Origin of the sequence: Bacillus ectoiniformans, from assembly GCF_016908875.1 — a bacterium.
Classification (GTDB): domain Bacteria; phylum Bacillota; class Bacilli; order Bacillales; family Domibacillaceae; genus Bacillus_BX; species Bacillus_BX ectoiniformans.
Map to the genome: position 1 here is coordinate 57,672 of NZ_JAFBES010000003.1, position 57,671 is coordinate 115,342.

General features: G+C 40.4%; 51 protein-coding genes and 1 pseudogene (2 of these 52 cut by a window edge). 33 read left to right on the plus strand and 19 right to left on the minus strand.

Going from position 1 to position 57,671, the window contains the following annotated elements; genetic code table 11:
- A protein-coding gene (locus JOC78_RS05500) for a bifunctional GNAT family N-acetyltransferase/carbon-nitrogen hydrolase family protein (RefSeq protein WP_204553505.1) crosses the window boundary here: on the plus strand, positions 1–1,416 show its 3' portion. 132 nt of this gene lie to the left of the window's left edge; only the last 1,416 of its 1,548 coding nucleotides appear in the window; its start codon lies off the left edge, out of view; its stop codon occupies positions 1,414–1,416.
- Between the two features lie 272 nt (positions 1,417–1,688).
- Here JOC78_RS05500 and JOC78_RS05505 read toward each other — a convergent pair whose 3' ends face one another.
- Entirely contained in the window at positions 1,689–1,970 is a 282-nt protein-coding gene (locus tag JOC78_RS05505; protein ID WP_204553506.1) for a hypothetical protein, read from the minus strand.
- Positions 1,971–2,203: 233 nt separating this feature from the next.
- Between JOC78_RS05505 and JOC78_RS05510 the strand changes: the two genes are divergently transcribed.
- The 9 genes from JOC78_RS05510 (at position 2,204) to JOC78_RS05550 (ending at position 12,638) form a co-directional block, all read left to right on the plus strand.
- Positions 2,204–3,067 carry a DegV family protein gene (locus JOC78_RS05510; RefSeq protein ID WP_204553507.1) on the plus strand — a complete coding sequence of 288 codons (864 nt, stop codon included), beginning with the start codon at positions 2,204–2,206 and terminating at the stop codon, positions 3,065–3,067.
- A gap of 21 nt (positions 3,068–3,088) precedes the next feature.
- Positions 3,089–4,318, plus strand: coding sequence for an MFS transporter (locus tag JOC78_RS05515; RefSeq protein ID WP_204553508.1), 1,230 nt, complete (start codon positions 3,089–3,091; stop codon positions 4,316–4,318).
- 427 nt (positions 4,319–4,745) lie between these two features.
- Entirely contained in the window at positions 4,746–6,254 is a 1,509-nt protein-coding gene (locus tag JOC78_RS05520) for a malate:quinone oxidoreductase (protein ID WP_204553509.1), read from the plus strand.
- A 266-nt stretch (positions 6,255–6,520) separates the two neighbouring features.
- Positions 6,521–7,006 carry a hypothetical protein gene (locus JOC78_RS05525; protein ID WP_204553510.1) on the plus strand — a complete coding sequence of 162 codons (486 nt, stop codon included), beginning with the start codon at positions 6,521–6,523 and terminating at the stop codon, positions 7,004–7,006.
- A 125-nt stretch (positions 7,007–7,131) separates the two neighbouring features.
- Positions 7,132–8,733 (plus strand): ATP-binding protein, encoded by a 1,602-nt coding sequence (locus JOC78_RS05530; RefSeq protein ID WP_204553511.1) that lies wholly within the window; start codon positions 7,132–7,134, stop codon positions 8,731–8,733.
- A gap of 22 nt (positions 8,734–8,755) precedes the next feature.
- The gene (locus JOC78_RS05535) at positions 8,756–9,427 is read left to right on the plus strand and encodes a response regulator (protein WP_204553512.1); all 672 of its coding nucleotides are present in this window, start codon (positions 8,756–8,758) and stop codon (positions 9,425–9,427) included.
- Between the two features lie 159 nt (positions 9,428–9,586).
- Positions 9,587–10,591 carry a tripartite tricarboxylate transporter substrate binding protein gene (locus JOC78_RS05540; RefSeq protein WP_204553513.1) on the plus strand — a complete coding sequence of 335 codons (1,005 nt, stop codon included), beginning with the start codon at positions 9,587–9,589 and terminating at the stop codon, positions 10,589–10,591.
- A 73-nt stretch (positions 10,592–10,664) separates the two neighbouring features.
- A complete protein-coding gene (locus JOC78_RS05545) occupies positions 10,665–11,132 on the plus strand; it encodes a tripartite tricarboxylate transporter TctB family protein (RefSeq protein WP_338023173.1) in 468 nt (155 codons plus the stop codon).
- 12 nt (positions 11,133–11,144) lie between these two features.
- A complete protein-coding gene (locus JOC78_RS05550; protein ID WP_204553515.1) occupies positions 11,145–12,638 on the plus strand; it encodes a tripartite tricarboxylate transporter permease in 1,494 nt (497 codons plus the stop codon).
- A 55-nt stretch (positions 12,639–12,693) separates the two neighbouring features.
- On the opposite strand, the gene JOC78_RS05555 is transcribed toward JOC78_RS05550, so the two are convergent.
- Entirely contained in the window at positions 12,694–13,398 is a 705-nt protein-coding gene (locus JOC78_RS05555) for a DUF421 domain-containing protein (RefSeq protein ID WP_204553516.1), read from the minus strand.
- 521 nt (positions 13,399–13,919) lie between these two features.
- Between JOC78_RS05555 and JOC78_RS05560 the strand changes: the two genes are divergently transcribed.
- Both JOC78_RS05560 and JOC78_RS05565 read left to right on the plus strand, forming a co-directional pair.
- Positions 13,920–14,723: an alpha/beta fold hydrolase gene (locus JOC78_RS05560; protein ID WP_204553517.1), complete on the plus strand. Its 804-nt coding sequence runs from the start codon at positions 13,920–13,922 to the stop codon at positions 14,721–14,723.
- A 28-nt stretch (positions 14,724–14,751) separates the two neighbouring features.
- Complete coding sequence (locus JOC78_RS05565) at positions 14,752–15,744, plus strand: sensor domain-containing diguanylate cyclase (RefSeq protein WP_204553518.1); 993 nt, start codon at positions 14,752–14,754, stop codon at positions 15,742–15,744.
- A 57-nt stretch (positions 15,745–15,801) separates the two neighbouring features.
- Here the strand turns inward: JOC78_RS05565 and JOC78_RS05570 are convergent, their stop codons facing one another.
- Both JOC78_RS05570 and JOC78_RS05575 read right to left on the minus strand, forming a co-directional pair.
- A complete protein-coding gene (locus tag JOC78_RS05570; RefSeq protein ID WP_204553519.1) occupies positions 15,802–16,299 on the minus strand; it encodes a hypothetical protein in 498 nt (165 codons plus the stop codon).
- Positions 16,300–16,502: 203 nt separating this feature from the next.
- The gene (locus tag JOC78_RS05575; RefSeq protein ID WP_420829910.1) at positions 16,503–17,735 is read right to left on the minus strand and encodes a YeeE/YedE family protein; all 1,233 of its coding nucleotides are present in this window, start codon (positions 17,733–17,735) and stop codon (positions 16,503–16,505) included.
- A 212-nt stretch (positions 17,736–17,947) separates the two neighbouring features.
- On the opposite strand from JOC78_RS05575, the gene JOC78_RS05580 reads away from it, so the two are divergent.
- The 6 genes from JOC78_RS05580 to JOC78_RS05605 all read left to right on the plus strand — a co-directional run bounded on the left by JOC78_RS05580 (position 17,948) and on the right by JOC78_RS05605 (position 25,384).
- Positions 17,948–19,156 (plus strand): sensor histidine kinase, encoded by a 1,209-nt coding sequence (locus JOC78_RS05580; protein ID WP_204553521.1) that lies wholly within the window; start codon positions 17,948–17,950, stop codon positions 19,154–19,156.
- 288 nt (positions 19,157–19,444) lie between these two features.
- Positions 19,445–20,374: an L-lactate dehydrogenase gene (locus tag JOC78_RS05585; RefSeq protein WP_204553522.1), complete on the plus strand. Its 930-nt coding sequence runs from the start codon at positions 19,445–19,447 to the stop codon at positions 20,372–20,374.
- 36 nt (positions 20,375–20,410) lie between these two features.
- Positions 20,411–21,985: an L-lactate permease gene (locus JOC78_RS05590; protein WP_204553523.1), complete on the plus strand. Its 1,575-nt coding sequence runs from the start codon at positions 20,411–20,413 to the stop codon at positions 21,983–21,985.
- Positions 21,986–22,156: 171 nt separating this feature from the next.
- Positions 22,157–23,482: an MFS transporter gene (locus tag JOC78_RS05595; RefSeq protein ID WP_420829903.1), complete on the plus strand. Its 1,326-nt coding sequence runs from the start codon at positions 22,157–22,159 to the stop codon at positions 23,480–23,482.
- Positions 23,483–23,504: 22 nt separating this feature from the next.
- Positions 23,505–24,167 (plus strand): ArsR/SmtB family transcription factor, encoded by a 663-nt coding sequence (locus JOC78_RS05600; protein WP_204553524.1) that lies wholly within the window; start codon positions 23,505–23,507, stop codon positions 24,165–24,167.
- Positions 24,164–25,384 carry an MFS transporter gene (locus JOC78_RS05605; protein ID WP_204553525.1) on the plus strand — a complete coding sequence of 407 codons (1,221 nt, stop codon included), beginning with the start codon at positions 24,164–24,166 and terminating at the stop codon, positions 25,382–25,384. Before JOC78_RS05600 ends, JOC78_RS05605 begins: the two co-directional genes overlap by 4 nt.
- 67 nt (positions 25,385–25,451) lie before the next feature.
- Here JOC78_RS05605 and JOC78_RS05610 read toward each other — a convergent pair whose 3' ends face one another.
- The 5 genes from JOC78_RS05610 to JOC78_RS05630 all read right to left on the minus strand — a co-directional run bounded on the left by JOC78_RS05610 (position 25,452) and on the right by JOC78_RS05630 (position 31,603).
- Positions 25,452–27,407: an ABC transporter permease gene (locus JOC78_RS05610; protein WP_204553526.1), complete on the minus strand. Its 1,956-nt coding sequence runs from the start codon at positions 27,405–27,407 to the stop codon at positions 25,452–25,454.
- Positions 27,397–28,158 carry an ABC transporter ATP-binding protein gene (locus JOC78_RS05615; protein WP_204553768.1) on the minus strand — a complete coding sequence of 254 codons (762 nt, stop codon included), beginning with the start codon at positions 28,156–28,158 and terminating at the stop codon, positions 27,397–27,399. Before JOC78_RS05615 ends, JOC78_RS05610 begins: the two co-directional genes overlap by 11 nt.
- Before the next feature lie 101 nt (positions 28,159–28,259).
- On the minus strand, positions 28,260–29,264 hold the full coding sequence (locus JOC78_RS05620) for a sensor histidine kinase (protein WP_204553527.1): 1,005 nt from the start codon (positions 29,262–29,264) through the stop codon (positions 28,260–28,262).
- Entirely contained in the window at positions 29,261–29,950 is a 690-nt protein-coding gene (locus tag JOC78_RS05625; RefSeq protein WP_204553528.1) for a response regulator transcription factor, read from the minus strand. Before JOC78_RS05625 ends, JOC78_RS05620 begins: the two co-directional genes overlap by 4 nt.
- Before the next feature lie 99 nt (positions 29,951–30,049).
- Complete coding sequence (locus tag JOC78_RS05630; RefSeq protein WP_204553529.1) at positions 30,050–31,603, minus strand: sensor domain-containing diguanylate cyclase; 1,554 nt, start codon at positions 31,601–31,603, stop codon at positions 30,050–30,052.
- Positions 31,604–31,956: 353 nt separating this feature from the next.
- Here JOC78_RS05630 and JOC78_RS05635 point away from each other — a divergent pair, with 353 nt between their 5' ends.
- From JOC78_RS05635 to JOC78_RS05645, 3 genes are read left to right on the plus strand one after another with little or no spacing between them, the layout of a single operon-like run.
- Positions 31,957–32,256: a hypothetical protein gene (locus JOC78_RS05635; RefSeq protein WP_204553530.1), complete on the plus strand. Its 300-nt coding sequence runs from the start codon at positions 31,957–31,959 to the stop codon at positions 32,254–32,256.
- A gap of 58 nt (positions 32,257–32,314) precedes the next feature.
- On the plus strand, positions 32,315–32,866 hold the full coding sequence (locus JOC78_RS05640; protein WP_204553531.1) for a helix-turn-helix domain-containing protein: 552 nt from the start codon (positions 32,315–32,317) through the stop codon (positions 32,864–32,866).
- Entirely contained in the window at positions 32,867–33,658 is a 792-nt protein-coding gene (locus JOC78_RS05645; protein ID WP_204553532.1) for a CPBP family intramembrane glutamic endopeptidase, read from the plus strand.
- A gap of 137 nt (positions 33,659–33,795) precedes the next feature.
- On the opposite strand, the gene JOC78_RS05650 is transcribed toward JOC78_RS05645, so the two are convergent.
- The gene (locus JOC78_RS05650; RefSeq protein WP_204553533.1) at positions 33,796–34,572 is read right to left on the minus strand and encodes a 3-hydroxybutyrate dehydrogenase; all 777 of its coding nucleotides are present in this window, start codon (positions 34,570–34,572) and stop codon (positions 33,796–33,798) included.
- An 18-nt stretch (positions 34,573–34,590) separates the two neighbouring features.
- Entirely contained in the window at positions 34,591–35,889 is a 1,299-nt protein-coding gene (locus tag JOC78_RS05655; protein WP_204553534.1) for a GntP family permease, read from the minus strand.
- 421 nt (positions 35,890–36,310) lie between these two features.
- On the opposite strand from JOC78_RS05655, the gene JOC78_RS05660 reads away from it, so the two are divergent.
- From JOC78_RS05660 to JOC78_RS05675, 4 genes are all read left to right on the plus strand, one after another.
- The gene (locus JOC78_RS05660; RefSeq protein WP_204553535.1) at positions 36,311–37,429 is read left to right on the plus strand and encodes an NAD(P)/FAD-dependent oxidoreductase; all 1,119 of its coding nucleotides are present in this window, start codon (positions 36,311–36,313) and stop codon (positions 37,427–37,429) included.
- Positions 37,430–37,548: 119 nt separating this feature from the next.
- Positions 37,549–38,382: a KPN_02809 family neutral zinc metallopeptidase gene (gene ypfJ / locus JOC78_RS05665; protein ID WP_204553536.1), complete on the plus strand. Its 834-nt coding sequence runs from the start codon at positions 37,549–37,551 to the stop codon at positions 38,380–38,382.
- Positions 38,383–38,436: 54 nt separating this feature from the next.
- Positions 38,437–38,937: a cupin domain-containing protein gene (locus tag JOC78_RS05670; RefSeq protein ID WP_204553537.1), complete on the plus strand. Its 501-nt coding sequence runs from the start codon at positions 38,437–38,439 to the stop codon at positions 38,935–38,937.
- 121 nt (positions 38,938–39,058) lie between these two features.
- Positions 39,059–40,507: a DEAD/DEAH box helicase gene (locus JOC78_RS05675; RefSeq protein ID WP_204553538.1), complete on the plus strand. Its 1,449-nt coding sequence runs from the start codon at positions 39,059–39,061 to the stop codon at positions 40,505–40,507.
- A gap of 98 nt (positions 40,508–40,605) precedes the next feature.
- On the opposite strand, the gene JOC78_RS05680 is transcribed toward JOC78_RS05675, so the two are convergent.
- The 7 genes and pseudogenes from JOC78_RS05680 to rluF all read right to left on the minus strand — a co-directional run bounded on the left by JOC78_RS05680 (position 40,606) and on the right by rluF (position 46,923).
- Positions 40,606–41,622 (minus strand): alpha/beta fold hydrolase, encoded by a 1,017-nt coding sequence (locus JOC78_RS05680; RefSeq protein WP_204553539.1) that lies wholly within the window; start codon positions 41,620–41,622, stop codon positions 40,606–40,608.
- 127 nt (positions 41,623–41,749) lie between these two features.
- Positions 41,750–42,052: an STAS domain-containing protein gene (locus tag JOC78_RS05685; RefSeq protein ID WP_204553540.1), complete on the minus strand. Its 303-nt coding sequence runs from the start codon at positions 42,050–42,052 to the stop codon at positions 41,750–41,752.
- Between the two features lie 5 nt (positions 42,053–42,057).
- Positions 42,058–43,017: a methyl-accepting chemotaxis protein gene (locus JOC78_RS17835; RefSeq protein WP_420829911.1), complete on the minus strand. Its 960-nt coding sequence runs from the start codon at positions 43,015–43,017 to the stop codon at positions 42,058–42,060.
- Positions 43,018–44,097, minus strand: a pseudogene (locus JOC78_RS17840) (cache domain-containing protein); the annotation flags it as partial.
- 43 nt (positions 44,098–44,140) lie between these two features.
- Positions 44,141–45,532 carry a SpoIIE family protein phosphatase gene (locus tag JOC78_RS05695; RefSeq protein ID WP_204553542.1) on the minus strand — a complete coding sequence of 464 codons (1,392 nt, stop codon included), beginning with the start codon at positions 45,530–45,532 and terminating at the stop codon, positions 44,141–44,143.
- A gap of 37 nt (positions 45,533–45,569) precedes the next feature.
- Positions 45,570–45,995 (minus strand): ATP-binding protein, encoded by a 426-nt coding sequence (locus tag JOC78_RS05700; protein WP_204553543.1) that lies wholly within the window; start codon positions 45,993–45,995, stop codon positions 45,570–45,572.
- A 199-nt stretch (positions 45,996–46,194) separates the two neighbouring features.
- Positions 46,195–46,923: a 23S rRNA pseudouridine(2604) synthase RluF gene (gene rluF, locus JOC78_RS05705; protein WP_204553544.1), complete on the minus strand. Its 729-nt coding sequence runs from the start codon at positions 46,921–46,923 to the stop codon at positions 46,195–46,197.
- Between the two features lie 201 nt (positions 46,924–47,124).
- Here rluF and JOC78_RS05710 point away from each other — a divergent pair, with 201 nt between their 5' ends.
- The 8 genes from JOC78_RS05710 (at position 47,125) to JOC78_RS05745 (ending at position 56,579) form a co-directional block, all read left to right on the plus strand.
- Positions 47,125–48,159, plus strand: a complete 1,035-nt coding sequence (locus JOC78_RS05710; protein WP_204553545.1) for an FtsX-like permease family protein — start codon at positions 47,125–47,127, stop codon at positions 48,157–48,159.
- A gap of 1 nt (position 48,160) precedes the next feature.
- Positions 48,161–48,838: an ABC transporter ATP-binding protein gene (locus tag JOC78_RS05715; protein WP_204553546.1), complete on the plus strand. Its 678-nt coding sequence runs from the start codon at positions 48,161–48,163 to the stop codon at positions 48,836–48,838.
- Between the two features lie 11 nt (positions 48,839–48,849).
- Complete coding sequence (locus tag JOC78_RS05720; RefSeq protein ID WP_204553547.1) at positions 48,850–49,530, plus strand: response regulator transcription factor; 681 nt, start codon at positions 48,850–48,852, stop codon at positions 49,528–49,530.
- The gene (locus JOC78_RS05725) at positions 49,527–50,909 is read left to right on the plus strand and encodes a sensor histidine kinase (protein ID WP_204553548.1); all 1,383 of its coding nucleotides are present in this window, start codon (positions 49,527–49,529) and stop codon (positions 50,907–50,909) included. The genes JOC78_RS05720 and JOC78_RS05725 overlap by 4 nt, the downstream gene beginning before the upstream one ends.
- A gap of 58 nt (positions 50,910–50,967) precedes the next feature.
- Entirely contained in the window at positions 50,968–51,678 is a 711-nt protein-coding gene (locus tag JOC78_RS05730) for a DNA alkylation repair protein (protein ID WP_204553769.1), read from the plus strand.
- Positions 51,679–52,048: 370 nt separating this feature from the next.
- A complete protein-coding gene (locus JOC78_RS05735) occupies positions 52,049–53,431 on the plus strand; it encodes a Mur ligase family protein (protein WP_204553549.1) in 1,383 nt (460 codons plus the stop codon).
- Between the two features lie 146 nt (positions 53,432–53,577).
- Positions 53,578–55,743: a YheC/YheD family protein gene (locus tag JOC78_RS05740; RefSeq protein ID WP_204553550.1), complete on the plus strand. Its 2,166-nt coding sequence runs from the start codon at positions 53,578–53,580 to the stop codon at positions 55,741–55,743.
- Positions 55,744–55,934: 191 nt separating this feature from the next.
- The gene (locus JOC78_RS05745) at positions 55,935–56,579 is read left to right on the plus strand and encodes a CPBP family intramembrane glutamic endopeptidase (RefSeq protein ID WP_239587021.1); all 645 of its coding nucleotides are present in this window, start codon (positions 55,935–55,937) and stop codon (positions 56,577–56,579) included.
- Positions 56,580–56,726: 147 nt separating this feature from the next.
- Here the strand turns inward: JOC78_RS05745 and JOC78_RS05750 are convergent, their stop codons facing one another.
- Positions 56,727–57,671, minus strand: partial view of an NlpC/P60 family protein gene (locus tag JOC78_RS05750; RefSeq protein ID WP_204553551.1) — the 3' portion only. The gene runs 72 nt beyond the window's last position; 945 of the gene's 1,017 nt are visible here — the last part of the coding sequence; its start codon lies beyond the right edge, outside the window; it ends in the stop codon at positions 56,727–56,729.

Consider the following 57,671-nt stretch of genomic DNA (forward strand, 5'->3'; position numbering starts at 1 on the left):
CTGGAAAGCCATATTCGGATCTTTCCGGAAGGGCAATTATGTGTCGAATATGAAGAGAAAATTGTCGGTTCCTGCTCCAGTTTGATTGTCAATTTCGACGAATATGATGACCAGCACACATGGAATACCATTACCGACCATGGCTACATTACGAATCATGATCCCAATGGATTTAACTTGTACGGAATTGAGGTCATGGTAGATCCAGACTATCGACGGATGAAGATCGGCCACCGTTTGTATGAAGCGCGCAAAGAGCTGGCTCGCCAGCTGAATTTGCAAAGTATTATTATCGGCGGAAGAATTCCCAACTACCATAAACACAAGGATGAAATGACGCCGCGTGAGTATGTCGCAGCGGTAGAGAAGCATAATATTTATGACCCTGTCCTCTCTTTTCAGCTGATGGAAGGGTTTAGGATTAAACGCATTAATGTCCGTTATCTGCCGGACGATGCCGCTTCTGACTCGTTCGCCACATTAATGGAGTGGAATAATATTGATTATTTAGCGAAATCGCGGCGTGTGTACCGGGCATCCTTCCCCGTGCGGATCTGTGCCATTCAATATATGATGAAAAAAATTGATACATTTGAGGACTTTGCGAGACAGGTCGAATATTACGTCGATGTAGCGGCTGATTTCGGATCGGACTTCGCTGTTTTTCCTGAATTGTTTACCACGCAGCTCATGTCATTTTTGGAAGAAAAAAGGCCTAATCTGGCGGTTCGCCGTCTTGCTACCTATACGGAACCATATATAGAATTATTTACGGAGCTAGCTGTCAGATACAACGTTAATATTATTGGCGGATCACATTTCGTTGAGCAGGGTGAGTTTATTTATAATGTGGCCTACTTATTCCGCCGTGACGGAACGATTGAGAGGCAGGAAAAGATTCACGCCACGCCAAACGAACGGAAATGGTGGGGGATTTCAGAAGGAAATGAAATCCGGGTATTTGACACGGACTGCGGCAAAATTGCGATTCAAATTTGCTATGATATCGAGTTTCCAGAGCTGGCACGCATTGCGGTGGATCAAGGAGCAAATATCATCTTCGTGCCGTTTTGTACAGACGATCGGCAAGGCTATCTTCGTGTCCGCTACTGTGCCCAGGCGCGTGCGGTCGAAAATCAAGTGTATACTTGCATTGCAGGAACTGTCGGTAATTTAACTCACGTAGAGAATATGGATATTCAGTACGCCCAATCGGGTATTTTCTCCCCGTCCGATTTCGGTTTTGCACGCGACGGAATTATTGGAGAATGCGATGCGAATATTGATACAGTGGTGGTCGGTGATGTCGATCTTGAAAAGCTGAGACGCTCAAGAAATTCAGGGTCTGTACAGCATCTGCGTGATCGCCGCCGCGATTTATACCGAATTGAGTTGAAAGAATTAAAGTCGGAGTAATAATTGGGTTTAGTCGCTCCCCGGTTGGGTGAAAACCGGGGAGGGATAATTGAAGTCGCCGATAGAAAGCCTGTAACCGCTGATAGAACCATGAAAGCCGCCGATAGTATGTCCAAATCCGCTGATAGAACTCCAAAATCCGCTGATAGCAAGGTTAAATACAAAAAAACTCTAATTAAAGGCCATCGTTTTTGCCTTCCCCTCTCGAAAATTAGCACTTATCAACTCATTTTTACGAAATTTAAGCAATTTTGAACCGTTATTGCGATTCATTAAGTCGGCTTTTTCGCAGTGAATTTTACATACAGATGTGCTAGTAGGAAAAAAGTGATGGCTATAACGATTAAAACGAGTACGGCCTTTAATAAAAATAAAGCGATGGGTACGAGAATATTGCCAAACAGGAAAGACAGGAAAGGTATAGCGAGATCTCTAATAAAAAAGAACGCCAACGTGATGGCGATAAATGGCCATATCAGCGGCAGAATGATTTTCCACCATAAGATTGTGGCGAGTAAAATAAATCCTATTAACATAGCTGCTTCTGCTTTCATAACGAATCCTCTTTCTTATGGAAATAGATGCTTAGCTAAAATTTACCACATACTAATGCCTATCACTATATAAAAATTGATTGTTATTAAATCGACAAAAACCGAAGAATACTAACGGGTACTTTAAAGATAAGATAAGAATAAGGCATGATTCCGAGTGCAATGGAATCATGCCTATTTTGGCTGTTGAATAGTAACGGGAAAAAATAGATAACTTATTTTGGAGGATACAAATGATAAAAATTATGGCAGATTCAACATGTGATTTATCTGATGATGTTTTGAGAAAGTATGATATCAGTTTAGCCCCTTTAACGATCCATATTGGAGATAACATATATAAAGACAGGGTGGATATTCAGCCAGATGAATTTTACGGAATGATGGAGGCGCTGCCTGAGTTTCCGACGACAGGTATGCCAAGTCCATCGGAGTATCTGAATATTATTAAAGAGGCTGTAGAGGCAGGGCACACAGAAGTGTTATGCATATGTATGTCTAGTGGAACGAGCGGTGCGTATCAATCGGCTGTACTAGCCAAAGGTTATTTCTTTGAAGAAAGTCCGGAATCAGACGTGAAGATCCATGTAGTCGATTCGAAATGTATGAGCCATGGAAGCGGCTGGCTGATTATGAAAAGTGCGATGATGAGGGAAGCGGGAGCCTCATTCGAAGAGATCGTTGCTTTTAATGAAACTTACAAGAAAAAGGTTAAGCATTTTCTTTCTGTAGACGATTTAGATCATTTAATTAAGAGCGGCAGGCTCACGAATGCAAGCGCTTTAATAGGTAAACTTTTAATGCTGAAGCCGATTATGTCGGTGAAAGATGGAAAAGGAGCTATAGTTGGGAAGGAACGAGGTATAAAAAAAGTTCTAAAGCATTACACGCAGGAGTTTATGAAAAGAAACGATCAACAAATGACGGATTTCATTATAGTGGGCTATACTTCAGACCGAAATGTGGCCGAAAACTTGAAAGCCAAACTATTATTAGATACTGATTTCTCCGGAGACATTCATATTATGCAAATGGGCGTATCGGTTGGAACTCACGTCGGATTAGGTGCGATCTCGATGTATTTTGTAGAGAAATAAATAATGAAAAGAGGATCGTTTATGGAAGAAACCAGTACCATAGAAAAGACAGGTTCAAGTTCGCTTTTTCAAAATAGGGTTATTCGAACCATCCTGCTCTCTGTGTTGTTCCTTCAAATCGGCATCTGGGTGAGGAACTATTCTATTTTGTTATACGTGATTGAGAAGACCGATGGGAATCCAATCGCTGTATCATTCATATCGGTGGCAGAGTTTGCGCCAATCTTTTTATTTTCCTTTATCGGAGGGACGTTTGCGGATAGATGGAAACCAAAGAAAACGATGATCTGGTGTGATGTGCTAAGCGCGTTGTCTATTCTGCTTGTGCTTATTACATTATTTTTTGCCAGCTGGAAAGTGATTTTCTTTGCTACGCTGATTTCCTCTATTTTATCGCAGTTTTCACAGCCCTCTGGTATGAAGCTGTTCAAGCTGCATGTGCCGCCGCATCTGGTGCAGGCCGGCATGTCAATGTATCAAACGGTATTTGCTTTATTTATGATCACAGGACCGGTCCTTGGAACGTTTGTGTATCAGCGCTTCGGCATCATGGCGGCTATTTCTATTATGGGAATTGCTTTCTTATGTTCAGCCGCTGCACTGCTCCTGCTTCCACCTGATCGTGAATCAGAAGAAGAGAAACCTGAAACGACTTTTATGGAAGAAATTAAAGAAGGTTTCATTTATGTATGGAACAGCAAAACCTTAACTTTACTCGGAGGAAGCTTTCTAGCAGCGGGGCTTGCGATTGGATTGACGCAGCCGCTTGGTGTGTTTCTGATTACGGAAAGACTTGGACTTCCTAAAGAAAATCTTCAGTGGCTGATGGCTGCTTTTGGTATAGGAATGATCCTTGGAGGGGTGATCACGGCAGGGAAAGCAAATAAGGTGCTTCCGCAGAAGCTTTTAGCAATTGGGATGACTGCGAGTGCAATTGGGTTCATCGGGATGGGCGCGTCATCAGTATTTTGGCTTACGCTTTTGGCTCAATTTTTCTCCGGTTTATTTATGCCAAGCATTCAAATTGGGATCAATACGATGATTCTGCAGAGTACGGAGGATAACTTTATCGGCCGGGTCAACGGCATTTTAAACCCAATTTTTATGGGAGCAATGGTCATCACGATGTCTGCTTCAGGATGGCTGAAAACACATTTCTCTCTCGTCTATATATACGAGCTGTCCGCCCTGCTGCTGCTTGTAGGTGTGCTCATCATTCTGCCGTTAATGAAAAAAGATGGACCTCGATGAAAAATGTGACTGAATTTCAATAGTGCCTGGCACCTCTTTATTAATCGATGAAGATCGAAAAGGAAGAGGTGAGAGGCATTTTTTTATTATTTTTTCATACTTAAATTAATAAGAGGACTTGAAGAATAGAAGGTTTTAAACCGGGTGCTAAACCTATTAAAGTTTTACTTTTTTGAGATAAAGTAAGAGTATTAATTCAAGGTGCAAATAGCGTTTTAACAACTATTCTCATTTTTTTTTAGCTTTAAATAGTTTATAATTATCAGATAAATGGTAGTTGTTTACTCAATCATCTATTATAATAGATGATGTGTGGTTACAATTAAGACAGATAAGATATGTTCCTAGATGGCGACTTGCTTTGATCGACACTTGAGCAGGCACGCCGGTTCTTTTATTACAAATATAGGCGATAAGGAAGGATATAATGAGCGACGTACAGAAAAAAACAGACGTTATCTTAATTGGTGCAGGAGTCATGAGTGCGACGATGGGATCATTACTGAAAGAGTTAGCACCGGAATGGGAAATTAAGGTGTTTGAGAAACTTTCAGATGCAGGAGAGGAAAGCTCTAACGAATGGAATAATGCTGGTACGGGTCATGCTGCACTGTGCGAGCTTAACTATACATCCGAAAAGTCTGACGGGTCTATAGATATTAGCAAAGCAATAAAGGTCAATGAACAGTTTCAGATTTCAAGACAGTTTTGGTCTTTTCTTGTCCAAAGCAATCTGATACGTAATCCGCAGGACTTTATCATGCCAATTCCTCATATGAGTTTAGTTCAAGGGGAAGAAAATGTAGCTTATTTGAAAAAGCGTTTGGAAGCGCTATTAACGAATCCGCTGTTTCAAGGGATGGAGTTTTCGGACGATCCTGACAAACTGAAAGAATGGATTCCGTTGATCATGGAAGGACGAACTTCAGACGAACCGATCGCAGCGACGAAAATCGATTCTGGGACAGATGTAAATTTTGGTGCGTTAACACGCATGCTGTTTGATCACTTAAAGACTCAAAATGTCGAGATCAATTATCAGCATAGTGTGAAGGATTTAAAACGTACGAGTGACGGCTCTTGGGAAGTGAAAGTGCATAACATGGAAAGCGGCCGGATTGAGCATCACACAGCTAAATTCGTCTTTATCGGCGGCGGGGGCGGAAGTCTGCATTTACTTCAAAAAACGGGTATTCCTGAGTCCAAGCGTATTGGAGGATTCCCGGTAAGCGGATTGTTTTTAGTATGTAATAATCCAGAAGTAATTGAACAGCACCACGCAAAAGTATACGGTAAAGCTAAGGTGGGAGCTCCTCCAATGTCTGTACCGCATCTTGATACAAGATATATCGATAATAAGAAAGCGTTGCTGTTTGGACCATTTGCAGGGTTCTCTCCAAAGTTCCTTAAAACCGGTTCCAATATGGATTTAATCAGCTCAGTGAAGCCAAACAATGTATTAACCATGCTTGCAGCAGGCGCGAAAGAAATGCCGTTAACTAAGTATTTGATTCAGCAAGTGCTGTTATCGAATGAAAAGCGTGTAGAAGAATTGCGCGAATTTATTCCAACGGCGAAAAGCGAGGACTGGGATGTCGTGGTGGCAGGTCAGCGTGTACAGGTCATCAAAGATACAGAGGCTGGCGGAAAAGGAACACTGCAATTCGGTACGGAAGTGGTCAGTGCTTCTGACGGTTCAGTTGCTGCTTTGCTTGGGGCTTCTCCAGGTGCTTCTACTGCCGTTCACGTCATGCTTGAGGTATTAGAAAAATGTTTCCCGCAGCATATGAAAGAGTGGGAACCTAAAATAAAAGAAATGATTCCTTCGTATGGTTTGTCGTTAACGGAAAACCCAGAACTTTTCCATGAACTTCATGCTTCAACGGCACGTACACTGGGGCTAAGCGAACGTGAAAAAGAATCAGTCTATAGTTAATCATTTGGTGTAAAAAAATTATAGCTGATTACATAAATAAAGAATATTATTGGTGCTAATTAGAGAATCTTTGATCCATATCTTTGGGTTAAAGGTTCTTTTTTATTATTCGCAGGTAGAGAGACTAGAGTGAACTTGATAAGGGTTTGTTTCTATCGTTTGAAAACAGCGGGAAGCGAACCCTTTCTTCGTTAAAAAGTTTTGAGACATTAAGTCATTTCGGACGAACACTGCTACATACAGTAAGAAAACAGGAGGTGAGACCAATGAAAAAAGGCTTGTTTATGTTAACTGTGGGGCTCTTTGCTTTACTGTTGTCGGGATGTTTTAGTGATCCTATTCAAGAGGATATTATCAATTATTCAAATGAAGAAATGACGACCGCTTTAGAATTGGAAACGGCTGCTACTTCCGCTTACGAAAGCGTCTCTGGAGCCAATTACACAGATGATGAAACGATGTATTTAGCAATGGTTAACGAAGTAATCCCTAATTACAATGAGTTAGTGAAAGAATTAGACCGTGTTGAAATTGAAACGGATGAGCTGAGGGAAGTTCATGAATCATTTATTGAAGGAGCAGACATTCAGTATAATGCTTTTGTCAAAATAGTAAACGGACTAGAAGCCCAGGACCCTGCCCTAATTGAAGAAGCCAACGGAATGCTAGAAAAAGCCAGAAAACACTTGCGCGACTACCGAAATGGTCTAGACAAATTAGCCAAAGAACATGATGTAGAGTGGGAAGAATAAGCTTGGGGTCAGACCCCCAGCGCGTTAAAGCGCCGGGGGTCTGACCCCATTTTACAAATCAGCAAAAAATTAATAGAATATTAGTAAAATTATAATCAGATGAATAAATAAATGCTGAGGTGAATATGAACGCTAAAAAACTTCCAATGTCTTTAGAAAAAAAGATAATAGGTTCGAACATTGTAAATACGGTAGTTATTATTTTTATTTTCCTAGCTATTTCTTTAGTGGTGGAATACAAACAAATTGAAAAGCAAAAAGGCAGTCAAGCTCTCCAATTGGCAAAAGCCGTATCCTCCATGCCTTCTGTTGTTTCATCTTTTGATAAAGAAGACCCTTCCCAAATCCTGCAGCCGCTGATTAATCAAATAAGAAAAGAAACGGGCGCAGAATTCATTGTAATAGGTGATAAAGAAGGAGTTCGTTATGCACATCCTGATCAAGAAAAGGTCGGTCTGCCGATGGTTGGCGGAGATAACGCCCAAGCACTGAAAGGACAATTTTATATTTCAAAAGCAGAGGGTTCTCTCGGCAAGTCGGTTAGGGGAAAAGGACCTATTACAAATGCGGATGGACAAGTCATTGGCGTTGTATCAGTTGGTTATTCTATGTCAGGGTTAACAAATGACGCGATTCAACGGGCAAAGGAAATGGGATTTATTTCTTTCTTTGTTTTAATCATTGGAGTAGCCGCAAGCTATTTACTTGCTAGAAACATACGCAGTTCTACTTTAGGGTTAGAACCCCATGAAGTGACCTCGCTGTACTTAGAAAGAAATGCTATCCTTTACTCCATTAAGGAAGGGATTATATCGGTTGATAAAGATGGGTACATTACAATGATTAATCAATCAGCTAAAAATCTGCTAGATGTAAAAGACGATATTATTCATGAAAAAATTGAAACTATTTTACCCAACACAGGGGTCTATAACGTGCTGAAAACTGGAAAAGCAGATCGCGACCATGAAATGACTTTAAGAAACAAAAGCATTATCATTAATCGAACGCCTATTATAGAAAAGGATCAAGTGATTGGTGCCGTCTCCACATTTAGAGACAAAACAGAAGTGAATAAAATGGTGGAAACTTTATCTGAGGTGAGAAAATACTCTGAAGATTTACGGGCGCAGACTCACGAATTTTCTAATAAGCTGTATGTGCTATCAGGTCTGCTGCAATTAGGGAAATATGAGGAAGCCGTTCAGATGATTCAAGCGGAATCCTCTGCTCTTGAAGTACAAAATCAGATTATATTTGAACAAATTCAAGAACCAAAAATCCAGGCTTTATTGTTAGGTAAACTGGGAAAAGCTTCGGAGAAAAAAATTCATTTTAAGATTGATGAGAATTGCAGCCTTGATGGACTTCCACAGCATTTTTCCTATTCTAATATTATTTCTATTATAGGAAATTTAGTAGATAATGCCTTTGAAGCCGCAGAAGGAAAAAAAGACGGTGAGGTCACTTTCTTTGCTATAGATGTAGGAGACGATTTGGTCATAGAAGTTTATGATAACGGGCACGGTATTCCGGAACATGAAGCTGAAAAAATATTTGATACGGGCTATTCGACAAAGACGGATGAAAATCGAGGGTTTGGGCTCTCCATTGTTAAGCAAGCTGTTGAAAGTTTAAATGGAACAATTGAGGTACAATCAAACTTAAGCGACGGAACCGTGGTATCCATTTACCTGCCAAAAAAACAACAAGCTTTTATAGATTAAGCATTTAGAGAGGGTGATTCAAGTGATAAAAGTTGCCATCGCTGAAGATGATTTCCGAGTTGCTTCTATTCATAAGCAATTTTTAGAGAAAATGACTGGAATTGAAGTCGTAGGACAAGCCTTAAATGCATCGGAAGCACTTGCCTTAGCAGAACAAGAAGAGATAGATGTTTTATTGTTAGATAACTATCTGCCGGACCAAAGTGGAGTGTCTTTACTTCCAGAATTAAGACAGAAATATCCAGGTCTCGATATTATTTTAATCACGGCCTCAACAGAAAGAACAGTAGTAGAAGCCTCTATTCGAAATGGAGTGCTTGATTATATTGTCAAGCCTGTCACTTTTAATAGGTTTCAAGCGGCCTTGAATAAAGTGATGACGCGAAGAGAATGGTTTGAATCCAACGAGGAGTTTAATCAGTCAGTGATTGATCAAGTATTTACTGGAAGTCATACAAACACACAATCTGTATCTCTTCCAAAAGGGATTGATCCATTAACATTGAAAAAAGTACAGGAAACGATGGAATCCTTCAAGCATGGAATTAATGCAGAAGAGGTAAGCGAGTATTTAGGCGCTTCACGAACAACGGCCAGCAGATATTTAGAGTATTTAATATCCGCAGGAAAGGCCAAAGCTGAACTGGAATACGGAATAGTTGGAAGGCCCGAACGTAAATATTATTTAATATAAAATGTGCATCTTCTTTTATTAGAAGGTGCTTTTTTTGTTGTGAACAAAATGAACAAAATAAACAGAAAGGTTTTTATGAAACAAAAAGTGTAAACGATTACATTTTAATTATTCTGAATTATTATGAGTGTAAGAATATTGAACAGAGGGGGAAACAGAATGAAAAAATTAATGTCCATAGCTGCTGGTTTCATGTTGCTTTTAACTGTTGGGTGTTCAAACGAATCATCCGCTGGGGTTAAAAACAAAAGTGGAGAGTGGAAACCAGAACAGCCTATAGAAATTACGGCTCCTGCAGGACCCGGAGGCGGCTGGGATACAACTGCCAGGATGGTTTCGCAAGTGTTTGAACAAGAGAAGATAATTGATCAGCGGCTGCCAGTTGTAAATAAAGCTGGCGGAGGAGGAGCGATTGGGTGGTCTTATATTGCTGGCAAGGAAGCAAGTCCGTATCATTTGTTTGTTGCTTCGCCGCCATTAGTGTTAGTTCCTTTAAATGGTCAATCTAAGTATGGCTATGAAGACTTTACGCCACTTGCAAATGTGATTGCAGATTATGGTGCATTCGTCGTTAAAGCTGATGCCAAATGGAACAACTTAAATGAATTATTCGCTGATATGAAAAAGGATCCTGCCAGCGTCAGTGTAATCGGTACTTCCTCTCCAGGAAGCATGGATCACATGCAATTTGTAAAGATAGCTAAAGCAGCAGGTGTGGACGTGAAAAAGATGAAATATGTGTCCGATCCGGACGGTGGCGGTTTAACTGCCGTACTTAATGGAAGTGTGGATGTCTATACGACAGGAGTAGCTGAAACAATTGAACAAGTGAAGGCGGGGAAAATAAAAGTGTTAGGGATTACGTCTGAAGAGAGATTAGAAGGGGAGGTTTTATCTGATTTCCCAACAGCTAAGGAGCAGGGAATTGATGAAACATTTGTAAACTGGAGAGGATTTTTTGGGCCTCCGAATATGGATCCCGCAGCTATTAAATATTATGAACAAAAATTTAAAGAGTTAAATGATTCTCCGGCATGGGATGAAATTCGTAAAAAGTACGGCTGGGGTGAGCAATACATGAATAGTGAAGAGTACAGTAAGTTCTTAAAGACAGAAGCAGAATCGATGGAGAAACTTCTAAAAGAATTAGGGTTAAATCGATAGTTTTTAAATAAAAAAAGTTGACCGAAAGATAGAGCGGAGTCATTCCCTTCTATCTTTCATTCTATTATGTGAGGTGAGGAAATTGCTTACAAGAATTAATCAAAAAATTGCCGTCATTTTAGCGATTGTAGCAGGGGGTTATTTATTATTAAGCTATAACATTCCTAAATACCCCAACGCACTTATTGATGCAGATGTCATTCCGAAAATGCTCGGCTTCCTTCTGTTGTTCTTCGCTATCCTCTTATTTATTAATAAAAAAGAGGAAACAGAAGCAGAAAAACAAAAAAGAAAAATGACTAAAAGTAATCTGTTTTTATTAGTGGTTGTTCTTATTTTTATATTAATTTATATTTCCCTGCTTGAAATATTAGGTTTTTTAATTATGACCACTTTGTTTATTTTCTGTTGCTCATTATTCTTGGGATATAGAAAGCATATTGCCAACGGAATTGTTTCTATCGTTTTTTCACTGGCTATTTATGTTCTATTTAATTATTTGCTTTCAATCAATCTGCCAGCAGGAATTATTCCATTTTAAGGAGGGAAGAATATGGATACATTTCAAGGGTTAATGTCAGGATTTCAAGTCGCGTTTAGTTTGGAAGGGATGCTTTTTGTATTTATCGGTGTATTTGTAGGAACCTTTATTGGAATGATGCCTGGGTTAGGACCGATAAGTGCAATAGCCATTATGATTCCTATCACATATAGCATGGATCCAACGATTGCTTTAGTGATGATGGCTGGTGTATATTATGGTGCCATTTTTGGCGGGTCTAGCTCTTCTATTCTTTTAAATGCTCCAGGGGTAGCTGGAACCGTAGCAACCGCTTTTGACGGTTATCCAATGGCCCAGCAAGGGAAAGCAGGAAAGGCGCTGGCGATCGCGGCCATCGCTTCGTTCACAGGCGGAACAGTCAGCGTCATTTTATTAATGCTGTTCACTCCCATCCTGTCAGCCATTGCCGTCTCGTTTGGTCCAGCTGAATATTTTGCTTTAATGTTTATGGGGTTAACCGCTATTTCAAGCTTGTCTGAGGGTTCAGCTATTAAAGCGTTTATATCGGCCATTTTAGGATTTATTGTGGTTACTATTGGTATCGATAGTCAAACAGGCACGAGCAGATTTACATTTGGAAATCCTAATTTGCTAGAGGGAATCGATTTTTTGGTTATTGCATTAGGGTTGTTTGCTCTTGCAGAGGTTTGCACACTTGTATTGAATCGGAAAGATGATAGCATGAGCGGTAATCAAGGCTTGGGTAGCCTGCGAATTTCCAAGCAGGATATGAAGGAAATGAGCGGACCGATGGCTAGGCAATCCTTTTTAGGGTTCATTATTGGCGTTTTGCCGGGAGCAGGAGCGACCATTGCTTCTTTTATTGCTTATATCACAGAGAAAAAAATTGCGAAAAATCCTGACGAATTTGGCAAGGGATCCATTAAAGGGTTAGCAGCTCCAGAAACGGCCAATAATGCGGCAACTGGAGGGGCCTTTGTACCGTTGCTTAGTTTGGGCATACCTGGTTCAGGAACGACTGCCGTTTTGCTAGGAGCATTTTTAGTATTAGGAGTTCAGCCAGGACCTTTGTTAATTCAAGACCGTCCAGAAGTGTTCTGGGGGATTATTGCCAGCATGTATGTCGGGAATATCTTTTTGCTAATTTTAAATTTACCTTTAATACCTTACATTGCAAAAGTATTAAAAATTCCTAGACCGTTACTTATTTCTTTGGTTATTATTTTTAGTTTAATTGGAGTGTATGCAATTAGCTTCAACACATTTGATTTATATCTCCTAGTTTTATTTGGCGTCATTGGATTCCTTATGAGAATGTATTCATTCCCAGCCGCTCCGTTTATCCTTGCCTTTATCCTTGGAGGAATGATGGAACAAGCGTTTAGACAAACACTAACCATTTCAAATGGCAGCCTGTCCATCTTCTTAGACAAGCCAATCGCTTTAACACTGATTGCCATTAGCCTGTTAACTATTTTAGTTCCGTTATTTACAAATCGTCGGAAATATAAAGTGAATGCTTAGCAAATTTGGGGTCAGACCCTCAGCGCGTTAAAGCGCCGGGGGTCTGACCCCAAATTTATTTATATAAAAAAACCTTCAGATTATTTTTACTGTCAAGGGTGGCAAGCAGTACGTTCTTCACCTCAGTCTGGTACAGATTTTCTAGCTTTGAAACCACCCAGCCTTCATCTTTGTAAGCTTGTTTTAGTTCTTTAGAGTTGATTTTACCTTCCTTAATAATCGTCCTTGGCAAATCGAAAGGCTCCGGTTTCTTTTGCAAGGACGCGGGTGTAAGCGGTTCGTATTTTGGGTCTAAAAAAACTGAGATTTTTCCATCTGCTTCCCAAATCGCTAAGGCGACTTTCTTCACATCTTCGACTTTTGCTTCCCTTAATTCTTCCAATAAAACGTCGATAGATATTCTTGCTTTTTTTAACCCTTTATAAAGAATGTCTCCGTCCTGAACGATGGTTATAGGCGGAGGGGTAAGCAATCTTCTAAACCATGGACATTTAAGAATTATAAATATGCCCGCAAGATACAAGGTCACCAATACAATGGTTGTAATAACAGATCCTTTTAACCCGAGCTCTTCGTCTGATAACGGATGGGCAATAATGTTCCCAATGACTAAAACAATAACGAAATCAAGAAGCCTTAATTGAGAAATGGCACGCTGGCCTATAACTTTAGCAACCACTATTAAAAAGAAAAAAGCCACAACAGCACGAAGGATCCAATCAATGGCAGTAAGTGTTTCCTGGCCTTGGAAAAAATACATATAAGACACACCCTTTAGTTCATATCAGCTATGACTTAGTGTAACTCCGATGGTATGTTAATATCCCAAAATTAATGATAAATTTAGATAATTGGAAAAAATAGCGCTGATTTTAGAAACGATAGGGGAAGGATGTCAAAGGTTAAAACAGTTGTTTTTTGCTATAGCTAATATTGAGCCATGAAGATACTATTTTTGGATCTAGGAGGATGTTTTCTAATAAAAAGTGAATAACACTTCAGAAAGCTCATTCCTAAATTGGCATAGCATGTTTACTAAATCATGACGATATACTATATTAATAATAAGAAGGTATAATTAGGTATATAGGACTAATTAATATCAATGTGAAAGTTGAAATTTTGCTTGGTAAAATATAGACGTATGTTGTTTGCTTTTCACTTTAATAGGCGTCTCTTCGGCATGAAGCGATCGCCTATTTTAATTTCCATATATGGGATGACTGTCCTTGATAGGTTAGAAAACCTACATATTAATAGATTTCAAAGGGGCTTTATTAAATGAAAGAGGTCTTTACTCGCAATAATGTAAGAGTGATAGGAGAGGGAGAGCGAACCATCATTTTTGCCCATGGGTTTGGCTGTGATCAAAATATGTGGCGATTTATCGTCCCGCACTTTGTGGAAGAGTTCCGTGTGGTTTTATTTGATCATGTTGGTTCGGGGAAGTCTGATTTAAGTGCATATAATCAGGAGAAATATAAAACTCTTCATGGTTATGCCGAAGATTTGATTGATATCTTGGATGCTTTGGACATTAAGAAAACAATTTTTGTTGGACATTCTGTCAGTTCGATGATTGGCATGCTTGCTGCCCTGCAGAAGCCAGAGTATTTTGAAAAGCTGGTTATGATTGGGCCGTCTCCGCGATATTTGAATGATATTCCCGGTTATTTTGGCGGTTTTGAACAAAACGATGTGATGGAGCTGCTGGATATGATGGAAATGAATTTCATCGGATGGGCGAGCTTTTTGGCACCAATGGCTATGCATAACCCTGAGCGCCCTCATCTAGCGCAGGAATTGGAAACAAGCTTCTGTTCGGCGGACCCGGCTATTGCGCGTAAGTTTGCGGAGGCCACGTTCTTTTCAGATCATCGGAGCGATTTACAGAAATTAAGCACGCCTTCGCTCATTTTGCAATGTTCCGAAGACAGTATTGTGCCGATCGAAGTAGGAGAGTATTTACACAACCGGCTTGCTAATAGCACGCTTCAGCTGATGGAGGCGAAAGGCCACTACCCGCATTTAAGTCACCCAGAAGAAACGACTCATTACATCAAAGAGTACCTTTCATCCAGCTAGGAAATTATATTTGGAGGAGAGTAGTGCCATGAACGATTTTAATCATGCCCCATGCGGATTTGTGACGATCTCAAAGCGGGGGATGTTCATAGATGTGAACGAAACCTTTTTAGATTTGGTCAAATATAGCCGAGAGGAACTGCACGAAAAGCATATTGAATCGATCATGAATATTGCCAATAAGTTTCTTTTTCACTCTCATTTTTACCCGTTCCTTCAGCTATATGGGGTGGTTGAAGAGGTATATCTTTCGTTAAAGTCCGGAACAGGTGAGGATATACCCGTCCTATTAAACGGTAAATGTGTTGAACGTGATGGAACGGAGGTTATAGATTGCGTTTTTGTGAAAATGCACAAGCGTATCCATTATGAACAAGAAATTCGCAGCATTAAAAAGAGAGTGGAAGAAGCATATGAGGCCAAGGATGAGGCGCTTAAGGCATTGAAGCTCCTCCATATTGAAAATGAGAGAAAACAAAAAGAGCTGGTCGCGTTGAATGCCGAACTGGAGAGGCTGGCGGCTACCGATGATTTGACCGGGTTAAAAAATCGGCGTTATTTTCTCGAGCAGCTGGAGGAGTGTATATCTTTATTTTCAAAAGCTGGAACCCCATTTTCTCTTTTAATCCTCGATGTTGATCACTTCAAAAAAGTCAATGACACCTGGGGTCACCTTGCCGGCGATCAAATACTGCGGGAATTGGCAAAGATTATGGAGTCGGAAGCCGGAAAAGCCGATACAGTCGCCCGTTACGGGGGAGAAGAATTTATCATCATTTTGCCGGCTAAAGATGAGGTGGCTGCTAAGCGGAAAGCAGAAAAATTGCGATCGGCTATCGAACATGCCACATGGGAGGTTTGTTCCATAACTGTCAGTATCGGCGTATCCACCTTCATGGCTGGAGATACCAATGTTTCCATTCTCTCCAAAGCAGACCGAGCACTCTACGCCTCGAAAGCGAACGGGAGGAACAAGGCTACACATGCTATGGAGCTCGACGACAGCAGGCTGAATATGTAAGGTTGTTCAGGGGCCAGTGCTAGACTGCCCCCTATTTCTGCTGCTTCTCATTCCATACTATCTGCTGCACCAAACAATAATTTTATACGGTACGGTCTGAGCCGGGATGCTTTTAGTGGAAGGGCCATAGATGGCGATTAGGTTTCGATTGGCAGGACTTCTTAAAAGCGGCTGACCGTTTGTTAAGAGGGTTTGCGTGTATGGTGATGGATTTAATTTTAGCTGGCCATCGCTGCTGATCAGCTGGCTGTTAAAATAATCGACCTTTACATTTTGATTAGGTCTGTCTTTTACGATAATAAGGGCTCGGTATTGTGGCGGGAAAATTAACGGAACAGGTGCATTTGCATCATAATAACCTGTAATTTGATCTCCTAGCATGACCACTTCTTGCTCAACGAAGTAGGTAGCAGGTGATACGACAAAATTTACAATGGCTCCGGTTTTGTCTTCAACAGTCATTAATCGATAACAGCCTTCCCCATCGCCATTTTGCCCAGTAAAAAAATCGCTGATCATGGTGATCTTGCCACGAAAAGAATTGAAGCTAACCATACGTATCCCTCCATGATTTGGGGTCAGTCCCTCAGCGCGTTAAAGCGCCGGGGGACTGACCCCAATCTATTTATATAGTCTATGTATAGCTGCCTAATAGGGTGAAGCATAGAATATGTCGCTCGGACGAATGACAGGAAATAATTAGAGTATGTAAAACGAAAACAAGCTTGCAGAAGACTAGCCTTCTGCAAGCTTGTTTATTAACAGAATGAATCTTTAGAGGACGGGTTTTTTAACCCGAACATTGGTCGAATAAATAGAGCTAAGAATGTTCCAAGCATAGCCATCACCATCCAAGCCCATCCGTGCAGGCTGAAGGATGAGATGCCTCCGAAATAGGCGCCAATGTTACATCCGAAGGCCAGGCGGGCTCCATAACCCATCATCAGTCCGCCAATAATCGCAGCTCCGGCTACGCCCATCTTCATTTTTTTCGGTTTAAATGTTCCTTGGAATGAAGCGGAGATAAATGCTCCTAGCACAATTCCGAAATTCATGACGCTTGTCCCGTCAGCTAAAACAGAATTCGAAAGCGCCTCTCCGTTCTTCCCAGTGAAATATCCCCATTGCGTAACATCAATTCCCATGGCCATCATCGCTTTTCCTCCCCAAAGGGCGAAAGCAGAAGTAATCCCCCACGGTGAACCTTTAACTGTTAACGTCAAGGCATTTAATAAAGCTAAAATAATGGCGGCGGTTATTAATGGCCAAGAACCGCGCAGTACTTTTTTCCAGCCGGTTGTAGTCGGCAGCGGCTTCATCGCTGGCGGATTTTTCTTTTTAGCAATTTGAATCGTTATCCAATAGATCGCGGCAAATACCAGCAGTTGCATAGCCCATGCTCCAAAGTATCCGAGACCAGTGGATTCAGCAAAAGATATTGGCGGGAGAGCAGGCATCTCTTCCGTCCAAAAAGTGAAATGGTAGGCGCCGATAGTGGACCCGGCAATAAAAGCTGCTAAGGTCAAAACCATAGAGGTGGCACCGCCGCCCACATTGTATAATGTACCTGAAGCACATCCGTTGCCTAGCTGCATGCCGATTCCAAAAACAAAGGCACCAAACAAAACACTTACACCAACAGGAGAGACAGAAGCTTTCGGTTCTGCTCCAGTAAAGCTAAAACCAGTGCTTAAAATAATCGCAAATAATGTAGAAGCAACCGCAAGCATAATCATGTGCGCTTGAAGTCCTTGAACGTTGCCTACAGAAACGAGTCTGCGAAAGGCAGATGTGAATCCAAAACGTGCATATAGCAAGGTAGCCCCGAGTAATAATCCAATAATAAAAAGTGCGCCTTGCACCCAGTTAGCCGATTGAACTATGAGCAATAAGAGAACAATAGAGGCAAGAATTCCTCCAGAAACTAATTTTTTTTGCGTCGGACTAAGGCTGGTAACAAAAGTAGTAGAATGACGATTTGATTGTGAAATTGTATCTGCTGTTGCTGTTTGTGCCAAATCATTCACCTCATAACCTATAAAAATAGTAAGAATTAATTCTCTAAATATTATTATAAGATGAGCGAAAAGTAAAGGTAAAAATGGGGTCTGACCCCATTTTTACGCTCTCTCTCTTAACGTTATATGGTAATATTAACGCAGGTAATTGGAGTCATATAAGTGAATTTAAAAAGGGGCAAATGATGAAGGAATTGAATAATCATATTAATAAAAAGCTTTATTATATGACAGTGAGTTTTGTGGTTTTTGTGATGATGATGGGGCTGTTTGTGGATAATCCACGTCTAGGACACCTAGAGACTGGTTATATTGTTCATCATATTCTGGTCATTGGTTTATCTGCCTGTTTATTGTTGTACCCTAAGTATGAAACTCAAATGAGCAGAATCATGATTATTAGCTTGAGTTATGTCTACTTTTATACACTATTTTTCTTGTATCCAGAAACATGGTCCACATTTATTTTTTTGTGTTTTATTCCTGCCATCTCGATTTTGTTTTTTGATTCCAAGCTGTTTTATTACTCTTTGATCGTAAACAATTTATCAATCATTTTTACAGTTAGTTATATCATGCTCCTTGATAAAGGGAATGTGTATTCCTACTTGAAATTAGATCTAATAGGGAATGCCATTAACTATTTAGGGACTCAATTTCTTATCTTTTTAATTTTTTATTTAACGGATGTTCATATAAAGAAGCAGAAGTTATATTATGAAGAGATTAAACACACCGAGCGGTTAAAAGCCACCGGACAATTGGCGGCAGCCGTTGCTCATGAAATTAGAAATCCATTGACCGTGGTCAAAGGCTTTTTGCAGTTATATGAAAAAGACCCTTCCTTTAATCAGGATCATAAAAGGCATTTTACGCTGATGATTGATGAATTAAATACAGCTGAACAGGTGGTCTCTCAATTTTTATCTATTGCCAAACCGAATGATGGCACAAAAACTGAGTCGGTAAATGTGAAGCTGGTTCTTCAAAGTGTAACAGACCTATTATACTCCTATGGGCTGTTGCGAGATAATAAAATTGAGTTAGATATAGTGGAAGATTGTTATATCATTGCGAATAATATGGAGCTTAAGCAGTTATTCATCAATATCATTAAAAATGCCATAGAGGCCTCTAAATCAGGAGATTCTGTTCTTGTGAAAGCTGGTAAGAAGAACGGCTTTGCCGAAATAAAGGTCATCGATCATGGGAACGGAATGTCAGAAGCAGAAATTGAATCGCTCGGCACACCTTTTTATTCCTTGAAAAGCAAAGGAACAGGATTAGGCATGATGATTTGTTATAACATCGCAGCTAAATATAAAGGAACCATTGAGTTTCAAAGCTCAAAAGGTAAGGGAACCACGGTTATTATACGCTTTCCAACGAAATAGGGGTCAGTCCCCCGGTGCTTTAAAGCTTTAAAGCGCTGGGGGACTGACCCCTATAATAATATTTTTTTCTGTTAAGCGTTTTCAAATCGAAATATGTGCAAAAAGAACTATTGAATGGGGGAAGGAGAAATAATACAATCTATTTGTGAAGTAATTCACAATATCTTTTTTTAATCACATGTGATCAATTTAAACAGTAATCATTCTAAATTTAATAATAAAAATCATTCCAAAATTTTTTAAATTAATTTGTGAAAAGTTTCACAAATAGAACAGGAGAGAAAAGATATGATGACATTAGGAAATAAAGTGGTACTCGTTGGAACAGGAGCGGTTGGTTCAAGCTATGCGTATGCGTTAATGAATCAAGGGGTATCTGATGAAATTGTACTCGTCGATTTAAATGAAGAAAAAGCAAAAGGCGATGTGATGGATATGAACCACGGAATCGTCTATGCGCCGCAAACAATGAATATTAAATTCGGTACATATGAAGAGTGCCGAGATGCAGCAGTGGTTGTCATTTGTGCAGGTGCCGCTCAAAAGCCGGGAGAAACTCGGTTAGATCTAGTAAACAAAAACTTAAAGATTTTCAAATCCATTGTGACTAATATTATGGACGCTGGATTTAACGGAATTTTCTTAGTGGCGACGAACCCCGTTGATATCTTAGCCTATGCGACTTGGAAATTCTCAGGTCTGCCAAGTGAGAGAGTCATCGGTTCCGGCACAATTCTTGATTCAGCAAGATTCCGCTTCCTTCTAGGAAAAGAGTTTGATACAGCGCCAACAAGCGTTCACGCATATATCATTGGTGAACACGGGGACAGTCAGCTGCCTGTCTGGAGCACAGCGAATATCTCTGGTACACGGATCGAATCTAAACTTTCTGAAGAAAGAAAAGCTGAAATGGCTGATCAAGTAAAAAATGCGGCCTACCAGATTATTGAATCTAAAGGTGCCACATTCTACGGCATTGCAATGGGGATGGCGAGAATTACAAAAGCTGTATTGCAGAACGAACAGGTGGTGCTGCCAGTCGGCACTTTATTGCAGGGTCAATACGGTCATGAAGATGTATTTATTGGGACACCAGCCGTCATTTGCCGCCAAGGAGTCAAACAGGTCATTGAACTGGATTTAAATGAAGTGGAGAAAGAAAAGCTGTCTCGATCTGTGAAAACTCTAAAAGAAATCCAAGAGCCGTTTTGGAAATAACGCATCTGAGAATTAAACAATAGAGGAGTCTTTCTTATGTTGGTCGAAACATTTAATCCGTTTAATCAATTAGCTATATCCGCTTTGTTTGCCGCGGTTCCGATTCTGTTATTTCTATTATGTTTAACTGTTTTTAAAATGAAGGGCATTCACGCCGCCTTGCTGAACTTAGGTGTGACATTCCTGATCGCGTTCTTCGTTTTTAAGCTGCCGATTGGAGAAGCGACAGGAAGCGTGCTGCAAGGTGTGATTCAGGGGATATTCCCGATCGGCTATATTATTGTGATGGCGATCTGGTTATATAAAATCTCCGTTCAATCTGGAAAGTTCGATATTTTAAGAGGAAGTATTGCTGGTATTTCTCAGGATCAGCGGATTCAGCTGCTTCTCATTGGCTTTAGCTTTAATGCTTTTTTAGAAGGAGCGGCAGGGTTTGGGGTGCCAATTGCCATTTGTGCGGTTCTGCTCGTGTCATTAGGGTTTAATCCGCTGCAGGCAGCGATGCTGTGCTTGATCGCAAACGGAGCGTCAGGAGCGTTTGGCGCTATTGGAATTCCGGTTGGCATTGTCGATACTTTTCATTTAGAAGGTGTGAGTGCCATGGATGTTTCCGTAATGACTGCGCTGACATTTCCAATCATTAACTTTACCATTCCGTTTCTATTGATTTGGCTGCTCGATGGCTTTAAAGGAATCAAAGAGATCTTCCCGGCTATTCTCGTTACATCTGTCACTTACACAGCTTCACAAGCGGCGATTACCATCTTCCTTGGACCTGAACTTGCTGATATTATTCCTTCTTTACTTGCGATGGGGTCACTAGCATTGTTTCTTAAAAAATGGCAGCCGAAGCAGATTTTCTTGCTTAATGGACAACCTGCTAAAGTGGAGAAACACTCACTTAGCGAAGTCATTAAATCATGGTCACCGTTTTATTTACTGACTATTTTCATCTTAATCTGGAGTCTTCCTGCATTTAAAGGCTTGTTTGCAGAAGGCGGTGTGTTAGCCGCCTCAGTTATAAAATTTGTTATACCGGGCTCGTCTATTTCAATCGCACTTGATCTGATCGGGGCGACAGGAACAGCTATTTTACTAGCTAACTTAACAACAATTGCGACAACGAAGGGGATCAGCTTTAGTGAAGGCTTTGATTTATGGAAAACATCTATTAAAGAATTCTATCTTCCTATTATTATGATCTGCGCCATTATTGGTATTGCGAAACTTATGACATATGGCGGTTTAACAACTGCGCTAGGTGAAGCAGTCGCAACTACAGGCATTGCTTTCCCACTGCTGTCACCGATCTTAGGCTGGATTGGCGTGTTTATGACAGGTTCCGTCGTTAATAATAATACGCTTTTCGCACCGATTCAATCGACAGCGGGTCACATTATTGGTACGAACCCTTCTCTATTAGTGTCTGCTAATACAGCTGGAGGTGTCATGGCTAAGCTCGTTTCTCCTCAATCCATTGCCATCGCAACAGCAGCTGTAGGACAGACAGGGAATGAAGCAGCTTTAACAAAAATGACATTGAAATATAGCTTTGGCTTACTGGCCTTTGTAAGTGTGTGGACATTCATTTTGTCCTTTCTTGTTTCTTAATTTTTCATAGTCTGACTTTCCTTTAATGACTGGTTACGTCTATAGGAAGTCAGGCTTTTTTGCATTTACAAAAAAATGACAGCATGATAACATTCAACTAAATAGTTGAATAGATTAAAAAAGTTAATGATAACGAAAGGGTGCTGGGGAAATGAAACAAAAAGATGCTGAATGGATTTCATATTTTCAATGGGTGAAGAAATGGAACTAAGAACAGAAGAAGAGGTGAAGGTGCGAGAAAAACAGCCGCTGTGGCTTGAACGCTATGTGAACTCCAAGCAGGAGCAGGAGAAGCTATATAAACGGACGCTTTTAATTGTGGTAATGTCCCAAATTTTTGGAGGCGCGGGGTTAGCTGCTGGAGTCACGGTCGGTGCGCTGCTTGCCCAGCAGATGCTAGGGACAGATCAATACGCAGGGGTTCCAGCGGCGTTGTTTACACTAGGTTCAGCCGGAGCAGCCTTCCTTGTCGGGAAGCTGTCGCAGCGTTTTGGCCGGCGTTTTGGGCTATCTGCTGGATTTCTAACTGGAGGTCTCGGCGCGTTGGGCGTGGTATTTGCCGCTCTTATGAATAATGTTGCCTTTTTATTTATTGCGCTGTTGATCTACGGTGCCGGAACAGCCACGAATCTGCAAGCCCGTTATGCAGGGACAGATTTAGCTGCTCCTAATCAGAGAGCGAAGGCCATCAGCATTGCGATGGTATCCACGACATTTGGGGCAGTGGCAGGCCCGAGTTTAGTTAGTGTGATGGGTGAAGTGGCTGCTTCGATTGGTGTTCCTTCTTTGGCAGGACCGTTTATTTTGGCCGCCGCTGCTTATTTAATGGCGGGAACAGTGCTTTTAGTCTTTCTAAGACATGATCCGTACGTCGTTGCACAAGCAATCGCTGCACGGCAAGCAACAAGCAAGGATGCATCAACGGGTGAGGAAGTAACCCAGAAGGTGAATACGCGCGGGTTAGCGGTAGGTGCAACGATCATGGTATTAACACAAATGGTGATGGTGGCAGTCATGACAATGACACCAGTGCATATGAAGCATCATGGGCATGGGTTAAGTGAAGTGGGACTTGTGATCGCCGTTCATATAGGAGCGATGTATTTACCTTCTCTAATTACAGGGGTTCTTGTAGATAAGGTGGGAAGAACAGCCATGGCGATTGCTTCTGGTGTTACATTACTGTCAGCTGGACTTCTTGCTGCTTTCGCTCCAGGGGATTCAATGGCTCTGCTGCTGATTGCCCTAGCTTTATTAGGGATTGGCTGGAACTTTGGGCTCATTAGCGGAACGGCTTTAGTTGTTGATTCCACTCATCCGCTTACTCGCGCGAAAACGCAAGGTAAAATGGATGTCTTCATTGCTTTATCCGGTGCCTCCGGAGGCATGCTTTCTGGGATGGTCGTCGCCCAGTCCAGCTATGCTGCCCTTGCCCTTACCGGTGGGCTTCTGTCTTTACTCCTTATTCCTGTCGTCATTTGGTCCTGGAAACAATAGCGAGGATAGAAAGGGTGAGTTTTTGAACACAAGAGAGTTTAAAGAAAAAATTTATGGTGAATTTGCGAAAGTTGGTAAATCACTATCCAGTCCGAAACGGCTGGAGTTATTAGATTTACTGTCTCAAAGCCCTAAATCAGTCGAATCACTAGCCAAAGCCACAAACATGAGTATCGCTAATACATCTAAACACTTACAGGCCTTACTGGAGGCTCAGCTTGTAACGTTTTCGAAAGAACGTAATTACGTCTATTACCAGCTGGCAAGCGAGAGTGTGTTAAAGCTGAGTTTAGCTCTAAGAGATGTGGCAGAGGAACGGCTGGCAGGCATTGAGGAAACGAGACAGCGCTTTATTTTAAGAGACAATGAAGTAGAGGCAATCACAATCGAGAAGCTGATTGAAAAAGTGAAAGCCAATACGGTGACGCTGATTGATGTAAGACCGGCGGAAGAATATGAGTCAGGCCATATTCCAAATGCTAGGTCGATTCCTGTCACTGAATTGCAAGATCACCTAGAAATGCTGCCAAAGGAGAAGGGTGTCGTCGCCTATTGCAGAGGTCCTTATTGCGCCTATGCCACAGAGGCTGTTGAATATCTGCGGATGAAAGGGTATGAGGCTTGGGTGCTTGATGCGGGTACGAATGAATGGATGCAGCTGTTTGGCAAGGAGTCGATCAAATGAGAAAGCCTGTGGAAATTGGGATTAAAGAAAACTCCATTCAATTTCTTTTACTAGTTGTCACTAACTTATTTGTCGGCTCCATGGTGGGAATTGAGAGAACCGTACTGCCCATTTTGGGAGAGGAAGAGTTCGGGTTAGCTTCAACGAGCGCGGCGCTATCCTTTATCATCAGCTTTGGTTTCTCGAAAGCGATTGTGAACTACTTTGCGGGGCAAATTGCCGATACCTTCGGCCGCAAGAAGGTGCTGATCGCCGGCTGGATGGTAGGGCTATTTGTTCCAATCTTGATTATCTTTGCCCATGCGTGGTGGGTGATTGTGTTCGCCAATATCTTATTAGGGATCAATCAGGGGTTAGCATGGTCAATGACCGTTAATATGAAGATTGATATTTCAAAAGCCAATCAAAGAGGAACAGCCGTTGGATTAAATGAATTTGCTGGCTATTCTGGTGTGGCAATTATGGCGGCTGTTTCAGGGTTTGTGGCTGCTTCTTCTTCACTAAGACCAGAGCCGTTTTATATCGGTCTTGGGATCGTCGCCGTCGGCATTTTATTCTCTTTAGTAGTAAAAGATACCGGGGAGCATCTGAAGCTTCAAATGCAAAACAGCCCAGCGAATGAAAATGACCGGTCTCGTAAAGAAGTTTTTCAGTTAACCACTTGGAAGGATAAAAACTTATCGTCCATCAGCTTCTCAGGCTTGTCGACGAATTTGAAAGATGGGATGGCGTGGGGGCTATTTCCGCTTTTCTTTGCTTCTAGAGGATTAACTGTCGGGGAAATAGGCACCATTGTGGCGCTCTATCCGGCTGCTTGGGGGTTCTTTCAGCTGTTTACTGGTGCATTAAGTGATAAGATTGGCCGTAAAATGCTGATTGTATTCGGCATGTGGACACAGGCAGCCGCTTTGTGGTGGATTCTGTTTGTTGATGGCTTCTCTTTATGGGTGGCGGGAGCGATTCTTCTTGGCTTAGGGACAGCGATGGTGTACCCAACGTTACAGGCCGCAATCAGTGACGTAGCGGCTCCAAGTTGGCGGGCATCCTCCATGGGGGTCTACCGCTTTTGGAGAGACAGCGGCTATGCATTCGGTGCACTGCTGGCTGGAATCTTCGCCGACTTGTTAGGCGTCCACTGGGCGATTGGACTTGTCGCCATCCTGCCATTTCTCGCCGGACTGCTCGCAAGTATTCGAATGAAAGAAACGTTAAAATGAAATTTGGAAAAAAGGGTCAGACCCCCGGCGCTTTAAAGCGTTAGCGCGCCGGGGGTCTGACCCTTTTTCACAATGAATCCCTAATAACTTTCTTATAGTAGAGAACGGACAGTACACCGAAAATGGAGTATAGGACTGTATAAATGACCATAACGAGGATCATCGGTGTCCAGACAGCTGTGCCAAACAGAAACCAGCCTGATTGTACAGCGAAGTAGCTGTGAAGAAGGCCAATCGCTAAAGGGATGCCAAAGTTATAGACTTGTTTATATTGAATGCCTTTTAGCAAATCTTGTCTAGTAAAGCCAAGCTTCCTAAGAATGGTATAGTTAGGCTTCTCATTTTCACTTTCATCCATCTGTTTAAAGTAAAGAATACATCCAGATGTAATTAAGAAGGTAAGCCCTAAAAAGCCGACGATGAACATAATTAACCCCATCTGTCTTTTCATGGACTGACTCATCTCCAGCTGAGATTCATGAGATAGACCTTTATCTGCTTTATTAAGCCCCAGTTTAAGAAACAGCTGGTTTGCTTTCTCTTGATGACGTTCCTCATTGATATGAATCCCCACATAGTGGCTGGATTTCTTCTGGACTTTTGGATCCTTATCCTGCTTTAAGCGCTGGAAGACCGTTTCATCCACGATGGCGACAGGGATTCCTCCGTTAGTGAAGTACCAGGAGATAGGGTACTCTTTTTTTAACCCTAAATATTTTTGCTTAACGACTTCTGTTTTTCCTTTCAATTCAATTTTTCCCGACGTTTTAAGAGGCATGAATTTCTGCATTAAATCATTGTAGCCGGTTAAATAGGTTTCACCTGCCGCAACGTCCATGTCTGGAAGCGCTTGGTCACTTATAATCGGCAAAGGCATAGCAGAAGGATCAACGTTCAAGCCTTCTGTATTCCCATCTAATATACTTTTCCCATCAATTGTGACTTGAACCACTTCAATGATTGTTTCACGATAAGGAATCTGCTGTTCGGTTAAACTCTGTTTAAACTGTTCGGCTTCCGGCAAACCAGTAAGGGAAAAGTCAGCGGGTATATTGTTTTCTGCCGTCTTTTCTGCGGAGTAGTAAGCGATATAGCTCAGCGATAATAATCCAATGGCTAATGCAGATACCGTCGTAATAATTGTCAGCAGCAAGGCGTTCGACTTCATTCTAAACATAATAGATGAAAGCGAAAGCACTTCGTTAATAGATAAATATCCATCCTTCTTCCTTCTGACGAAATGGAAAATATAGCTGACAGATCCTTTATAGAAAAAGTAGGTGCCGAGGATGACTGCTGCTAAGATAAAAGCCATCGCGCCAAACAGTTCCATCATAGTGACAAAATCGCCTTCAAATAATTTAGAGGAAACATAGTATCCGGAACCGATTAATAAAAACCCTAGAGCACCCATGATCATTTCTAATCGGGTTAACTTTTTAATCTTAGCTTCTGCAGTAGATGTCACGCGAAACAGAGACAAGATGCTCTGTCTTTTAATAAATAAAGCATTCATTACGAGAATCAGTACATAGATCGCAGAAAATACGATGAGCGTTTGACTGAACGCCTGCATAGAAAAGTGAAGGCTGGCTATGTTGTCTACCCCAGTGGTTTTAAACAAGATCATCATAATTAACTTTGAAAAAGAAAATCCAACGAATAGGCCGATCGCTAATGAACTGTAATAGAGAAGAAAATTCTCTAAACTGAGAAGGCGAAAAATCTTACCTTTCGTCAGGCCGATTAGTTGAAACAAGCCGATTTCTTTACTGCGGCGCTTAATAAAAATCGCGTTGGCATAGACGAGAAAAATAGAGACGATGGCGATAAGCAGAATGGAAGCGGCTCGGACAGATGCACCGCCTTTAATCGTCCCTTTCACTGCATCCATAGATGGATCGTATTGCAAAGTCACAAAGGCAAAATAAAGAGCGGCACTGAATATTAACGCAAAGACGTACAAATAGTAGTTCTTTAAATTTTTCTTCAAGTTTCGATAGATCAGCTGATTAACGTTCATATGTGACCCCGCTCAATACACCTTGTGTCTTCATAATGTCTTGAAAGAAAACCTGTCTGTCCTGTTCTCCTTTATTTAACTGAGTGTAGATTCGGCCGTCTTTGATAAAAATGACTCGGCTGCAATAGCTCGCAGCTGCCGGATCATGAGTGACCATCACAATCGTAGATTTCAGTTTTTGATTTAATTCACTAAGTTTATTCAATAAATCTGAAGCGGATTTTGAATCGAGTGCACCAGTCGGTTCATCAGCAAAGATGATACTTGGCTCATGGATAAAAGCGCGGGCGGCAGAAGTACGCTGTTTTTGTCCTCCAGAAATTTCGTTCGGGTATTTATCTTTAAGTTCATAAATTCCCAGCTCTTTGGCTAACGCAGCAAATCGTTGATCGGCTTCTTTTTTAGGTGTTTTAGTAATAGAAAGAGGCAGGAGAATATTTTCTTTTACCGTTAACGTATCCAGCAAATTATAGTCTTGAAAGATGAATCCTAAATGATTTTTCCGAAATTCCGCCAGTTGTTTTTCTTTCATTTTGGTCATGTCTTGATTTTCAATTTGTATCGTTCCGTCACTGACTTGGTCAATGGAGGACAAAACGTTTAACAGAGTCGTTTTTCCTGAACCCGATGGCCCCATAATGCTGACGAATTCCCCTTTTTGAATGCGAATATCTATTCCTTTTAACACTTCTTGTTTATTAAATTTATTGCCGTAGCTTTTATGAAGTTTCGTGGCTTCTAAAATATTCAATTTGTCATCCTCCATTTGGTCTGATACGTCTATTATAAAAAGGGAAGGAATTCTTTTCCTTTGATTGGCCGAACAAATAATAAAAGCATGTGACATTTTCGTCACATGCCCCTCCTTTTTACAAACTCATTTCTTGTTGGAAATTTTAGCGTAAAGGTGGTTCCCAGCCGAAGCTCTGATTGCACCTCGATATGTATGAATAGAGTGTTGGCCGCTTTTCTCGCTAAGTAAAGGCCCATTCCCGTAGCTGCATGATCCAGATGGTTAGTGGTGGAAGTGAAGCCTTTCTCAAATATTCTCGGCAAATCTTTCGGGTCAATCCCGCGGCCGCTATCTGCAACTTCAAGAATAGTATGGTCATCGAGCTGATAGCTTCTAATTAGGATATCGGAAGAATCACTGTATTTTACTGCGTTTGTTAATAGCTGACTAAGGATGAAAGCTAGCCATTTCGCATCGCTCAATACTTCAGTTACCTCTAGCTGAATGTCAAAACCAATTCCTTTTTGTATACACCAGGACTGCAAGGTTTTTAATTCGCTAAAAAGAATAGATTCTAGGTTAGTTTGTTCAATATATAAATCATTTTCCATAAAGGGCAGGCGCTTTTGATGAAGCTGCTGATCGAGCAGAAGGTGGATGCGTGTCCATTCATAGGTTAAGTGTGACCGTAATAAGGGATCTTCTAGGCGTTCAATCATTAAATGCAAAGCAGTCAAAGGAGTTTTTACTTCGTGAATCCATGACAACATATCATCTTTTTCCTGCTCTAAAGCAATTCGGTTTTTTGAAACAGTGGTTCTAAATTGCTCAGTCTGTTCGATCAGGTGTTTTTCTATCGTTTTTTCAAATGGACTGTCTGCTGCGGGAATTCCGGAAAGATCGAAATTTTGATCACGCTCCTCTAAACGTCTAAAGAAGGCCGTTTCTTTCTGGTAACGAAAAACAAGAAACAGAATGAAAATAATGATAGATAGAAAGACCACATACATGATGGAGTAGAGCGGGATATTTGGATCAACATAAGCAATTAATAAAAAAAGCAATTGTAGAAATATAAATAAGAAAATCCAGCTTCGGCGTTCAATTAAATAGCTTCGAATCATAAACGGACCTCTTCAACCGCCATGTAGCCTTGTCCTACTTTGGTTTGGATAAAAGTGCCTAGCCCAATCTCATCCAGCCGTTTCCTTAAACGATTGACGTTGACGGTTAAGGTATTGTCGCTTATAAACCGCTGATCATCCCATAAGCTATTCATTAAACTCTCCCTAGAGACGATTTTATTCTTTTGATCGATCAGCTGCTTTAGTATAAATAGTTCATTTTTTGTAAGTTCAATCGACCCCGCATCATTAGTGACCATATTTCGCTCATAATCGATTGTTGCTCCGCACCAGGTTTTTAGATTCACCTGTTCTGTATTGTAGTTATAAACCCGGCGAAGAATCGCTTGGATCTTCGCGATTAGAACATCAAAATGAAAGGGTTTTTGGATGAAATCATCTGCTCCAAGCTGCATAGACATCACCATGTCTGTCGGGTGGTCACGAGAGGATAGAAAGATGATGGGAACGTTCGAGTGTGATCGGATCATCCGGCACCAGTGAAAGCCATCGAACTTCGGCAATTGAATATCGATAATGACTAAATCCGGCTTTATACTAGAAAATTCCAGCAGTACATCGCTGAAATCAGCCACCCCATATACTTCGTAAGACCATTGAGACAAGCGGTCTTTCATCTCATTAAATAAAGTAAAATCGTCTTCAATCAACATGATCTTAAACAAGCCATTCACCACGTTTTCAATAATATTGTTGTAAATAAGTGTATATGAAATAGTTGGTAATTACTAGATTTGGGGTCAGACCCCCGCGGCTTTAAAGCGTTAACGCGCCGGGGGTCTGACCCCAATTTTATATCCGTTTTTCCCTGTGTGCTTAATTTGGTACATGGCTTCGTCTGCTCGGTGAATCAAGGTGTCCAAATCTGTTCCGTGTTCAGGATAGAGGCTGATGCCGATGCTTGATTGAATGGGGAGGGATTGGTGCTCGGTTTTAAAAGGGTGCTCTTTAAAGGAAACAAGCAGTTGCTGAGTAAATTCATGGACAAAGATCAGGTCTGAATAAGGAAGGTATACATAGAACTCATCACCGCCCACCCTTGATGCTACCCCTTCTTGGCGTGTATGCTGCATCAATAGTTGAGAGAAATGAACTAAATAATCGTCCCCGGTTTGATGGCCATAACGATCATTGATGGCTTTAAATTCATCTAAATCAATCACAAGAATGGCTACTTTTTGGTCGCGAGGTAATTGAATGTGTTCGTAAAAATAACGTCTATTAGGCAGCTTGGTCAGAGAATCGTGATAGGCTAGGAATCGAATCGCTTTTTCGGCTTCTTTATAATCATGGATATCCTGAATAATTAAAATAAAATGGGGTTCGTTTTCTATTAAAACAAAATCTCCTTCAATTAAAATAAACCTTTCTCCATTTGACGGAGTTTGGATTTTGGTTTCGTACTTGCTGAATTTGTCTTCAGTGGCAAACTGCCTGGAATAGAATAGCATCCACTCTTCCTGGTCATCTGTTGAAATCAGCTGATGAAATTGCTGTTTCTTTAAAGCGCAGGTCTGTAAAAGCTTGTGCGCAGCAGGGTTGCAATCGCTGATGAATCCTTTTTGATTAACAAGTAAAATAGCAGCTGGATTTAAATTATATAACGTTTCAAACCTTTTATTGTAAGAAGAAAGAAAATCGTATTTCTGTGTCGCATAACTTAATGCAGCAATCCAGATCAGCCCGCCAAAAATATATGGATAGGGAGGAATAATTCCTTGAAAATTGAAGTAGCCAAAAATGATATCCCAAATGAGCACAAATGCGGCTGAATTCAAAAGCAAAGTTAAAATCTTTTTGTGGCCGCTCAGCCTTTTTTGTGATCGGATATACCATAGTAAGGTGAGGATCAGCAGATGAAAAAGATTTCCTGCTGTTAATGTAATAAGATAGGGTGTATTAAATTCTGGATATTTCCACAATCCAAATTGATAGAAATATTGGCTGTTCATAATATTTTTCTGAAAGACGATCGTGAAGATCACCGGAAGCAGCGGCATGTAAAAAATATAGGGATAAAAATAAGCGGGTATTTTTCGGTCGTAAGTAGAGAATTTGGCGATAAAGTGAAAAAATAAACAAGGCATTAATACTCCCACATTGCCGAACCAGTACGTAACAAGAGCTGGACTATATTCTAAAGGAAGCAAATGGCGGATATACTCTTCTAAAAATAAATTGGCGTAACAGAAAATATATAAGCTTAACAAACGGTGTTCTGTTTTTGTGGGGTTTCGATACAAGACTTTCACGGCCATGCAGAGTAAGACAAATGAAGGAATTATATAAACAATGAAAGGAATGATTACTTCATGCATAGTTCACCTTCTTTTTTCTTCTGACAAACATACTTCAAGGTATTATATGAGCCTATTATCATATTCATTCTCAAAGCAACACGGGGACGGTTTGAATCAGAAGGTGCAATCGGTGATTAAAAGATAGAGCCTAATCCAAGGGTTGGGCTTTTTGTTATGAAAGAAATCCGCAGCTAGGCAGGAATAAAGAGGAAATCGGATCGAAACGAAGTGGAGTTGGAAAGAATGCCGCGTGGGAAAATGTGAAATCAAGGCATTGGCAGGAATAAAAGTGGAATCGGAAAGAATATCGCGTAATTTGAAAAGAATGCCGCGTGAGATCAAGTGAAATCAAGGCATTGGCAGGAATAACAGTGGAATCAGAAAGAAAAAGCGGTAAACTGGAAAGAATATCGGGAAAATTGGAAAGAATAAACGGCGAATCAGAAAGAATAATGCGTTATTTAGAAAGAATGCCGCGTGAGATCAAGCAAAATCACGCCATTAGCAGGAATAACAATAAAACAGTATTAAAAAGAATTATAAATGGGCGTGAAACCGGAAAGAAAAGCGTGAATTGGAAACTGTTTGCGACCTGGAACGATGCTAGTGTTGTATCCACACTGCTAGATGAAACACAAGAACCGTCCCCACTGTTTCAAAAAATCAATTGACACTATTAAAAAATAACGTTATCATTATTGATAATGATAACGTTAAAAGGAGGAACATATGAAAGAGTCTAAAGCAGATCTGTTACTTCATCCGGTGCGAATTAAGATTGTGCAGACATTAGTGAATGGAAGGAAATTAACGGTTCAGCAGATAGGAGAGAAGCTTCCGGAGATCCCGCAGGCAACATTGTACCGGCACTTAAAAAAGCTGCTAGAAGCAGATCTCATTGAAGTGGCAGAGGAAAACCGGGTGAGAGGCACGATTGAAAAAGTCTATACATTGCCATCACAGCCGGGCACGGTTACGGCAGAGGAATTTATGACAGCTACGGCTGAAGAACATATGAATTATTTTATGAAATTTATGGCGACCGTTCTGTCTGATTTTGAGTCTTATGTAAGCGATGATTCGTTTGATTTCGTAAAGGATGGAGCGGGCTACCGGCAGGCGACATTTTATGCCACCGACGAAGAGTTTCAGGAATTGGTTGAAACGATTGGTCATAAGTTAATGAAACTGCTAGAAAACGAAGCCGGGGAAAATAGGCGAAGACGAACGCTGTCTACGATTGTGACCACACAGAGGATAGATAAAAAGAGGGATGAGTAAATGGGGAAAATTAACTTAAAGATTTCATTATTCTTAGCAGCTCTGTGCTTTATTGCGGGATTTTTTGCTGTTCCATATCAACTTCAAATGCTGCAAGATTTAATGCCGGAAAAATATGAAGATATGTTGGCAACTATGCCGCTGCCAATGGTTGGGCTGCAAATAATCGCTTCATTGCAGTTGTTCATCGTTTCTTTTGTTTTGAGTTTAATAGGTATTAAATTAGCCAGAAAAACTGGCTTTTCTTTAAATATCCTGGACTCAATAGTTAGCAAAGCTAAAATTAAAGTGAATAAAAAATCTATAATTTTATCAATAATCAGTGGGATAGGTTTAGGTTTTGTTCTTATGAGTTATGATAGATTTTATTTTCAATATCAAAATCCTATGATAGCAGAACATCACCCGGAATTTTCTTTCATAGCATTAATAGCAGGTGTTTTTTATGGAGGTGTTTTTGAAGAAATACTGTTAAGGCTCTTCTTGATGTCTTTAACAGTTTGGCTATTTATGAAAATTTTCAAGCTGACAAAGGAGAGCGTTTCTAGTAAATATTATTGGATTGCCATTGTATTTACTTCTCTAATGTTCGCCATTGGTCACTTTCCAGCAACTCAAATGGCTTTTGGTGAATTAACCACTGATTTAATCATTCGAGGTTTATTTTTAAACAGCATAGGTGGATTAGTCTTTGGCTATTTATATTGGAAAAAAGGTCTTGAATTTGCAATTTTAGCTCATATGTTTACTCATATTTCGATGCAGTTATTTTTTATTCCAATATTTTATTAAGCAGCCTATACTAACGCCTTCTGCTGTACTTCATTTCATATACCTTATCAAACCGGCTTGCAGAGAAACTAATCTGTCAGCCTTTTTTGCCTATAAAAAAAGAGAGGCTTCAACAAGAAGCCCCCCTCATATTTCAATTATTGAGCTGTATATCCGCCATCGATGACAACTGCTTGACCAGTTACTCCCTTAGCCATATCGCTTGATAAAAATAGAGAGTAATCAGCAATTTCTTCTACAGAAAGCAAGCGTTTTTGTGGAACCAATGGGTAGATGACTTCTTCAAGAACTTTCTCTAAAGGAACGTTTCTTGTATTAGCCAAGTCTTTTAATTGGTTTTGTACAAGCGGTGTATCTACATAACCAGGAGCAACAGCGTTCACTGTAATTCCGTGAGCAGCACCTTCAAGAGCAGCTACTTTCGTTAAGCCGATCACACCATGCTTCGCACTGTTATAAGCTGCTTTGCCTGCGAATCCAACAAGACCATTGATGGAAGCCATGTTGATAATACGTCCGAATTTTTGTTTTTTCATCACTGGGAAAGCGTGTTTAATCGCAATGAATGGCGCTGTCAGCATGATGCTTGTCAGCAATTCGAATTTCTCTGTTGGGAATTCTTCGATTGGTGATACAAACTGCATGCCTGCATTGTTAATTAAAACATCTAAGCGGCCATATTTCTCTACAGTTTTCGCAATCATGTTTTCGATATCGGCTTCAACCGTTACGTTTGCTTTAATGCCGTATGCGTCAAACCCTTTTTGAACAAGAGAGTCAGCAGCTGCGACTACGCCTTCTTCGTTTAGGTCAGTTAAAACGACTTTCGCACCTTTTTCAGCGAACTTTTCACCAATTTCAAACCCGATTCCTCGCGCTGCACCTGTAATTAAAACGACTTTATTTTCAACCATCTTTACTGCATCTCCTTCTTAGATAATCCCTATAGTAGCTAATACAATTCCTACAACTGTTGCAATTGTTGGAATGATAACCCCAATAACAAATACATCTTTATATGATTCTTTATGTGTAATGCCTGTAACAGCTAACAGCGTCAATAATGCGCCGTTATGCGGAAGAATTAATGCACCTGATGCCACTGAGGCGATGCGGTGAAACGCTTCTAAATTGATTCCGCTAGCTATCGCCAGATCATAATACTGTGAGCCTAAGGCCTCTAGTACAATTCCCATACCGCCTGAAGCAGAACCAGTCACACCAGCCATCAGCTGAGTAGTCAACGCTTCTGAAATTAAAGGGCTGCCCTTAATTCCCATTAACATATCCGTGATTTTAGAGAAATCAGGAACGGCTTTTACAACAGCACCGAAACCTACAGCCGCGGCTGTATTAATAATAGCTACGACAGCTCCTTTTGCACCCGCATTGATGGATCCAAGAAAGCCTTTCACTTTTTTCGGATTTAAAATCATCGTTAATAAAATACCTACGATCATCGAGATAATAATATCAATGTGAAACGCATTTAATAATATTACAATAACAATTAGTGGTAAAAATGATAAGAATGGATTAGGCGTGGAGACCTCTTTCTCCTCCGTGTCTTTTTCCTCATTCTCCGCTTTTTCTTCCGGTTCTACATAACCAATGCCTTGCTCCTCCAACTTCTTTTGGCGGTAAGCAAGGTAAAAATATCCGCCGAGAGCCATAATTAGACTGGCGACAATCCCGATAATCGGTGCAGCCATTGGCGTCGTTTTAAAATAATTCATTGGAATCAAGTTCTGAATTTGCGGCGAGCCAGGCACGGCTGTCATAGTGAACGTGAATGCCCCAAGAACAAGAGTTGGGGGAATAAGCGTCCTCGAAATATTTGCTTCTTTAAAAAGAGCTAGAGTGATTGGGTAAACCGCAAATACAACGACGAACAAGCTGACTCCGCCATATGTAAGTACAGCAGAGGCAATAAGCACCCCTAATATAGCTCTTTTCTTGCCGATTACTTTTGTAATCCACATGGCTACAGATTTGGCGGCGCCTGTGTCGTCCATCACTTTTCCAAATATCGCACCGAGCATAAATACTGGGAACCATGCTTTCGTAAAGTCTACAAACCCTTGCATATACTCACCGGTATAGGTATCAAGGATGTTCATACCATTTAAGAAAGCAACAACCCCTGCAATTAAAGGAGCCAGCCAGATAATGGACCAGCCAAAGTAAGCGAGAACCATTAATAGCACTAAGCCGATTAAGATCCCTAACATGTATATCACCTTCCATTTAGTTGTGAATATCTTCTAGTTGTTATAGTTGATCTTTTTCACAAAAAAATACTTACTTTAAAATATTCTCATAATTTAAAGTAAGTTTTAATTATATCAATATAACAACAGGGCAAAGCATTTGCACATTGTAATACATAGAGAAATCGAACGTCAAGGGAATAAATTGGTTATCTTCGTCAAACGAAAGGATTGAATATGAGAGAAATCCAATAACGGCTTATATGTATGTGCTTACATTTTTCGACAAAATTTTTATTGTTTTTTCAAATATAAAGCTCTTAATACCCTGTTTCTGTCTCAGAATAAGTACGATGAATCCCTTTTTCCATTTCAATGAAACAAAAAGATGTTTTCTCATGTAAAATGGAGGCAATAAATTTACTTGAGAAGGTGAGCAAAAATGAAACATTATCTTGTGATTGGTGCTGGAATTTTAGGAGCATCAACAGCGTATCACTTAGCTAGATCAGGGCAAAATGTAACCATTATCGATCGAGAGGACGCAGGACAAGCTACAGATGCAGCTGCCGGAATTATTTGTCCATGGCTGTCTCAGCGCCGAAATAAAGCATGGTATGCACTGGCAAAAGGAGGAGCAGCGCATTACCAAACGTTGATTGAAGAGTTAAAAGAAGATGGAGAAACTGATACTGGATATAAGCGGGTGGGAGCGATCAGTTTACATAGTGACGAGGGCAAGCTGCTTCAAATGGAAGAGAGAGCGCTCCAAAGACGGGAAGATGCTGCGGAAATCGGGAAGATTAAACAGCTCTCGCAGGACGAAACAGTAAGACTATTCCCCGCCTTAACCCACGATTATCGGTCGGTGTTTATTAGCGGTGCCGCACGAGTGGATGGAAGAGCGTTAAGAAACGCATTGATCAATGGCGCTGTAAAGCATGGGGCGACTCTTGTGAAAGGGTCTGCTGAGTTAAAACAAGACGTACACTCCACTCTTTCTGTCAAGGTTGGTGAGCAGCAATTTGAAGCTGACGGAGTGATCGTTACAGCAGGTGCGTGGGCAGATCAACTACTGGCGCCTCTAGGCATTCGTTTACTTCTGAGTGCTCAGAAAGCACAAATTGTACACCTTCAGCAAGAACAGGACGAAACAGATTCGTGGCCTGTGGTAATGCCGCCAAACGATCAATATATTTTAGCTTTTGATAAAGGCCGAGTCGTGGTTGGCGCCACGCATGAAAATGATAAGGCATTTGATCAGCGTGTGACGGCAGGAGGATTGAATGAAGTATTTGATAAAGCACTGTCTATCGCTCCTGGTCTTTCAGAAAGTACCTTTGTCGAGGCAAGAGTTGGTTTTAGACCATTTACACCAGGATTTCTTCCGGTAATCGGACAAGTTCCCGGTTATGAGAATTTATTTCTTGCCAACGGCTTGGGCGCGTCTGGTTTAACCGCTGGCCCTTTTCTTGGCGCTCAACTGGCTAAGCTGGCTGCAGGAGAAGAGGTAGATATTGATCTTGATTTATATGATGTGGCGAAGGCCATTGAATCATGAACCATTCAGCAAATAAATAAAAAAATTTTTGAAAATAAATAGTTCTCTCCAACCGGGGTATAACACTAATAATATACATTTCGTATACGCCATCATATCAAGTGTTAGGAGAGATTTCCATGCAGTGGAAAGGGAGAAGAGCAAGTTCAAATGTAGAAGATCGGCGAGGCATGGGAGGCAAAGGGCTTATAGGGGGAGGGATTGGCGGATTAGTTCTCTTTCTCGTCATTGCTTTTCTCGGAGGAGACCCCGGCCAAATTCTCAATAGCTTGCCTGCAGATAACACAGCCACATACGAAGAAACAGACCAAGATAGAGAGCTGTCACAGTTTGTTTCAGTCGTTCTTGCAGATACCGAGGATGTATGGAGTGATGTGTTTAGAAAAGAAGGGTTAGTGTATAAAGAGCCGACACTTGTTTTATATTCAGGAAGTGTTCAATCTGCTTGCGGTACGGCAGGGTCTTCCGTTGGTCCGTTTTATTGCCCGGGTGATCAAAAGCTGTATATTGATCTAAGCTTTTATGAAGAACTTAACCGGAAATTCAAGGCGCCAGGAGACTTCGCGATGGCTTATGTGATTGCCCATGAAGTAGGCCATCATGTACAGACACTTTTAGGCACGACGGAAAAGATTATGCCGCTTCGCCAAAGAATGAGTGAAAAAGAGTTTAATAAATACCTCGTCCGTTTTGAGTTGCAGGCAGACTACTATGCGGGTGTATGGGCTCACCATGCACAAGGTATGGGCGTTCTTGAAGAGGGAGATTTAGAAGAAGCCCTAACCGCTGCGAGTGCAGTAGGTGATGATACGATTCAAAAAAGAGCGCAGGGATATGTGGTGCCGGAAAGCTTTACTCATGGTACATCGGAGCAAAGGAAGAGCTGGTTTTATAAAGGGTTTCAAGCTGGAGACATCAAAAGCGGAGATACGTTTAATACGAGAAGTCCATAAAATACGTTATGGAACCTTCTTTATGGATAAATATGCAGGAAAGGATGAAAAGGTATGAAGTCGCCGTTCAAGTCATTTATGCTTCAAGATGATGGGATCATTCCCAATAACCCTGATCTGCCTGTATTGGTGTATGAAGGTCCGTTTAAAGATTGTCCAAATGAAATCGAGCATATTTTCAATCGTCATCAGTGGAGCAACAGCTGGATCAACGGCATTTTCGATTTCCACCATTATCACAGCAATGCTCATGAAGTGCTCGGAGTGAAGGCAGGCAGTGCGGTTGTTCTCATTGGCGGGGAAAAGGGACAGCATTTGAATTTATCAGTTGGTGATGTGTTGGTTCTTCCGGCAGGAACGGGTCATAAGAAGCTAGAAAGCAGTCAAGACTTCCAAGTGGTGGGTGCCTATCCGAATGGACAATCCTATAATATGAGAAAGAGTGATCCGAGCATTCATTCACAATCTATGAGTGAAATCGCCAATGTTTCTATTCCCCAAACTGATCCTGTGTATGGGGACAGCGGCCCTTTGCTTCAAGCATGGAAGAAGTAAGTGATGCTGAACTTATATTGATTCATTCGGTTTCCGCCGGATGTTCAGTTATAATGTCATAAGGAAGATGATAGCTGATTTTTATCATTGAAAAGATTATATAAACAGAAGAGGTTACGACATGAGTAAAATAAGCTTTGCAGATTATCGGTTAAGCCCGGAGATTGTTCGGGCATTAGAAGGTTTAGGATATACAGAGCCAACTGAGGTACAAAGAGAAGTCATTCCAGCAGCTCTCGAAAAGAAGGACTTGACTGTGAAATCTCAAACAGGAAGCGGAAAAACGGCTGCTTTTGGCATTCCGATTTGTGAATTGGTTGAATGGGAAGAAAATAAGCCGCAGGCATTAATTTTAACCCCAACAAGAGAACTGGCCGATCAAGTAAAAGAAGACATCACGAATATCGGGCGATTTAAGCGAATCAAAGCGACAGCCGTCTACGGTAAACAGCCATTTGCTAGACAAAAAGCGGAGTTAAAACAAAAAAGCCATGTGGTTACAGGAACGCCTGGACGTGTGCTTGATCATATTGAAAAAGGCACGCTTGATTTAAGCCGCATGAAATACCTTGTTTTAGATGAAGCAGACGAGATGTTAAATATGGGATTTATTGACCAAGTAGAGGCTATTATTAACGAACTGCCAAAGAATCGGATGACGATGCTGTTTTCAGCTACATTGCCTGAAGATGTGGAAAAGCTCTGCTACAAATATATGAAAAGCCCTGTAGATATTGAAATTCAATCGAAGGTGAGTACAGCAGACCGGATTGACCATTCCTTATTTATTGTCAGGGAAGAGGAAAAATTTCAGTTATTAAAGGATGTTACGATTGTAGAAAATCCAGATAGCTGCATCATCTTTTGCCGGACGCAGGAACAGGTAGACCGAATTTATCAGCAGCTGGACCGACTCGATTATCCTTGTGATAAGATTCATGGGGGCATGAGCCAAGACGACCGCTTTGCTGTGATGAATGAGTTTAAAAGAGGGGAATTTCGCTATTTAGTCGCGACGGACGTAGCAGCGAGAGGAATCGATATTGAAAATATTACCCATGTGATTAACTATGACCTTCCGATGGAGAAGGAAAGCTATGTCCATCGGGCCGGTAGAACAGGACGTGCGGGAAGAACAGGTAAAGCAATCAGCTTTGTGACTCCTTATGAAGAGAAGTTCCTCTCGGATATTGAAGCTTATATTGGGTTGGATATTCAACGAAAAGATGCCCCGTCTAAAGAAGAAGTGTCGACTAAAAAAGACGAGTTTGAAGAGAAACTAAACTCAATGCCTGAATTAAAAGCCGATAAAAATGAACAATTAAATCAAGAAATCATGAAGCTTTATTTTAACGGGGGCAAGAAAAAGAAAATAAGAGCCGTTGATTTTGTGGGAACGATCGCAAAAATTGAAGGTGTAAACGCAGAAGATATAGGGATTATTACGATCCAGGATAACGTCTCCTATGTAGATATTTTAAACGGAAAAGGTCCCCTTGTTCTAAAAGAGATGAAGCGGACAACTGTTAAAGGCAAACAGCTGAAGGTGCATGAGGCTTTTAAAAAATAGTTCTGTGAAAGAATGATATTGGCATTTGAAATTTTATCAAACTAAAGCAAGATAAAACTCACTTATCAACAAAAAACTACCTTAATTAGGTAGTTTTTTTAATGATTAATTTGTTCAATTAATATCTTCTCAATAATTTTTGTATCATTGGGATGAAACAGGTGAGAAGAGTTTTCCGCCCAGTGCAAATTGATCTTTTCTTTCCCTTTTATATTATCCATGAAATCCTTGAGTAAATCATAATGAACATGAACATCTTTCTTGCCATGAATGAACGTTGTTGGGACTTTTATTTCTTTAACTTCCTTCTTAACATCTATATTTGGTATGCTTTTAATAAACTCATCAGAATATATTAATTTAAATCCTTTGTAAAATGTATTGAACATATCTTTTAAAGTATAATCTTTTGAGAAAAACATATCTAATGTAATCTTGAATAAACCTGGATGCTTAATTTCGTTATCAGAATAAATCATTGAACTATATTTCATTTGATATTTTCTAATAACTCCCCACTCTTTATAACTGCTAATATATGGTGGTTCCCCGATTGCTTCTAACTCCTTAATAGCTCTTTTGTCGTTTCTTTTTTTTGCTTCTAACATCGCCCACCCATAACAAAGTTTATCATTATTTGTCCAGCTAACAATTTGGGATAAACCAGTGTAAGAATGAAATTTATTCGGCTGCCTATTAACTAAATACATTCCAATTAACGTTCCAAAAGAGTGGGCTGCTAAATGGATTTTATCAACATTAAATTCACCTCTTAAATAATCTGCTATTTCATTCGCATCGTTAATGAATTGCTCAAAATTCATTGTGTTTTGAGGAATGCCCTTGTGATACGATTTCCCTGTTCCTCTTTGATCCCAAAAAACAACTGTATAGTGTTTTACTAATTCTTTTGTATTTGTTGCTACGGTATAATCTTTTCCTCTAGAAGATACTCCAGGTAAGGGCATAGAGGGTCCACCATGTATAAATAACAATACAGGATTAGAAATATCATATGATTGAATTAAAATGGTCTGATCAAGGTCACCAATATTAACAATTTTAACAATGTCTGCTCCAGAACTTGGAATCTCAAAATCAAGTTTTTTAAACATAAATATTTCCTTTCCGTTTAGTATTAATCAAAATAAAAAACAACGCAATTCTTTCACAGCACCTAAAAAAATTAAGTAAAAAGAAGAGAAGCTCACCCCCACGCTTGGGGAAGCTCCTCTTCTTTTTTTATTGAGTGTCAAAAACTTTTGTTAACCTGGTTAATTCGAATAATTCCTTTACTGCTCCATTCATTCCTTTAATGATGACGTTGCCATTATTAGCTTTGGCTTTCTTATGAATAGCGATTAACACACCTAAACCAGAGCTATCAATGTATTTTAAGTTAGTTAAATCAACAACATAATCCGTGTAGTTCTTTTCAAAATAAGGCAGCATACTTTCTCTTAAAGAGGAAGCGTCTTCTACATAGAATTCGTCATACAATTTAATAATCACTTGGTTCGATTGAACGAATATTTCTTTCTTCATGATGATCACTCCTCTTCATGCAATTTAAACGTGTTGATAGATTCTCTTAATTCAAATGCCATCGCATTAACTTGTTCAGTTGTGGCCGCAATAGTTTGCATAGCAGCTGAAGTTTCTTCTGTAGAAGCGGAAACCTCCTCAGCATTCGCTGCTGTGTTTTCAATAAAGGATGCTAAGGAATTAATTAATTCGACAATTTTCTCTGAAGTAGCGACTTCGTTATCTGTTACATGGACAATGCCGGTGACTTCATCTACTGTTTTCTCAACTGCGGCAACAATGGCTTCTAATGCTTCTTCGGCCCGTTTAACGGCAGCGACTCCTTCATCTACTTCTTTACGGTTATAATCTGTCGCCACCACGGTATCTGCTGTGGTTTCGGTAATTTTCTTCACGAGGGCGGCTACCTCTGACGCACCTTGGTTCGATTGTTCTGCCAGCTTTCGTACTTCGTCAGCTACGACAGCGAATCCTTTTCCTGCTTCGCCTGCACGAGCGGCTTCGATCGCTGCATTTAACGCAAGCAAGTTTGTTTGGTCAGCGATTTGAGTAATTGTGTCGGTAATGACCGTAATCTCGTTCGTGTATTCTTCTAGTGTAGAAATATGATTCTTTGTTTCTTCTGTTCTTGATTTAATATTTTCCATTTTGTTGATGACATTGAGAACGGTTTGTTTTCCGTCGGTTGCTGAGGTCAGCGTTACCTGAGAATGTTCATCGGCGGTAGTTGCTTTGTTCTTGGCTATTTGTATAAGAGAGGATAGCTCCAATAAAGCCTGAGAAGCCTCTAATACATTATGATTGCCTGTTTCGGCATCGCGCGCCAGCTGCTGGGTATTTAGTGCAACTTCACTAGAAGCGGTCGTGACTTGCTCGGTGGAAGCAGCCATTTCTTCGGATGATGCGGCTAATTCATCTGAAGCTGATGATACTTTTGAAATAATATTTAATTGATTATGGATCATCGAGTTAAATGAGCTGCTTAACTCGCCAAGCTCATCCTTCGATTGAATATTCGTTTGAACCGTTAAATCACCATTACCCGCAAGTTCCATTGATTTTTGAAGGTGGCGGATCGGCTTAATGATACTCATAGCAATGAAATAGGCAATGGCAACGGCAGCTAAAATCGAAAGTACTGTTAGAATAATCGAATCTTTTTTAATTTTTAAAGCAGGAGCCATATAGTCATCATAATTAGCTGTAACCGCAATCGTCCAATTGTTCCCTGTAGGTTGAAAAGAGGTAAATTTATACACATCTTCATAGGTGTAGAAGCCTTCGCCAGCTTTTCCAGCTTTCATTTTGTCTACTAAACTCTTTAATTCTTGATTGTTATTGTTAGAAAGGTTTTCTTTCAATACTTTCTCTTTTACTGGATGCGAAATAATTAGGCCGTCCTGGTTAATCATATAAGCGTAACCAGATTCTCCAATTTTAATATTCTCTACGTGTTTTGTTATTTGTCCGAAATTAATGGTTCCAATGACAACCCCATCTATGCTGCTGCCGTTTTTTAAGGGAAATGCAACACCTACAATGGGTTCGTTCGTTGCCTTAGAGATAAGCACGTCACTGATACCGACTTTCCCAGCCAGAGCTTGCTTGACATATTCCCGGTAGGATAAGTCCAAGTTCGCATTCATGTCTGAGTTCATGACAAAGGCTTGTCCGTCTTGGTTAGAAATAAGAATATTTTCGAAAAGGCTGCTGTTTTCTTTTTGGACTTGTTGAATATAATTAAAGGCTTCCGTTTTTTTAGCTTGGTCATTCTGAGCAGGAGCCGCTTCGGTTATAATTGGATTCTTGCTGATTATACTTAAGATCGATTTAGCTCCGTCCAGCGTTTGGTTAGTAGCCAGGGCCGTTTGCTTGGTCGTTTCCTTTAATTCATGTTCAATCGTCTTCTGCAAAGCTTTTGATGTCATATTGTATGACGTTACTGCCAGTATGATTAATGGAATAGTGATAAGTAAGAAGTAACTAGCTAGTAATTTTCCTTTTAATTTCATCTTCATGTTTAATCCCTCCGTAGGATCCCGCATTCACTTAACTACTTGTTAAACATTTTGAATATTTACAATTTTATCATATAATCTTAAAACATATCGCAGAAGCATCATCTTTTACCAAATTACTTTCACTGGCTAGCTGAAGCTGTGAATAAATAGAATGAAATGGACGGATCGCATCAAATGAATGCAAATCTAAAATGTCCAGTATGCCATCGGTTAGAAAATAAAAATGGTCTCCGGAGCTGAATGATAATTCTCTTTCATCGAAATCCATTGTTTCAGATAGTCCAAGTAAGGCGCCTTCAACTTTTACTAATCCTTGTACCTCCTCGGTGGATGCGAGAAAATAATTGATTCCACAGGAGGAGTAGGTCAGCGAATTGGTTTTAAAATTAAATTCAAAGCAAATGCCGGCTCCGAATGTATCATCTGAAAAGAATTTCATAGAATGATCGTTGACCCATTTTACTTTTTCAGCAATGGACAGGTGAGAATGTGAGTAGGCCTGCTGAAATAATACGTGAAGCTGAGAGGCCTGCAGCGCGGTGCTGAGTCCGTGACCCATCACGTCAATTAAATAGCCGTACAGCTTTCCTTCTTCCTTGTTCCATATATAATCGTAAAAATCTCCGCTGACATAGTCAGAGGGAGAGTAAATGGTTTTAATGGCGAAATGGTCATTCGATTGCTCCGCAGGAAGAAATTCTTTTTGAATATTTCCCGTTGTGACTAAGTGCTTTAAATTAGAAATCATGGTGTTAAAGGCTTTCGAAAGCTGCCCCACCTCGTCTTCTCTTTCCACTTTGATTCGGTTAATGTGAACGTTTCCTTCCGATACCCGGTTCATTTTGTCAATAATGTTGACAAGCGGATTGACTATGTGATGGGTGCTTGCCCAAAGTCCAAACAAGAACATGCAGAAGTTGACGAACATGATGAGAATTTGTAGAGAATAAATTACTTCCACCTTTTGTTCAGACCGGATTTCGAGCAGAGAAACGACTTGTTTCACAGAGTCTGTCAATAGCTGATGATTTTCTTGAAGAGGAGAAAGTGAGCTGACATCTTGAAGAGTGCGGGTGTCAGCTAAAAACTCCTCTAACTGTGGTCTCAGAACTTCCCAATGACGCCATACTTCGAGCAATTGAGTTTTGATTTCCTTATCTCTTATTTCGGACAGGCGGGTGTTTTCATTTAATAAATTCTTCTGGTTATTTTCAAATTCATCAAAAGTAGAAGAAAGGTGCTGCCTTAAAAACCGATTCCCTTCTGAGACTAGAACGGTTTCGCTCATCATTTGCTGAGAGAGCAGCAACTGTGAATTCGCCGTATTCATTAACTCTCCATCTTTTTTGTGATCAATAATAAATTGAATCATGACAATAAATCCAATGAAATTGAGCAGGAGAGACAGTGTGAAAATAAGGCCGATTTTAAATTTTAAACTTAGGTTTTGAATCTTCATCAAAGGCCATCCTTTCGAGCAAGTAGACAATGGCAGGTTAGAGCCTTTTCATTAGTAACACTTCATTCCCTTGCTTGTTATAAATCACTTTATCCATGACTTGATTCATAATCATTAATCCTCTTCCGGATTCTTTCATCAACAGCTCATCTGGCAAACTCTGGCTGTAAGCGTCATTTAATCTATTCATTGTTTCATAAGCAGGAAAACCGCAGCCTTGGTCTTTCACCCGAATCAGCAAGCGCTTTCTCTCTTTTACTCTCACGGCCACAGTAACGGTTGGATTGCCGGCATTTTTACTGTGCTTAACAGCATTATTTACGGCCTCATTAAAAGCAACTTCTATTATGGTCGGGTTAGAAGGAATGGATTGGTGGAGGTAAGATCGAATACCTGACCGTAAATGGCTGAACACTTCTGAATTATTAAAATGAATCGTTAACTCTTGCATATAACTAATCACTGCTCCTTTCTTTCACCCGATTCACTCATGAAATATAAAACTCTTGCTCTAATAGTTTACTTGAAAATATGGGGAAAATGTCATGAAATACTGGCATTTAAATGAAAGTTTATTGAACAATGAATTTAATGGAAAAATATTTAATTACAAAAAAATCCCCCGTGAAACAAACTTAGTGTTTCACGGGGGATTGCCGGTATTATTTCTTCTTGTGCGGATCATAATTCAATTCTTTAAATAGCTGATCAAGCTCTTCTTGAGTAAGGTCACGCCATTTTCCAATCGGGAGATCATCAAGATGGATATTCATAATTTGAATTCTCTGCAGACGGCGGACCTGATAGCCCAGTGCTGAACACATCCGGCGAATCTGGCGGTTTAGTCCTTGGGTTAAGATGATCTCAAATACGTATTTGGAGAGCTTCTTCACTTTACAAGGAAGGGTTTTCGTATCAAGTATTTCTACTCCGGCCGCCATCGATTGTAAAAATTCGGCTGTAATCGGTTTATCGACTGTGACGATATACTTCTTCTCATGTTTATTCTCTGCACGCAAAATCTCATTGACAATATCTCCGTCATTCGTCAGTAAAATCAAACCGTCTGAATCTTTATCAAGGCGTCCGATGTGAAAGATCCGCTTCGGATGATTGACAAAGTCGACAATATTTCCTTTGATATGGCGTTCTGTTGTACTGGTAATTCCAACTGGTTTATTTAAAGCAATATAGACATAATCTTGTTCGATCTTCACGGGTCGTTGATCGACGAATACTTCATCACCAGGTTCGACTTGGCTCCCGAGCTCCGCAATGACACCATTGATGGTTACTTTCTTCGCTTGAATCCACTTATCCGCCTCTCGTCTCGACATCATACCAGATTCGCTTATATATTTATTAATTCGCAAACCAATCACCCTTAACATTGAATTGTGTGTTTTTAAGATAACTTACTTACGTGTATGAGGACAAGTATCAGCGTCATTTTATCATGTACCTTTCACCAATCAAATGGACCATTTAGGCTCTTTCTGTGTTCTTTCTCTTTATTTGTAAAGACTTGTTCATCTTCTGTTCATATAGGAGATGTAATCTATAAATGAAAAAAGAAATGGGAGGAATACAAAGTGCACCTTGCATGGAAAGAAATGAAGAAAAATAAAATGCGATTTTTAATTTTAGGTTCTATCGTTTTTCTCATTAGCTTATTAACTTTTATTATTTCTGGTTTGGCGAATGGGTTATCACAAGACAACGCCGCATTAATAAAAGATTTACCAGACGGACAATTCTATATGAATGCAGATGCAGATGAAACGTATAATCTGTCGAGAATAGATCGCAGTATCTTGGACAAATTCTTGAATGAACAGAAAGACGCTGCAGCACTATCGATTCAAATGGGATTTCTAAATGATAGTCACGGCAAACAGCGGAGTGTGGCATTTTTCAACTCAACCAATTCGCCTTTATTTCCGAAAGTCAAAACCGGAGAGATCCTGTTAGATCGCTCAATGGAGGATCAAGGGATTAAAGTAGGAGATGTATTAACCAATCATCAATTTAGCGGCGAGTTTGTGGTGAAAGGCTTTATTGACCAAAAGAAATTCAGCCATGCACCTGTAGCTTTTATTCATATAGACAATTACAAAGAAATGTACAGAGCAGATGAAATGCAATTAATTTTCTTGCCCGGAATGGATCAAGCACAAGAGGTAGAGGGCTTACAATCGTTTTCCAAGAATCAATTTCTCGATACGATTCCAAGTTATAATGCTGAACAGCTGTCACTTCAAATGATTATTTGGTTTTTAGTGGTGATTAGCGGAATGCTGTTTGCCATCTTCTTTTATATGATGAATGTCCAAAAAATGGGATTATACGGCATATTAAAAGCCATTGGGTTAAAAACCATTGATTTATATAAAATGATGTGGACGCAATTACTTTTTATCACTGTTACCTCGCTTGGGTTATCTGTGGCACTAAGTCGAGCTTTTAGTATGATTGCACCAAAGGGAATGCCTTTTAGTTTACCTCTTGAAACAACGATTCAATTATCAGCGCTATTTTTATTGATCGGATTTATTGGCGTGACACTTTCCGGTATACAGATCAAAAAAGTCGAACCATTACAGGCCATTCAACAAGGAGAGATATAATATGGAGTTCTTTGCAATGAATGAAGTGAAAAAAGTGTTCAAAAATGGCGAAGTAAAGGAAGAAGTATTAAAAGGGATTAACCTTTTTTTGAAGAAAGGTGAGATAACGGCATTAGTGGGTGCTTCAGGTTCCGGCAAAAGTACACTGTTAACCATAGCTGCAGGACTTCAGCAGGCGTCAGATGGCCAGATCGTTTTTGAGGGACAAAAGATCCATACCATGAATCAAGAGCAAATTCGCAAGATACGGGCGAGTCAGTTTGGGTTCGTCTTTCAACAAGCCCACCTCGTACCGTTTCTAACAGTTAAAGAGCAGTTGCTGTTCATGCTAGAGGTTTCCCAATTGAAAGTAACGAAGGAAGAAAAAGAGCGAGACATAAACAAAATTCTCCATTTGGTTGAGATGGATCACCGGAAACATGCCTATCCATCTTCATTGTCCGGCGGGGAAAAACAGCGGGTGGCCATAGCCCGTGCGATCATTCATCGTCCTAAAGTTCTTTTCGCTGATGAACCAACGGCTAGCCTGGATTCAAAAAGATCAAATGATGTCATGTCATTAATCAGAGAGTTAACAAAAACCTTAAGTATTACGACATTAATGGTTACTCATGATGAGCAAATGCTTCCCTACGTGGATCATATCATACAAATGAGTGACGGCTTAATTTTATCTTAGGAGTATAGATCATGACGAATATTTTAATTGTTGATGACGATACGCATATCATAAACCTTGTAGATATCCATTTATCTGGACAAGGTTATAAAGTGTTTCAAGCAAAGGAAGGAATGGAAGCGTTGGACATTCTTCAAAAGGAAATATGTGATTTAGCAGTGGTTGATGTCATGATGCCTTTTATGGATGGATATACACTGACGAAAGAGATTCGAGGGCGTTACAACATTCCGGTTATTTTATTGACAGCCAAAAACCAAATAGAAGATAAGGAACAAGGGTTTCAAGCAGGCACGGATGACTATCTTGTGAAGCCGTTTGAACCGAAAGAATTAAGCTTTCGTATAAAAGCTTTGCTGCGGCGATATGATAAAGAGCCTGATGAATGGATGATTCGCCTAGGCCATACAGCTATAAATAAAAAAAGCTATGAAGTTCAAATTGGAGACCGAACGATTCTTTTGCCCTTAAAAGAGTTTGAACTTTTATATTTTCTAATGTCGAACCCTATGCAAGTATTTTCTAGAGGACACTTGATCGAACAAATTTGGGGTGTGAATTATGAAGGGGATGAACGAACAGTAGATGTTCATATCAAAAGACTAAGAGAACGTTTTTCTAAATGGACGGATGATTTTCAAATTAAAACCGTTCGAGGGGTTGGCTATTCACTGGAGGCAAAGCGAGAATGAAAACACTGTATGTAAAGTTTGTGGTCATTACGATTGGCATCATGGTTCTGAGCAGCATTCTAGGCTTTCTGCTAGCCAATACTTATTATCAGCAAAAGTTAAAGCCTGATAATGACCAAAAAAACACAGAAATTGCTAAATCCATTGCAGCGTTCACTGAAGATCACCCTCAAATGAACTTAAACGAGTACTTGGAGAATATTTCATCAATGGGATATCAAATTTATTTAGTTGACCATGCTGGCGAAGAGTCTTTCTATGGAGCGGAATTTAGGGATAAAAGTCTTTCTGCTGCAACTAAAGAGAATGTATTGAACGGTCAAACTTATCATGGAATTCTTCAATTTCCGCAAGAAACGTTTGTCACAGGTTTCTTTGCCAATGAATTAAAGAATACCATTGGTCTTCCGTTAGTTCATGACGAAAAAAAATATGCTCTTTTCCTTAGACCGGATATTAAACTTCTTTTTAATGAAATGCACCTTTTATTTGGATGGCTGCTTGCATTAACGATTAGTCTGAGTATTATCATGGTGATTTTTAGTGCGAAATATTTAATAAAGCCCATTTCAAAACTAACGATCGCTACAAGGTCTCTTGCCAATGGCGATTTCAATGTTGAACTTGATCATAGTCGTCAAGATGAGCTGGGAGAACTTTCGCATAGCTTCTTAAGGATGGCCAACAGGTTAGAACAAATAGATGATATAAGAAAAGAGTTCATTTCTAATATTTCCCATGATATTCAGTCGCCTCTATCAAATATAAAAGGATATACAAACCTTTTGGAGAAAGAATCAATGAGTAAAGAGGAAAAAAGCCGCTACATATCAATCATTCATGATGAAATTGGAAGGCTGTCCACTTTAACCAAACAATTACTGCTCCTCGCCTCTTTAGATCGCAATGAAAATATAGTGAAAAAAAGTACCTTCAATATTAGTCAGCAAATCAAGGAACTAATAAGAAATTATCAATGGATAGTGGGCGAGAAAGGGATCATGCTTAGCTACACTTTACCAGATACGGAAATGACAGGGGACGCATCTTTACTCTATGCGGCTTGGGACAACCTATTAACAAATGCGATTAAATATAACCGGCCCAATGGCAGTATTGAAATATCCCTAGAAGAAAAAGGAGAATCCATCGCAGTCATTTTTAAAGATAGCGGAATAGGGTTAAATCAGACAGAGATAGAGAGGGTATTTGATCGTTTTTATCGGGCAGATACCGCGCGTGTACGGACAATAGAGGGAACTGGACTGGGCTTATCCATTGTGTGGACGATTGTTCAATTGCATGATGGCCATATTTATGTGCAGAGTGCGGAAAACGAAGGAACGACTTTTACAGTGGAGCTGCCCGTTGGAAAATAATTAGACGGGAATCAGGGGTAAAGTCAGCTAATATATAAGGGCAGGTGGATGAGGAATGATCACATATGAAGAAGTAATGGCTAAGCTTGAGGAATTGGGATCCGAACAAACAAAGAAGACACTGGTCAAACATGGAGCACAGGAGCCGTTCTTTGGGGTGAGAATCGGGGATCTTAAAAAATTTCTCTTAAAAAAAGTAAAGAAAAATCAGGAGCTGGCCTTAAAGCTGTATGGATCCGGCAACAGTGATGCCATGTATTTGGCAGGGCTTAGTGTCGATCCTACACTCATGACAAAAGAACAGCTGCAGGAATGGGTTCAGCAGGCGAATTGGTATATGCTCAGTGAATATACAGTAGCCCAGGTGGCAGCAGAATCTGCCTATGCCCTTGAACTTGCCCGGGAGTGGATGGCATCAAACGAGGAACTTATAGCGACTGCGGGATGGAGTACCTATACAAATTATTTATCGATTACGCCAGATGAAGAAATTGATTATGCAGAAGTAAAAAATCTTCTCTCGCATGTAGAAGAAAAGATTCACTCGGAACAAAACCGTGTTCGGTATGTGATGAATGGATTTATCATCGCGGTTGGTGCGTTTTATGCCCCGCTTTTAGAAAAGGCGAAGCGAGTGGCTAAAGCAGTGGGGAAAGTCCGAGTGAATGTGGGAGATACTTCCTGTAAAGTGCCTGTCGCAACAGACTATATTGCAAAGATGGAAGAGAAAGAGCGGATAGGTCATAAAAGGAAGACTTGTATCTGCTGATAGAAGAGCAAACTAGCTTTGAAGAGTGAATGATCGGTAGTTTCTCTGGAGAAAGATCAGCGGCTTATAAGGTTTATCAGCAACTTCGAGTGATATATCGGCAACTTTGGGAATATATCAGCAACTCTGAACGACATATCGGCAACTTTTAGGATATATCAGCAACTTCGAACCATATATCAGCAACTCCACTAAATTTTCCTTGTCATGATCCTTGGAGGAGCAGTAGGGTTAAAGCTTGTTTCTTAGGCAGAGGCCGTGTCTTAATCACCTTTTTACTTCATAAACTTACAATGAGCACACTTCTTTTTTAGATGTACAGGCAACTTTCGCCTTAAAAGATAATCTATATAAAAGAGGAGGTGAAAAGGTGAAGCTTCTTTCTGTGAAAAGATTAAATTATATAATCAATGGTCAGCTGTTAAAAGGATCTGAAAACATCATACTAGATCAAGCGGTGTATCGCTATCAGCATATCTCCACTGACACTTGTGTCCTATTCTTAAGAACGAGCAGCAAAGAAAACATCGAGAACTTATCTTATAAAAGACCTGCTTGTGTGGTGACGGAAAGGTGGTATACCGAGTTTGATCACAGGCCTGAATTAACTGTTATCCTTGTAGATGACATTGAACAGGCCTTTTGGACATTTGTAGATTTTTATCGAGATCAGTTTGACCTTCCCGTAGTAGCGATCACCGGTACTTCAGGTAAAACAACAACGAAAGATATGCTTAAACATATATTAGAGAAAGATCGGTGTGTAGAAGGAACGGTTAGCAGTGCCAACTCCCGATCATCTCATTTATACTATCTTCTCAATTTGAATGATTCTACAGATGTAGCCGTATATGAAACAGCTGTCGGCAGAGCTGGAGATGTGACGCTTGCCTGTGAGTACTTTAAGCCAACCATAGGCCTCATTACGAATATTGATGCTCATCACTTAAATAATTTTGACCATAAAGAAGATTACGTACTGGCAAAAGGAGAAATCATCGAAGGTATTGCGCCTGGGGGCCAGCTCTTTATTAATCATGATGACAGCAACATTAAAAAATTAGATTTAACTCAATTTGACGGTCAGATCCATACATTTGGCGTCCATTCCGCATGTGATTACCAAGCGAAGCAGATTTCTTATGCAGAGGGCGGAATGAATTTCATCTTAACGCACAAGAACAGGAGATGGCGTGCGTTTATTCCTGGCTACGGAGAACATCAGGTCTATAATGCACTTGGGGCCTTAGCGGTCGCTCATCACCTAGGAGTAGAGCTTGGAGAAGCGATTTCTCGCCTAAACGACTTTAGAAACAACCGGAAAAAGCTTCAAGTCACCCTTGGGTTTAATAACAGTCTTATCATTGATGATACGTGGCATATTACAAGAAACTCTCTGGAGGCTGCTTTAAAGGTATTAAGTCACTTAGGGAAACGAAAAAAGAAAATTGCGGTTCTTGGCGACATTACAGACCTTGGTGCATTTGATCAAGAGATTCATGAAGAGGCCGCGGAAATGGTCGCGGCATCTGGAGTAGATATGTTCATTACGATTGGAAAGCGGGCAGTAGTGATGGCTAGGCATGCCCAAAAAAAGAACCCTAAGCTTGACGTGTATGCACTGGAGACACCGAGAGCCGCTTTTAATTTATTGCAGCTGGTTTTGAATAAGAAGTGTGTGTTGCTCATTAAAGGAGATATGTACACGAGGTCGATTCAAAATTTAGCCAGAAGGATGAGGCGGCGTAGATAATCACCTTTTTCGATCACTTTCTTATGGGCAGGAGAGTGATCTTTTGTAGTGAGAAAGTCTAAATTCGGTATTTAAGGTATTTGTCAGTTGCCAAATATTCGCTTTGTGAATGTACTATCATAACCAAGAATGAAAGGAGACTTATTATGATAAGAATTGGTATGCTGCATCACAGAAAGGATCCGCGTACGGTTCTAAAATCCTACGCTTATGCAGCAGTGGCCAAAGCGGAGGGAGCTGACTTTTTTTACTTTTCTCCTAGAAAAGTAAACTTTCTAAATCGAACCATTCATGCATATGTCCTTGAGGATGGCGACTGGGTTCAAAAAACGGTGCCATTTCCGGATGTAATCTATAACACGGGCAGTCCAATGAAGTTAAGCCGCTCTAAACAAATTGTCGAGAAATTAAAAGCGGAAATCCCATTTACCACCCATTCGATTGGGAATAAATGGAGTGTGCAAAGAAGGTTGACCGAGGCGAAGGAATTCGACCAATATTTATTGCCGACAGAAGAGGTTAAAGATTTCGCCACTGTGCTAACTTATCTTCAAAAATATGAAAAAGCCATTTTTAAGCCGAAGAATGGAAGAAAGGGCCAAAGTATTCACCTGCTAGAGTGCTTGGCTGACAATCAATATTTAGTGAAGAAAGATGACCTTGACAGCGTTTATACTAAAGATCAATTCCAGCAATTAATTAAAGACTCCATAAACAGAGAGCCGTTCTTGATTCAGCCCTATATTGAAAGTGTGACGAAGTCCGGCGCTGCCTTTGACTTTCGCTTGCACCTGCAAAAAGACGGGAATGGAAAATGGGTAGTGACAACGATCTATCCTCGAATCGCACCCGAAGGAAGTATTATTTCTAATATCAATAACGGAGGCTACACGAATTACTTAGAGCCGTTTCTAAAGCAAGAGTATGGTGACGATGCTTTCAACATGAAACGGACACTCGAGCATTTCTCCTTGTCATTAGCCGAGCACTTAGACCAGCTTCAGTATCAATACTATGAGGAAAGATTAGATGAACTCGGATTTGATGTGGGAGTGGATAAGAATCAAAGGCTTTGGGTGTATGAAGTTAACTGGCGCCCCGGCTGTCCGCCTGCCTTTTATTTAGAGCTCGATGTCGTAAAGCTGATGATTCAATATGCCATGTACTTGGCTAAAGAACATAAGAAAGGCGAGGAGGAGCCTGTGAAAAAACTTACCTTCGATCGTCCGATAATCGGTATTACGGGCAGTGCCGGCAAGACGACAACGAAAGCATTTTTGGCTTCGATTCTAAAAACGCGGCTTACTATCTTTGATTCCAAGGATAATTGGAATACAACCGATCACACGAGACAGCATGCAGAAGAAATTAATGACAGCCATGAAGCAGTTGTTCTGGAGTATGCCATGGCTTACCCTGGGGTTATCAAGGTTCATTGTGAAATCATTCAGCCAAATATCAGTATTATTACGAATATAGGGCTAGCCCATGTAGGGAACTTCGACAGCGACATCAAAGGGGTAGCCGCTGCTAAGTCTGAAATTATTCATGGCATGGATCCGAATGGGTGGCTCGTTTTAAATGCGGATGATGACAATTCCAGATTCTTGGAAACGGAAAACTTTAAAGGGGTTATTCGAACAGTTGGTATTCATAAGTCAGCTGATTATCAAGCTAAAAACGTAACCTATGGAGAAAAAGGCATGGAGTTCGAGATGAAGCTTCATGGAGTGAACCATGCATTTAAGATTTCCATGTTTGGCGAACACAATGTGTATAATGCCTTAAGTGCCATTGCGACAGCGGATATGCTAGGTTTTACAGCGAGTGAGATCAAAGAAGGGCTAGAATCCTTCCACCACCCAGTTAGAAGAATGAGAGTATATCCTTTGCCTTCTGGCGTGACAATGATTGACGACACCATTCATGCGCATCCGCCAGCGGTGAAAGCAGCGATTGATGTAATGAAGCATATAGCAAAAGGGCGGAAGGTTGCTCTGTTAGGAAGAATGCCGGAGCTTGGCGACAAACTTGAAGAAGAGTATCAGGCTGTAGGCCGCTATGCAGTCGACAACGGCGTAGACTTTTTGATTTCTTATGGCTATCGGGCGGATGAGATCAGAAAAGGAGCGTTAGAAGCCGGACTGCCGGAAGATAGAAACGTTCATTTCTCGGTATTTGAACGGGAAGAATGCCACGCTCTGCTCCAGGAAATATTGGAGCCAGGAGACACGATCCTTATTAAAGGTGCCAGCCGTTTGAGTTTAACGGAGACGGTGCAGTTCTTGAAACAGAATCAAAAGGAAAAATAATATTCTAAGAATATTGTTTCGATCAATCACATAGAGATGATAGTTGAACATTACATAGCATAGTGTAATGTTCTTTTTCTATTTAAAAAAATCAATAGCAGAAAAATCCTGAAATAGGATAATTTAACCACATTTTGTGTTAAAATTTTCTGAGTATTGTAAGTTTATTTATAAGAAAAGGGGTCATTCACTTGGAAAAGGCCGTTTCAGGAAACAAACCTTTTTATGAAATGCTTTTGCTGGTCATCATGATGGTGGCAGCGGCATTCTTTTTTCCAAAATTACTTGGCATCGTTTCGATCATTCCCATTCTTTATTTTTTTATTGAAAATAAAGCGAGAAAACATTCTATTAAAGAGCCGGTGTTCAAGCATAAAGACATCGTCCAAGATTTAAAAACTACTTGGATTCCTTTTGTTACAGTGGCGTTTTTTCTTCAATTTATTTACTTTTGGCTATTCACAAATTTTTCTCCTGAGTTAATTACACAAGTGAAAGAAAGAACGTCCTTCATTACGTCTTTTGATACAAAGATCGTACTAACCTTACTGATCCTTGCTTTAGGAGAGGAAATTGTGTTTAGAGGACTCATTCAAAAAAGGCTAAACTGGAAGCTAAGCGCCTTCCCGTCTATACTCATGACCTCTTTTGTTTTTGCTTTATTGCATATTTCCGACGGAACCCCCGTCACAGTCACCATGGACTTATCCACGGTGTTTATTGATAGTGTCTTTTTTGGCTATCTTTTTTATAAAACTCAAAATCTGTACATTTCTTGGCTGGCGCATGCATTAGGCAATATTACAGCTGCATTTCTATTGATTTATTTTATCTGATTGCTTGTTCCGCGCAAGAAAAAGAGCTGAGTGAAAAGAAATAGGTTGCGAACGTCAGCAATCAACTGTCTTTTCAATGAGACAAAGCAAGAGGGTGACCCAAAAGCATCAACTTTCGGGTCACCCTCTTTAAGGTTTAAATATTTATTATTTTAGCACGCGACGAGCTGTTACATAGTGCTCTTCATAATAATCACGAGCTGTTAAACGCTGCTGGATGCCGCTTGAATCAAAAATTGTATAGAATTGTTTGTTTCCTGCGTAAATGCCAACTTGAGCTGGAGCGCCGTTGCTAGAGCTGCTAGAGAAGAACAATAAGTCACCAGGCTGTAAGTTTTCCTTAGAAACATACGTCCCTTTTTTCGCCATCTCTTTAACGTCTTTCGTTCCAAGGTCTGCGCCATGCTGTTTCATGACATAATAAGTAAGTCCTGGATTGTTAAACGTAAGAGTGTCTTCATTGTAAGAACCGTATTTTACTTTGCCCATTAATCCTTTTACAGTGTCCACTGCATGGTGTCCTGCTGTTTTTTCGGCTGGCTCCATGAAAGAAGGGATTACACGACGTGCATGTGCATAGTTGTTCCGGTAGTAATCTGTGCTGTCTAAGTCAGAAATCGTTACGTTTTTCTTAGAATCGGCCATATGGACAATCTTATTGTCGCCCATGTAGATTCCGTTGTGATCTTGAGGATCATTGTCGTTCGGATTGCCGTCAAAGAATACGATATCTCCTGGCTGCAGATCGCTCTTAGCTACAGGTGTTCCAAGTTCTGCTTGGATATCTGTGTCGCGCGTACCTATATCAATACCGTTTTGCAAGAAGGAATAATAAATGAACCCGCTGCATCCGAATTGGTAAGGGTACGTTGGTTTATATGTATAGCGGTTGTAAGTTGCTTTCCCAATTAAACCAACAGCTGTGTTAATGATCTGATCAGCTTTCGTTTGAGCAGATGCATCAAGCGTTTCTGCATTCGCTGCAGGCTGCTGTTGTGTTGTTGAAGTCCCAAGAACCGGCTTAGGTGCTGTTTCTGTACTAGTTGGCTGCTGAGTAGAAGTATTACTTGAAGTCATCCCTGCTTCTGTTGC

Coding starts and splice junctions, on each gene's coding strand:
- JOC78_RS05505 (WP_204553506.1), bottom strand. CDS start 1,970: ATGAAAGCAGAAGCAGCTATGTTAATAGGATTTATTTTACTCGCCACA.
- JOC78_RS05510 (WP_204553507.1), top strand. CDS start 2,204: ATGATAAAAATTATGGCAGATTCAACATGTGATTTATCTGATGATGTT.
- JOC78_RS05515 (WP_204553508.1), top strand. CDS start 3,089: ATGGAAGAAACCAGTACCATAGAAAAGACAGGTTCAAGTTCGCTTTTT.
- JOC78_RS05520 (WP_204553509.1), top strand. CDS start 4,746: ATGAGCGACGTACAGAAAAAAACAGACGTTATCTTAATTGGTGCAGGA.
- JOC78_RS05525 (WP_204553510.1), top strand. CDS start 6,521: ATGAAAAAAGGCTTGTTTATGTTAACTGTGGGGCTCTTTGCTTTACTG.
- JOC78_RS05530 (WP_204553511.1), top strand. CDS start 7,132: ATGAACGCTAAAAAACTTCCAATGTCTTTAGAAAAAAAGATAATAGGT.
- JOC78_RS05540 (WP_204553513.1), top strand. CDS start 9,587: ATGAAAAAATTAATGTCCATAGCTGCTGGTTTCATGTTGCTTTTAACT.
- JOC78_RS05550 (WP_204553515.1), top strand. CDS start 11,145: ATGGATACATTTCAAGGGTTAATGTCAGGATTTCAAGTCGCGTTTAGT.
- JOC78_RS05555 (WP_204553516.1), bottom strand. CDS start 13,398: ATGTATTTTTTCCAAGGCCAGGAAACACTTACTGCCATTGATTGGATC.
- JOC78_RS05560 (WP_204553517.1), top strand. CDS start 13,920: ATGAAAGAGGTCTTTACTCGCAATAATGTAAGAGTGATAGGAGAGGGA.
- JOC78_RS05565 (WP_204553518.1), top strand. CDS start 14,752: ATGAACGATTTTAATCATGCCCCATGCGGATTTGTGACGATCTCAAAG.
- JOC78_RS05570 (WP_204553519.1), bottom strand. CDS start 16,299: ATGGTTAGCTTCAATTCTTTTCGTGGCAAGATCACCATGATCAGCGAT.
- JOC78_RS05580 (WP_204553521.1), top strand. CDS start 17,948: ATGAAGGAATTGAATAATCATATTAATAAAAAGCTTTATTATATGACA.
- JOC78_RS05585 (WP_204553522.1), top strand. CDS start 19,445: ATGATGACATTAGGAAATAAAGTGGTACTCGTTGGAACAGGAGCGGTT.
- JOC78_RS05590 (WP_204553523.1), top strand. CDS start 20,411: ATGTTGGTCGAAACATTTAATCCGTTTAATCAATTAGCTATATCCGCT.
- JOC78_RS05595 (WP_420829903.1), top strand. CDS start 22,157: ATGGATTTCATATTTTCAATGGGTGAAGAAATGGAACTAAGAACAGAA.
- JOC78_RS05605 (WP_204553525.1), top strand. CDS start 24,164: ATGAGAAAGCCTGTGGAAATTGGGATTAAAGAAAACTCCATTCAATTT.
- JOC78_RS05610 (WP_204553526.1), bottom strand. CDS start 27,407: ATGAACGTTAATCAGCTGATCTATCGAAACTTGAAGAAAAATTTAAAG.
- JOC78_RS05620 (WP_204553527.1), bottom strand. CDS start 29,264: ATGATTCGAAGCTATTTAATTGAACGCCGAAGCTGGATTTTCTTATTT.
- JOC78_RS05630 (WP_204553529.1), bottom strand. CDS start 31,603: ATGCATGAAGTAATCATTCCTTTCATTGTTTATATAATTCCTTCATTT.
- JOC78_RS05640 (WP_204553531.1), top strand. CDS start 32,315: ATGAAAGAGTCTAAAGCAGATCTGTTACTTCATCCGGTGCGAATTAAG.
- JOC78_RS05645 (WP_204553532.1), top strand. CDS start 32,867: ATGGGGAAAATTAACTTAAAGATTTCATTATTCTTAGCAGCTCTGTGC.
- JOC78_RS05650 (WP_204553533.1), bottom strand. CDS start 34,572: ATGGTTGAAAATAAAGTCGTTTTAATTACAGGTGCAGCGCGAGGAATC.
- JOC78_RS05655 (WP_204553534.1), bottom strand. CDS start 35,889: ATGTTAGGGATCTTAATCGGCTTAGTGCTATTAATGGTTCTCGCTTAC.
- JOC78_RS05660 (WP_204553535.1), top strand. CDS start 36,311: ATGAAACATTATCTTGTGATTGGTGCTGGAATTTTAGGAGCATCAACA.
- ypfJ (WP_204553536.1), top strand. CDS start 37,549: ATGCAGTGGAAAGGGAGAAGAGCAAGTTCAAATGTAGAAGATCGGCGA.
- JOC78_RS05670 (WP_204553537.1), top strand. CDS start 38,437: ATGAAGTCGCCGTTCAAGTCATTTATGCTTCAAGATGATGGGATCATT.
- JOC78_RS05675 (WP_204553538.1), top strand. CDS start 39,059: ATGAGTAAAATAAGCTTTGCAGATTATCGGTTAAGCCCGGAGATTGTT.
- JOC78_RS05680 (WP_204553539.1), bottom strand. CDS start 41,622: ATGTTTAAAAAACTTGATTTTGAGATTCCAAGTTCTGGAGCAGACATT.
- JOC78_RS05685 (WP_204553540.1), bottom strand. CDS start 42,052: ATGAAGAAAGAAATATTCGTTCAATCGAACCAAGTGATTATTAAATTG.
- JOC78_RS17835 (WP_420829911.1), bottom strand. CDS start 43,017: ATGATCCATAATCAATTAAATATTATTTCAAAAGTATCATCAGCTTCA.
- JOC78_RS05695 (WP_204553542.1), bottom strand. CDS start 45,532: ATGAAGATTCAAAACCTAAGTTTAAAATTTAAAATCGGCCTTATTTTC.
- rluF (WP_204553544.1), bottom strand. CDS start 46,923: ATGTTAAGGGTGATTGGTTTGCGAATTAATAAATATATAAGCGAATCT.
- JOC78_RS05715 (WP_204553546.1), top strand. CDS start 48,161: ATGGAGTTCTTTGCAATGAATGAAGTGAAAAAAGTGTTCAAAAATGGC.
- JOC78_RS05720 (WP_204553547.1), top strand. CDS start 48,850: ATGACGAATATTTTAATTGTTGATGACGATACGCATATCATAAACCTT.
- JOC78_RS05725 (WP_204553548.1), top strand. CDS start 49,527: ATGAAAACACTGTATGTAAAGTTTGTGGTCATTACGATTGGCATCATG.
- JOC78_RS05740 (WP_204553550.1), top strand. CDS start 53,578: ATGATAAGAATTGGTATGCTGCATCACAGAAAGGATCCGCGTACGGTT.